General features: G+C 60.5%; 53 protein-coding genes and 1 pseudogene (1 of these 54 cut by a window edge). 24 read left to right on the top strand and 30 right to left on the bottom strand.

What is annotated here, in order from left to right; genetic code table 11:
• Positions 1 to 822: the 5' end (the start) of a monovalent cation:proton antiporter-2 (CPA2) family protein gene (locus EJ576_RS27800; RefSeq protein WP_122726307.1), read on the bottom strand. The gene continues 987 nt to the left of window position 1, outside the view; the window shows 822 of its 1,809 coding nt (coding positions 1–822); its start codon is at positions 820 to 822; its stop codon lies beyond the left edge, outside the window.
• Positions 823 to 1,065: 243 nt separating this feature from the next.
• Between EJ576_RS27800 and EJ576_RS27795 the strand changes: the two genes are divergently transcribed.
• From EJ576_RS27795 to EJ576_RS27785, 3 genes are read left to right on the top strand one after another with little or no spacing between them, the layout of a single operon-like run.
• A complete protein-coding gene (locus EJ576_RS27795; protein WP_126571611.1) occupies positions 1,066 to 1,431 on the top strand; it encodes a type II toxin-antitoxin system RelE/ParE family toxin in 366 nt (121 codons plus the stop codon).
• A complete protein-coding gene (locus EJ576_RS27790; RefSeq protein WP_028619792.1) occupies positions 1,424 to 1,729 on the top strand; it encodes an XRE family transcriptional regulator in 306 nt (101 codons plus the stop codon). Before EJ576_RS27795 ends, EJ576_RS27790 begins: the two co-directional genes overlap by 8 nt.
• Positions 1,730 to 1,761: 32 nt before the next feature.
• Positions 1,762 to 2,658, top strand: a complete 897-nt coding sequence (locus EJ576_RS27785) for a LysR family transcriptional regulator (RefSeq protein WP_240037330.1) — start codon at positions 1,762 to 1,764, stop codon at positions 2,656 to 2,658.
• Here the strand turns inward: EJ576_RS27785 and EJ576_RS27780 are convergent.
• From EJ576_RS27780 to EJ576_RS27760, 5 genes are all read right to left on the bottom strand, one after another.
• Entirely contained in the window at positions 2,648 to 3,049 is a 402-nt protein-coding gene (locus EJ576_RS27780) for a RidA family protein (RefSeq protein ID WP_126571610.1), read from the bottom strand. The genes EJ576_RS27785 and EJ576_RS27780 overlap by 11 nt on opposite strands.
• A gap of 82 nt (positions 3,050 to 3,131) precedes the next feature.
• Positions 3,132 to 4,034, bottom strand: coding sequence for an EamA family transporter (locus EJ576_RS27775; RefSeq protein WP_126571609.1), 903 nt, complete (start codon positions 4,032 to 4,034; stop codon positions 3,132 to 3,134).
• 53 nt (positions 4,035 to 4,087) lie between these two features.
• Entirely contained in the window at positions 4,088 to 5,992 is a 1,905-nt protein-coding gene (gene asnB, locus EJ576_RS27770) for an asparagine synthase (glutamine-hydrolyzing) (RefSeq protein WP_126571608.1), read from the bottom strand.
• A 45-nt stretch (positions 5,993 to 6,037) separates the two neighbouring features.
• A complete protein-coding gene (locus EJ576_RS27765; protein WP_122726299.1) occupies positions 6,038 to 6,997 on the bottom strand; it encodes a diiron oxygenase in 960 nt (319 codons plus the stop codon).
• Between the two features lie 80 nt (positions 6,998 to 7,077).
• Positions 7,078 to 7,863, bottom strand: coding sequence for a crotonase/enoyl-CoA hydratase family protein (locus EJ576_RS27760; protein ID WP_016977256.1), 786 nt, complete (start codon positions 7,861 to 7,863; stop codon positions 7,078 to 7,080).
• Between the two features lie 107 nt (positions 7,864 to 7,970).
• On the opposite strand from EJ576_RS27760, the gene EJ576_RS27755 reads away from it, so the two are divergent.
• The 3 genes from EJ576_RS27755 to EJ576_RS27745 all read left to right on the top strand — a co-directional run bounded on the left by EJ576_RS27755 (position 7,971) and on the right by EJ576_RS27745 (position 11,786).
• Positions 7,971 to 8,768, top strand: a complete 798-nt coding sequence (locus EJ576_RS27755; RefSeq protein ID WP_028619798.1) for a helix-turn-helix domain-containing protein — start codon at positions 7,971 to 7,973, stop codon at positions 8,766 to 8,768.
• 103 nt (positions 8,769 to 8,871) lie between these two features.
• Positions 8,872 to 10,425: a DUF726 domain-containing protein gene (locus tag EJ576_RS27750; RefSeq protein WP_122726297.1), complete on the top strand. Its 1,554-nt coding sequence runs from the start codon at positions 8,872 to 8,874 to the stop codon at positions 10,423 to 10,425.
• 41 nt (positions 10,426 to 10,466) lie between these two features.
• A complete protein-coding gene (locus EJ576_RS27745) occupies positions 10,467 to 11,786 on the top strand; it encodes an Nramp family divalent metal transporter (RefSeq protein ID WP_123476608.1) in 1,320 nt (439 codons plus the stop codon).
• 8 nt (positions 11,787 to 11,794) lie between these two features.
• Here the strand turns inward: EJ576_RS27745 and EJ576_RS27740 are convergent, their stop codons facing one another.
• Together EJ576_RS27740 and EJ576_RS27735 are read right to left on the bottom strand one after the other, a co-directional pair.
• Complete coding sequence (locus EJ576_RS27740) at positions 11,795 to 12,061, bottom strand: type II toxin-antitoxin system Phd/YefM family antitoxin (protein ID WP_126571607.1); 267 nt, start codon at positions 12,059 to 12,061, stop codon at positions 11,795 to 11,797.
• 128 nt (positions 12,062 to 12,189) lie between these two features.
• Positions 12,190 to 13,122: a LysR family transcriptional regulator gene (locus EJ576_RS27735; RefSeq protein ID WP_028619803.1), complete on the bottom strand. Its 933-nt coding sequence runs from the start codon at positions 13,120 to 13,122 to the stop codon at positions 12,190 to 12,192.
• A 118-nt stretch (positions 13,123 to 13,240) separates the two neighbouring features.
• Here EJ576_RS27735 and EJ576_RS27730 point away from each other — a divergent pair, with 118 nt between their 5' ends.
• From EJ576_RS27730 to EJ576_RS27720, 3 genes are all read left to right on the top strand, one after another.
• A complete protein-coding gene (locus tag EJ576_RS27730) occupies positions 13,241 to 13,729 on the top strand; it encodes a DMT family transporter (RefSeq protein WP_122726290.1) in 489 nt (162 codons plus the stop codon).
• Between the two features lie 4 nt (positions 13,730 to 13,733).
• Complete coding sequence (locus EJ576_RS27725; RefSeq protein WP_028619805.1) at positions 13,734 to 14,186, top strand: DMT family transporter; 453 nt, start codon at positions 13,734 to 13,736, stop codon at positions 14,184 to 14,186.
• 89 nt (positions 14,187 to 14,275) lie between these two features.
• A complete protein-coding gene (locus EJ576_RS27720; RefSeq protein WP_016977247.1) occupies positions 14,276 to 14,446 on the top strand; it encodes a metallothionein in 171 nt (56 codons plus the stop codon).
• Positions 14,447 to 14,475: 29 nt separating this feature from the next.
• Here EJ576_RS27720 and EJ576_RS27715 read toward each other — a convergent pair whose 3' ends face one another.
• Positions 14,476 to 14,748, bottom strand: a complete 273-nt coding sequence (locus EJ576_RS27715; RefSeq protein ID WP_126571606.1) for a hypothetical protein — start codon at positions 14,746 to 14,748, stop codon at positions 14,476 to 14,478.
• 146 nt (positions 14,749 to 14,894) lie between these two features.
• On the opposite strand from EJ576_RS27715, the gene EJ576_RS27710 reads away from it, so the two are divergent.
• From EJ576_RS27710 to EJ576_RS27700, 3 genes are all read left to right on the top strand, one after another.
• Positions 14,895 to 15,659 (top strand): helix-turn-helix transcriptional regulator, encoded by a 765-nt coding sequence (locus tag EJ576_RS27710; RefSeq protein ID WP_123476794.1) that lies wholly within the window; start codon positions 14,895 to 14,897, stop codon positions 15,657 to 15,659.
• An 89-nt stretch (positions 15,660 to 15,748) separates the two neighbouring features.
• The gene (locus tag EJ576_RS27705) at positions 15,749 to 15,922 is read left to right on the top strand and encodes a DUF1427 family protein (protein WP_123476614.1); all 174 of its coding nucleotides are present in this window, start codon (positions 15,749 to 15,751) and stop codon (positions 15,920 to 15,922) included.
• 30 nt (positions 15,923 to 15,952) lie between these two features.
• Complete coding sequence (locus EJ576_RS27700; protein ID WP_126571605.1) at positions 15,953 to 16,912, top strand: zinc-binding alcohol dehydrogenase family protein; 960 nt, start codon at positions 15,953 to 15,955, stop codon at positions 16,910 to 16,912.
• A gap of 9 nt (positions 16,913 to 16,921) precedes the next feature.
• Here the strand turns inward: EJ576_RS27700 and EJ576_RS27695 are convergent, their stop codons facing one another.
• The 3 genes from EJ576_RS27695 to EJ576_RS27685 form a co-directional block, all read right to left on the bottom strand.
• The gene (locus EJ576_RS27695) at positions 16,922 to 17,947 is read right to left on the bottom strand and encodes a purine nucleoside permease (protein WP_126571604.1); all 1,026 of its coding nucleotides are present in this window, start codon (positions 17,945 to 17,947) and stop codon (positions 16,922 to 16,924) included.
• A 14-nt stretch (positions 17,948 to 17,961) separates the two neighbouring features.
• Positions 17,962 to 18,909, bottom strand: coding sequence for a nucleoside-specific channel-forming protein Tsx (locus EJ576_RS27690; protein WP_122726284.1), 948 nt, complete (start codon positions 18,907 to 18,909; stop codon positions 17,962 to 17,964).
• A gap of 155 nt (positions 18,910 to 19,064) precedes the next feature.
• Positions 19,065 to 20,003: an AraC family transcriptional regulator gene (locus EJ576_RS27685; RefSeq protein ID WP_126571603.1), complete on the bottom strand. Its 939-nt coding sequence runs from the start codon at positions 20,001 to 20,003 to the stop codon at positions 19,065 to 19,067.
• A gap of 261 nt (positions 20,004 to 20,264) precedes the next feature.
• Here EJ576_RS27685 and EJ576_RS27680 point away from each other — a divergent pair, with 261 nt between their 5' ends.
• The gene (locus EJ576_RS27680; RefSeq protein ID WP_236318746.1) at positions 20,265 to 21,524 is read left to right on the top strand and encodes a sugar ABC transporter substrate-binding protein; all 1,260 of its coding nucleotides are present in this window, start codon (positions 20,265 to 20,267) and stop codon (positions 21,522 to 21,524) included.
• Positions 21,525 to 21,542: 18 nt separating this feature from the next.
• Positions 21,543 to 22,316 carry an L-iditol 2-dehydrogenase gene (locus tag EJ576_RS27675; RefSeq protein ID WP_122726280.1) on the top strand — a complete coding sequence of 258 codons (774 nt, stop codon included), beginning with the start codon at positions 21,543 to 21,545 and terminating at the stop codon, positions 22,314 to 22,316.
• Positions 22,317 to 22,391: 75 nt separating this feature from the next.
• Here EJ576_RS27675 and EJ576_RS27670 read toward each other — a convergent pair whose 3' ends face one another.
• A complete protein-coding gene (locus EJ576_RS27670; protein WP_122726278.1) occupies positions 22,392 to 23,084 on the bottom strand; it encodes an NUDIX hydrolase in 693 nt (230 codons plus the stop codon).
• A gap of 147 nt (positions 23,085 to 23,231) precedes the next feature.
• On the opposite strand from EJ576_RS27670, the gene EJ576_RS27665 reads away from it, so the two are divergent.
• The 3 genes from EJ576_RS27665 to nadE (EJ576_RS27655) are packed head-to-tail and all read left to right on the top strand — an operon-like array spanning position 23,232 to position 25,916.
• Positions 23,232 to 23,879 (top strand): nicotinamidase, encoded by a 648-nt coding sequence (locus tag EJ576_RS27665; protein ID WP_028619815.1) that lies wholly within the window; start codon positions 23,232 to 23,234, stop codon positions 23,877 to 23,879.
• 11 nt (positions 23,880 to 23,890) lie between these two features.
• Positions 23,891 to 25,108 (top strand): nicotinate phosphoribosyltransferase, encoded by a 1,218-nt coding sequence (pncB, locus tag EJ576_RS27660; protein WP_123476629.1) that lies wholly within the window; start codon positions 23,891 to 23,893, stop codon positions 25,106 to 25,108.
• Position 25,109: 1 nt separating this feature from the next.
• A complete protein-coding gene (gene nadE / locus EJ576_RS27655) occupies positions 25,110 to 25,916 on the top strand; it encodes an ammonia-dependent NAD(+) synthetase (RefSeq protein ID WP_126571602.1) in 807 nt (268 codons plus the stop codon).
• A gap of 187 nt (positions 25,917 to 26,103) precedes the next feature.
• Here the strand turns inward: nadE (EJ576_RS27655) and EJ576_RS27650 are convergent, their stop codons facing one another.
• Positions 26,104 to 27,192, bottom strand: coding sequence for a DUF3396 domain-containing protein (locus tag EJ576_RS27650; protein WP_122726270.1), 1,089 nt, complete (start codon positions 27,190 to 27,192; stop codon positions 26,104 to 26,106).
• Positions 27,193 to 27,207: 15 nt separating this feature from the next.
• On the bottom strand, positions 27,208 to 27,489 hold the full coding sequence (locus EJ576_RS27645) for a hypothetical protein (RefSeq protein WP_240037329.1): 282 nt from the start codon (positions 27,487 to 27,489) through the stop codon (positions 27,208 to 27,210).
• Between EJ576_RS27645 and nadE (EJ576_RS27640) the strand changes: the two genes are divergently transcribed.
• Positions 27,458 to 27,829 (top strand): NAD(+) synthase, encoded by a 372-nt coding sequence (gene nadE, locus EJ576_RS27640; protein ID WP_256656651.1) that lies wholly within the window; start codon positions 27,458 to 27,460, stop codon positions 27,827 to 27,829. The genes EJ576_RS27645 and nadE (EJ576_RS27640) overlap by 32 nt on opposite strands.
• A gap of 21 nt (positions 27,830 to 27,850) precedes the next feature.
• On the opposite strand, the gene EJ576_RS27635 is transcribed toward nadE (EJ576_RS27640), so the two are convergent.
• The 10 genes from EJ576_RS27635 to EJ576_RS27590 all read right to left on the bottom strand — a co-directional run bounded on the left by EJ576_RS27635 (position 27,851) and on the right by EJ576_RS27590 (position 37,149).
• Positions 27,851 to 28,939 (bottom strand): DUF3396 domain-containing protein, encoded by a 1,089-nt coding sequence (locus tag EJ576_RS27635; RefSeq protein WP_122726268.1) that lies wholly within the window; start codon positions 28,937 to 28,939, stop codon positions 27,851 to 27,853.
• 15 nt (positions 28,940 to 28,954) lie between these two features.
• Positions 28,955 to 29,656, bottom strand: coding sequence for a VRR-NUC domain-containing protein (locus EJ576_RS27630; protein WP_122726266.1), 702 nt, complete (start codon positions 29,654 to 29,656; stop codon positions 28,955 to 28,957).
• Positions 29,653 to 30,171 carry a PAAR domain-containing protein gene (locus EJ576_RS27625; RefSeq protein WP_126571601.1) on the bottom strand — a complete coding sequence of 173 codons (519 nt, stop codon included), beginning with the start codon at positions 30,169 to 30,171 and terminating at the stop codon, positions 29,653 to 29,655. Before EJ576_RS27625 ends, EJ576_RS27630 begins: the two co-directional genes overlap by 4 nt.
• Before the next feature lie 538 nt (positions 30,172 to 30,709).
• Positions 30,710 to 31,741, bottom strand: a complete 1,032-nt coding sequence (locus tag EJ576_RS27620; RefSeq protein ID WP_123476635.1) for an ABC transporter substrate-binding protein — start codon at positions 31,739 to 31,741, stop codon at positions 30,710 to 30,712.
• A gap of 14 nt (positions 31,742 to 31,755) precedes the next feature.
• Entirely contained in the window at positions 31,756 to 32,853 is a 1,098-nt protein-coding gene (locus EJ576_RS27615) for an FAD-binding oxidoreductase (RefSeq protein WP_126571600.1), read from the bottom strand.
• The gene (locus tag EJ576_RS27610; protein WP_126571599.1) at positions 32,850 to 34,193 is read right to left on the bottom strand and encodes an NAD(P)/FAD-dependent oxidoreductase; all 1,344 of its coding nucleotides are present in this window, start codon (positions 34,191 to 34,193) and stop codon (positions 32,850 to 32,852) included. The genes EJ576_RS27615 and EJ576_RS27610 overlap by 4 nt, the downstream gene beginning before the upstream one ends.
• Positions 34,190 to 34,480 (bottom strand): (2Fe-2S)-binding protein, encoded by a 291-nt coding sequence (locus tag EJ576_RS27605; RefSeq protein WP_122726256.1) that lies wholly within the window; start codon positions 34,478 to 34,480, stop codon positions 34,190 to 34,192. The genes EJ576_RS27610 and EJ576_RS27605 overlap by 4 nt, the downstream gene beginning before the upstream one ends.
• Positions 34,480 to 35,274, bottom strand: coding sequence for an ABC transporter permease (locus EJ576_RS27600; protein ID WP_028619822.1), 795 nt, complete (start codon positions 35,272 to 35,274; stop codon positions 34,480 to 34,482). The genes EJ576_RS27605 and EJ576_RS27600 overlap by 1 nt, the downstream gene beginning before the upstream one ends.
• Positions 35,275 to 35,278: 4 nt before the next feature.
• Entirely contained in the window at positions 35,279 to 36,124 is an 846-nt protein-coding gene (locus EJ576_RS27595) for an ABC transporter permease (protein WP_126571598.1), read from the bottom strand.
• Complete coding sequence (locus EJ576_RS27590) at positions 36,121 to 37,149, bottom strand: ABC transporter ATP-binding protein (RefSeq protein WP_126571597.1); 1,029 nt, start codon at positions 37,147 to 37,149, stop codon at positions 36,121 to 36,123. Before EJ576_RS27590 ends, EJ576_RS27595 begins: the two co-directional genes overlap by 4 nt.
• Positions 37,150 to 37,391: 242 nt before the next feature.
• Here EJ576_RS27590 and EJ576_RS27585 point away from each other — a divergent pair, with 242 nt between their 5' ends.
• Positions 37,392 to 38,222 (top strand): IclR family transcriptional regulator, encoded by an 831-nt coding sequence (locus tag EJ576_RS27585; RefSeq protein WP_122726252.1) that lies wholly within the window; start codon positions 37,392 to 37,394, stop codon positions 38,220 to 38,222.
• Between the two features lie 403 nt (positions 38,223 to 38,625).
• The gene (locus tag EJ576_RS27580; RefSeq protein ID WP_122726250.1) at positions 38,626 to 39,702 is read left to right on the top strand and encodes a hypothetical protein; all 1,077 of its coding nucleotides are present in this window, start codon (positions 38,626 to 38,628) and stop codon (positions 39,700 to 39,702) included.
• 253 nt (positions 39,703 to 39,955) lie between these two features.
• Here EJ576_RS27580 and EJ576_RS30360 read toward each other — a convergent pair whose 3' ends face one another.
• Positions 39,956 to 40,663, bottom strand: coding sequence for a methyl-accepting chemotaxis protein (locus EJ576_RS30360; protein WP_371923959.1), 708 nt, complete (start codon positions 40,661 to 40,663; stop codon positions 39,956 to 39,958).
• Positions 40,664 to 41,080: 417 nt separating this feature from the next.
• A pseudogene (locus tag EJ576_RS30355) lies at positions 41,081 to 41,581 on the bottom strand (MCP four helix bundle domain-containing protein); the annotation flags it as partial.
• Between the two features lie 295 nt (positions 41,582 to 41,876).
• Here EJ576_RS30355 and EJ576_RS27570 point away from each other — a divergent pair.
• Together EJ576_RS27570 and EJ576_RS27565 are read left to right on the top strand one after the other, a co-directional pair.
• Entirely contained in the window at positions 41,877 to 42,449 is a 573-nt protein-coding gene (locus tag EJ576_RS27570; protein ID WP_123476653.1) for a DUF2239 family protein, read from the top strand.
• 25 nt (positions 42,450 to 42,474) lie between these two features.
• On the top strand, positions 42,475 to 43,830 hold the full coding sequence (locus tag EJ576_RS27565; RefSeq protein WP_126571596.1) for an MATE family efflux transporter: 1,356 nt from the start codon (positions 42,475 to 42,477) through the stop codon (positions 43,828 to 43,830).
• Here EJ576_RS27565 and EJ576_RS27560 read toward each other — a convergent pair.
• Positions 43,814 to 44,401: a TetR/AcrR family transcriptional regulator gene (locus tag EJ576_RS27560; RefSeq protein ID WP_126571595.1), complete on the bottom strand. Its 588-nt coding sequence runs from the start codon at positions 44,399 to 44,401 to the stop codon at positions 43,814 to 43,816. The genes EJ576_RS27565 and EJ576_RS27560 overlap by 17 nt on opposite strands.
• 141 nt (positions 44,402 to 44,542) lie before the next feature.
• Between EJ576_RS27560 and EJ576_RS27555 the strand changes: the two genes are divergently transcribed.
• Positions 44,543 to 45,715 (top strand): MFS transporter, encoded by a 1,173-nt coding sequence (locus tag EJ576_RS27555; RefSeq protein ID WP_126571594.1) that lies wholly within the window; start codon positions 44,543 to 44,545, stop codon positions 45,713 to 45,715.
• Here the strand turns inward: EJ576_RS27555 and EJ576_RS27550 are convergent, their stop codons facing one another.
• Together EJ576_RS27550 and EJ576_RS27545 are read right to left on the bottom strand one after the other, a co-directional pair.
• The gene (locus EJ576_RS27550) at positions 45,716 to 46,081 is read right to left on the bottom strand and encodes a type II toxin-antitoxin system HicB family antitoxin (RefSeq protein ID WP_123476659.1); all 366 of its coding nucleotides are present in this window, start codon (positions 46,079 to 46,081) and stop codon (positions 45,716 to 45,718) included.
• Complete coding sequence (locus EJ576_RS27545; protein WP_122684445.1) at positions 46,078 to 46,329, bottom strand: type II toxin-antitoxin system HicA family toxin; 252 nt, start codon at positions 46,327 to 46,329, stop codon at positions 46,078 to 46,080. Before EJ576_RS27545 ends, EJ576_RS27550 begins: the two co-directional genes overlap by 4 nt.
• Positions 46,330 to 46,538: 209 nt before the next feature.
• On the opposite strand from EJ576_RS27545, the gene EJ576_RS27540 reads away from it, so the two are divergent.
• A partial coding sequence (locus EJ576_RS27540; protein WP_126571593.1) for a non-ribosomal peptide synthetase occupies positions 46,539 to 55,876 on the top strand: 9,338 nt, incomplete at its 3' end.

The following is a 55,876-nucleotide window of genomic DNA, read 5'->3' as shown; positions in this document are numbered from 1 at the left end:
CAGGCCCTTGAACGGTTCGATCTGGGATTCCAGTTCGTGGCGGTATTCCGAGTCCGCCAGCAGCAGGCCGGCGAGGAAGGCGCCGAGGGCCATGGACACGCCCACCAGTTCCATCAACCAGGCCGTGCCAATCACCACCAGCAGTGCGGTGGCGGTGGACACTTCGCGCAGCCCGGTCTTGGCGACGATGCGGAACACCGGCCGCAACAGGTAGCGTCCGCCGATGATCACCACCGCGATGCTGCCGAGAATTTGCAAAACATGCTGCAGGCCCTGGGCTTCGGTGGTCGGGTGATCGCTGCCGGCCAGCAGCGGCACCATGGCGATCAGCGGGATCGCGGCGATGTCCTGAAACAGCAGAATCGCAAAGGCCAGGCGGCCGTGGGGCTGGTTCAGCTCCTTGCGCTCGGCCAGGCTTTGCAGGCCAAACGCGGTGGACGACAGCGCCAGGCCCAGACCGAGCACGATCGCACTGTTCCACGACTGGCCAAACAGCCACAACGCCACCACGCCCATCACCAGGCCCGTCAGCAGCACCTGCGCCAGACCGACGCCGAACACCGCCTTGCGCATCACCCACAACCGCTTGGGCGACAGTTCGAGACCGATGATGAACAACAGCAACACCACGCCCAGCTCGGAAAATTGCGCGACGCTTTGCGGATTGCCCACCAAACCCAGCACCGACGGGCCGATAATCACACCAGCGAACAGATAGCCCAGTACCGCGCCCAGTTGCAGGCGTTTGGCCAGGGGCACGGTCAGCACGGCGGCGAGCAGGAACACCACAGCTGCTTGTAACAGGTTGCCTTCATGGGGCATTGCGAACTCCAGGATCTCTAAAACCAATCAACAGGGGGGTATTAGAGCGCTTTTTACATTTCGAAAATTGTGTTTTTGCTGCGTATAGGTGCGATAGCGCACCGTTTTTATAAGGTGCTGAGTGCTCTGGTCTCCTATCCGAAGGATGTCCAAACAATTTCCCGGCGCCCACGGGTGGAAGCCCTGACACTTCATCCTCTAGTTTTAGGCTCTTGAGTTTATATTCCTTGGGTGGCATATTTCATGAGCTGGGACGTTGAATACACGGATGAATTCGGAGACTGGTGGGATGACCTGGGAACAAAGGAACAGGTTTCCGTTTCCGCCAGCGTTGATTTACTGGGGCTTTTCGGGCCGGGACTGGGCTTTCCCCACAGCAGCGATATCAAGGGATCCCGGCATGGCAACCTGCGGGAGCTGCGCATACAGCACGCAGGGCGGCCATTTCGAGTGTTGTATGCCTTTGATCCACGACGATGCGCGGTGTTGCTGATCGGTGGTGACAAGACAGGACGGCATCGATGGTATGAGGAACACGTCCCGTTGGCTGAAAAGCTGTATGACGTGCATTTGGACACATTGCGTAAAGAGGGCCGTAAACATGCCTAAGAAATTCGCTGAACTGCAAGCGCGCATGACGCCGCAATCCCGTGCCGAAGCCAAGCTGTTGTTTCAGCAGCATCTGCAGGAAATGCCACTGCATGAGCTGCGCAAAGCCCAGCAGTTAAGCCAGGCAAGCCTGGCTAAAGCACTGAACATCAACCAGGCGGCCGTCTCCAAGATGGAGCGGCGCACCGACATGTACATCAGCACATTGCGCGACTATATCCGCGCGATGGGCGGCGAGTTGGAGATTATTGCCACGTTTCCCGATGGTCAGGTCAAGATCGACAATTTCGCCTGCTGAAAGCGGTTGCAGCTATCCAGAAGGTCATCCTTGTGAACCAACTTCTCGCCATGCGTGCCTTTGTTCGCGTCGTCGAAACCAGCTCATTCAGTCGTGCATCCGACCAGTTGGCGCTGCCGCGCTCCACCGTGAGCAAGCTGATCACCGACCTTGAGAAGCACCTCGGCATCAAGCTGATGCACCGCACCACACGGGCTCTGGCGCCAACGTCCGAGGGGTTGGAGTATTACCAGCATGCCCGGCGCCTGGTCGCAGAGTTGGACGAAGTGGATAGTGCCATCCGCGGGCAAGTCCTCAAGCCCGGCGGGCATCTGCGGGTGGATGCGCCTGCGTCGTTTGCCAATTGCCTGCTGATTCCGGCGCTGGTGGATTTTCATCGCGAGTATCCCGATATCACCATTGCCTTGGGTATCAGTGATCGTTCGGTGAACATTGTGGGGGAAGGGGTGGACTGCGTGATCCGCGCCGGCAAGCTGGATGACATGGCGATGATCGGGCGTAAGGTGACCGACCTGGAGTATTTGACCTGTGCGGCCCCTGATTACCTGGAGCGCCGAGGTGTGCCGCTTTCCCCGGAGGATCTGGCGCTCAACCATCTCAAGGCTGGCTATTTTTTTGCCGGATCCGGTAAGGCGGAGCCACTGATTTTCGAGCAGGGTGACAGGCGCATCGAAGTGGGCGATTGCGCCTATTCCACCAATGAAGGCAACGGCCTCAAGGAAATGCTGCTCGCCGGACTGGGCGTCGGGCAGCATTTCAAGGCCATCGTTCAGTACTACGTGGACAACGGCCAATTGGTCAGTGTGCTGCCACAGTGGTCGCGTCCAGCCACGCCGCTGCACATACTCTACCCACCCAATCGTCACCAGAGCGCGCGGCTCAAGGTGTTTGTCGAATGGGTGATCCGCAGGTTCGGGGTCAGGGAATAATCGCGGTCACGCGGATTTCCACGCGCATGGTCGGCAGGCCCAGGGCCTCGACGCCGACTTGCGTCCAGATCGGCGCATGGTGGGGCATGTACTGGCGGTAGTGTTTGACCATCGCTTCGTTGACTTCGGGCGGGAAACCACCGACGTGGTAGGAGTTGACGTGAATCACGTGCTCCCAACTGGCGCCGGCAGTAGCAAGGGTGCGTTCCAGGTTGTGGAACGCCTGGGCGATCTCGTCGGCCAGGGCGGCCGGGATCTTGAACTCATCGTCCCAGCCCCCTTGGCCTGAGGTTTCCACGCGATTGCCGATTTTTACCGCCTGCGAGTAATGCAGGTGCTCGCGCATGTAATCGCCGTAGCCGGGAGTGACAAAAAATTCAGGCGTGCTCATGGTATTTCCTTCGGTTCAGTACAGGACTGGACCCAAGCTAAAGCACTCAATACACGAACAAAATACCGAATTTATGCCATGACTATCTATCCATGTGGACAATTGGCTGCGGTTCCACGGGCGCGAGGTTGGCTGGCCTGCGATACAGGCCTACAGCCAGTCCGACGATGATGATCCCGATCGAGATCAGGTTCGGCGTGGAAATGCGCTCATCCAGAATCAGCATCGAACTGGTGATACCGAACACCGGAATCAGCAACGACAGCGGCGCCACGGTGGATACCGGGTACAGCTTGAGCAACGAGTTCCAGCCCCAGTAGGCAAAGTGCGTGGCCAGGTACACTTGGAACAGGATCGACAAAACCGCCGTCAGGTCGAGGCTGGCCTGCAAACCTTCGAACGCGGCGCTGCCGTGCATCAACCAGGCCGTGAGGAACAGTGGGATCGGCGGGATCAGGCTGGCCCACACCATGAACGAGAAGATCTCCTTCACCCCGGATTTCTTGATGATCACGTTGCCCACGCTCCAGGCCACCGCGCTGAGCACGATCAGCATGACGCCCAGCACCGCGTGGTTACCTTCCTGGGTGGAGATGATTCCCGTCAGGCCGATCAAGGCCAGCACGGCGCCGAGCATCTGCGCGCCACGGATCTTTTCCTTAAACAGCAAAAAGCCCCAGCCCATGGTGAAGAACACGCTGAGTTGAATGATCAATGAGGCAATACCGGGGCTCACGCCCACCTGGATGCCATAGTTGATCACGCCCCACATGCCAAGCCCGAAGATGAAGCCATAGGCCGCCACGTAGCTGAACTTGACGGCGGGACGCTTGATAAAGAATACCAGCGGCAGGGCGGCAAGGGCGAAGCGGATACCCGTGAGTACAAACGGGTCGATGGCGCGCAGGCCGAGTTTGGTGATGGGGAAGTTGACGCCCCATACCAGGGTGACGAGTACGGCAAGAGACAGATGTTTTTTCAGCATGGACCCTCCTTGGGTCAGGCGGCACACCGCGATCGCGAGGTGCCGCCGGGAAGTCAGTTCAAGGCGAAGCGTTTTTGCATCAGGCACAGCCCGGCGATTTCCATCAGCAGGTTGTCTGCCGAAGCGCGTTGGGCGGTGGACAAGCTTGGCAGGGTTGCCAGCAAGGCGCGTACTTTACGCGGGTCGAAGAACGGTACGTTACTCAATGCCGGGCCGCTCAACACGTCGTTGATCATTTCATACAGCTTCGATTGCGGGCTTTCGGATGCCGGCGGGGCGCGGAAGTACTGCTTCTTGCGGTCCAGCACAGCCTGGGGCACGTAAGGGCGCATGGCTTCGCGCAACGCGTATTTCTCGGTGGCGCCGCGCACTTTCATGTTCACTGGCAGGCGGCACGCGGCCTCAATCACTTGGTGATCGAGCAGCGGTGGTCGACCTTCCAGGCTGCCGGCCATTTCCATGCGGTCGCCCAGGGAGGTGAACACCACGTTGGGCAGGCTGGACTTGGCCACCATATACAGCGAACGGTTGACCGGCTCCCAGCCGTTGAGCGCCCGTGGGCTCAGGCGATCGTAGAACTCGCGATAGGCATCGGTATTGCTGAAACGCTCACGGAAGTCATCGCTGTACAACTGCGCCAGGGGGCCGAACAGCGCCGACTGAGTTTGCAGCCAGGACACGCCATGGCCCAGTTCGTCCTGCACCCATTTCACATCATTTTTGCCGCCGGGCAGGTAGCGATCTTCGCTGGCATGCAGGCGTCGGCTGAGTTCGGCGATCGCCGTCGGGTCCTGGTTTTCGTGGTTGTACAACACCATGTCGCGACGATAGTGCGGGTAGCCGCCGAAGACTTCGTCGGCACCTTCACCAGTGAGTACGGCGCGCATGCCCTGGTTCTGCACATATTTGCACAGCAGGTACTTGGCCACGCTGTGAGCGTTGGCGAAGGGCATTTCGGCGTGCCACAGGGCATTTTCGAAGTTGTCCGCCATGTCGGAGGAGTTCACCGACAGCACATTGAGGTGGGCACGGTTATGCCGTGCGGCCACTTCGGCGTACTGGCGTTCGTCGTAGGCCTGCTCGCCTTCGAACGACAAGTGAAACGCCTGCAATGGCTGGCCGGTCAGCTCGGTGGCGATGCCGAGCATGGCCGACGAGTCGAGACCGCCACTCAGGCACACACCGACCGGTACATCGGCATGCAGGCGCAGGCGTACGGACTCTTCGATGGTGTTGCGCAGGGACTCGATCATCTCGGCTTCACTGCGCTGTTCGGTGGCTTGGGCATCCGGGAAGTCCCAGTCCCAGTACTGTTCGGTTTGCAGGCCGCTTTCATCGGCGATGATCCAGCAACCTGGTTTCACGCTGCGAATATTGTTGAACACAGTCCGGTCGCGCAGGATGAAACCGCGGTTGGCGTAGGCTTCGTGGTCCCACTGCGCGGGTACACCGGCTGCTAGCAAGGCTTTGATTTCGGAGGCGAAGTACCAGGCACCTTCATGCTCGGTGTAGTACAGCGGCTTGACGCCCACCCGGTCACGCACGGCAAACAGCTTTTTGCGCAGCCGATCGAAGATCAGGATGGTGAACTCGCCGCGCAGTTGCTTGAGGCCGCGTACGCCATGGCGGCGGTACAGGTGCATGGCGATTTCGCTGTCGGACGAGGTCTTGAAGCGGCAACCATCGCTCTCCAGTTCGGCGCGGATGCGTTGATAGTCATAGAACTCGCCGTTGACCATCATCACCAAGTCGCCTTCGTCGGCCACGATAGGCTGGGTGCCGTTACCCAGGCCGACCAGTCCCAGGCGCACATAGCCAAAGGCGGCCTGGCCTTGGGGGTCGAACCATTGGCTGGAGCTGTCCGGGCCGCGATGATGGATTGCACGCAGGGCGGCATCGAACATGTTCGGGTTGAACGCACGAGGTTGTTTGGCAAAGACGCCAATGTATCCACACATGACAATTACTCTATTGAATTTGTATTGATCAGCAGCACGCTGGTTTCAAACGGTGGTGACCGGTTCGCTCATCGCTGGCAGCTCAGGCAGCACCGCGTCGGGGTGTATGCCAATGGAGCTGAGGATCTCGGGCATGGCCGAGTAGTCCGCTTCGCCGGTCTCGGTAAATTGAGTCGGTAGTAGCAGCGATTGGTCGCCGAACACTTCGAGCAGTTGCGGCAGGATGATTCGCCACGCCGAAATCTCGCGCATCGGGAAGATCCGGATGGAGTTGGCGATGCCGCGGGTGAACAAGGCGGTTTGCTGCGCGGTGAAGTCTCCAACCACCTGCTGCACGAACAGCGGGAAGATGTGCTTGTGCACCAGCTCGTCTTTTTTGTGCAGGGCCACCACATGGCGAAACACCGGTTGGATCTCCGGCGCGTCGCTGAGGTCGGCCAGGTAGTCGCTGATAAACGTTTCCGAGACCAGCGAGAAGGCTAGGCGGTAGATCTTGAAATCCGCTTCGGACAAGGTGGCCTGGGCCTGGTTCAGGTGGCGGGTCAGTTCCAGCTCCGGCCATTTGATGCGCATGCCACGCTGGGTAATTGCCAGTTCACACATGTTGATCGAAAACAGAGTGTGATAAGCCTCATCCGCCAGGGTTTCGGAAATCGTCGCGGCGCTGGCGGAGCTCAGGCGCGGGCCCAACTGCAGCAGGTCGATGCAGGATGGGCAGATGATTTCGGTTTCGATGGCGATGGTTTTCTGGTTGTAGATCACCCAGCCGGCCGACAGGATCAGCAGTTTCAGGGCGTGGGGGTAGTGCTGGTAATGCGGATCATGGGCGAAAGGTAACAGGGCCTCGAGAAAGTCCGGCGCCTGCAGGTCAAGCTGGATATCCGGGCGCTGGGAATCGAGCTTGATCTGTGCGCGTTTGTGCCAGCTGCGTTCGATTTTGATCAATCGTTCATCGGTCGCGTCATTGCTGCGATAAAGATCGTCTTGAGTGCTGTGCTGAAACATGGTTTCACCGGGTTGATAGTGAGTTGTGAAGGCCATCCATGGTTTGCCGAGGTGCGCTCGGCAACGTTCACGACCGGGAGTTACACCGCTGGCGCGGTCTGGATCTTGTCCTTCTTGCGATCCAGGAAGTCCGCCAGGCGATCCTGTGTGCGGATGTCCGAAGACACCACGGCAGCAATCAAGGCTTCCGTCATCAGGCCGTCCTGCTGGCTTTGATCGACAATGCGCGGCAGCACGTGGGTTACCGCGTAGTTGGTCATGGGCAGGTTGCCGGCGATCTTGTGCGCCAACTCGGTGGCCTTGAGTACCGCCTGGCCGACCGGCACCAGGTACTGGGCTACGCCGCGCTCATAGCTTTCCTTGGCGTAGAGCGTGCGGCCGGTGAGCATCATGTCGGTCATCAGGGCGATGCCGGCGATGCGTGGGAAGCGCACCGAGGCGCCGACGCCTACATACAGGCCACGCATGGCCTCGGGCAGCGAGAAGAAGGCGCTGTCATCCACCACGCGCAGGCTGCAGGCCGTGGCGATTTCCAGGCCACCACCGATGGCGGCACCGGTAATGGCGGCGACGACGGGCACCTTGCCGAACTGGATCAGTTCAAAGGTTTTGTGCCATTCGCGGAAGGCCTGGACGTTGTCGATGACCGATTGGTCGCGGATCTCCGACAAGTCCAGCCCCGTGCAGAAATGCTGGCTGGTGCTGTAGAGCACGGCGGCACCAATGCCTTCAGGCATATTGGTGAAGGTATCGCGCAGTTCGTGCATGACTTCCAGAGACATGGCGTTTCGCTTCTGCGGGCGGTTGAGACCCACCATCAGAACGGCGCCGTCTACTCGTACGTCCAAGTAGTTTTTGACACTCATTTTCCGAATATCCCTTCGAGATGAACCCAACTTGGGGAGCGACGATTCTAGGTGGCAGAGTAGTGGCCCGCTTGCTATGTCAGGTCATACTTTGACAAAATCGGGCCATGCCGCCGACCTTCACTTATTCCCCGTACGAACCCGACAGCCCCGAAGCGGTGGTGACGCTGCGCGAGTACCCGTCCGGCACGGTGTTTCCACGGCATACCCATCGCCGTGGGCAGTTCGCTTATGCGTCCACCGGTGCGCTGAAAATGTTCACTGACCTTGGTAACTGGGTCGTACCGCCGCAGCGCGCGATCTGGGTGCCAGGCGGCGTCTCCCATGAGATGCACATGCGCGGTGATGTGGTGATGCTCAATACTTACCTGGACGACGACGCGGCCCGGCGCGCAGGGTTGCAGGACTATTGCCAGGTATTTGGCGTCTCGCCGCTGTTGCGCCATCTCCTGGAAGCGGCGCTGGCGATTGGGCCATCGGCCTCGCCCAGTGTTCGCGATCGCTGCGTGCTGACGCTGTTGATCGATGAAATCGGCGCCATGCCCGAGTTGCCCCTCAGTGCGCCGTTGCCCTCCGAAGCACGTCTGGCCCGTTCTTGTCAGCGCTTTCTCGAAGCCCCGACGCAGAAGATCTCCATCTGCGAGATGGCCGACTGGTCGAGCATGAGCCGACGCACCTTCACTCGTAACTTCCGTGAATGCACGGGCATGACCTTTGTGTCCTGGCGCCAGCAGGTTTGCCTGTTGGAGGCGACGGCGCGGCTCAGTCATGGCTCGTCCATCACCGATGTGGCGTTCGAGTTGGGGTTCAGCAGTTCCAGCGCGTTCACTTCGGTATTCCGCCGCAATCTGGGCGATTCACCGGCGCGTTACCTGGCCAAGTCCAAGGCCGCCTCTCTGTTCTGAAAGGACGAAGAGGCCAATGCAGTGCCTTTTCCCCCAGCGGTACGACGTTGAACCCCGCCCTTTGTTACTATCGCCGTCCCTTGTCACCAGGAGTCATTGCCCCATGCAGCACCAGTGGGATGAAATGCACCGCACCCGCAAGCCCACGTTCTTGATGTGTGGTGAGCCCCAGGGCGATGTGCTTAATCTCTATGTCCACGGTTATTCGGCGTTCTTCAACCGACAACAGCTGGGTAGCTTCAAGGCGCAGTTGGCGGGCATCGAAGGCTCCACCAACCTGATGCTGTTCTGGCCGGCGGGGCATTTCCTGGAGAACCTGTTTGCACCGTTCAAGGATGTGATCGGCGCAATGCTTGGCGGCGGCAGCCTGGGCGCGGCGACTGTCGGGGTGGGCAAGGCAATTGCGTATTTCCTCGATCACTACAAAAGCGTCGAGGCACGGGTAGACGAGGTCGCCAGGAGCTTGCTGCCCGAATTGGCCAATTACCTGCACGGCGAGTCCCTGGCAGTCCGGCGTATCAACCTGATTGGCCATTCCCTTGGCGCACGCATTCTGGTCAAAAGCCTGCTCGCCAATCCCGAGACCGCCCGTGAACTGCCATTGGACAATCTGCTGTTGATGGGCGGGGCGATCTGCACGTCGAGTCCGTGGGATGATGTATCGGCGCCGCTCAACGGGCGCGTGATCAATTGCCACTCCAGCAAAGACTGGGCGCTGGCCCTGAAACCGGATACCGAGCGTTGCATCGGCCGCTATGCGATCCCGGTGACGCCGGCGCTCAAGGCCAAGGTCACCAACGTGCACTTGGCGACCTTCGATCATGCCGCCTACTGGCCTCAGTTGCAGACGGTGGTGCAGTACACCGACCTGTTGCACGAGCGGCGCGGCATGATCCGCTCCGACCAGCGCAGCCCGCAGGTGCGTTTTGCCGAAGAGGACGCGGAGCTGTTTCCGGCGCTGGTGCAGGCGCGGCCCGAGGAGTTGAAGTTTCTCGCTGAACTGATGGCGCAAAAGCGCAGTGCGACTATCGACGCCACAGTGCGCGAGCCGCTCAAGCTGGCCATCGAGTTGCAGCGCATGGGCGGCGATACCTTTATGAACCTGGCCCGTGGCCACGGCGTGAGTTACCGCCAGATCGCCGAAGATGTGGTGCAGCGGCTGGGTATCAAGTTCGATGAGCCGCTCAATACCGTCGAATTGGCCGACCTTGAAGCCCAGGTCGCCGAAAAGCTCATCGAGCAGTACAAGGACAAACTCAGCAACGCCGATCGTCAGGTGTTCGACGCCGAACTCAAGGCCGCCGCGCAAAAGGAGCAGGGCTTGTTCAACCGTTTCGATGTCGGCCGATCGGCGACCACCGCGTTGAGCGGCACGGCGCTCGCCGGGTTGACCGGTTTTATCCTGCGTCGTGGCGCGGCCACGGCCATCCCGGTAGTGGGCCAGGCACTGGCCGCAGCGATGCTGCTGGTGAGCGGGGTCCGGGCGTTTTCCGGCCCGGCGTATTCAATCACCACCCTGGCGGTGCTTGTGATAGGTGTGATCCGCCAGCGCATGGAGCGTGAAGCGTTGAACCAGGAGATGGACCTGGTGGTGCAAGTGGTCGAAGCGTTCGACTTGCCGCGGGAGACGGTGATGCGCACGGTCGCATCCGACTGATAAGCTGCGTCTCTATCGAGTGTGTTTGCCTGGGATACCGCGTGAAATTCAGCCTGCCAAAAATCGCTACCGCCCCGTTCTGCCCGCCGGAAGTGGCCGGTTCTGTTGCCGTTGATCCCAACGCTTCGTTTTTCAAACGCATCCTCATGTTTGCCGGGCCTGGGCTGCTGATCTCCATCGGCTACATGGACCCCGGCAATTGGGCCACGGCCATCGAGGCCGGCTCGCGCTACGGTTACAACCTGTTGTTTGTGGTGCTGCTGGCCAGCCTGGCAGGGATGGCAGTGCAGTGCCTGTGCTCGCGGTTGGGCATTGCCACCGGAAAAGACCTGGCGCAACTGTGCCGCGAGCGCTACAGCAAGCGATCCGCACGCACCCAGTGGGTGCTTGCGGAAATCTCCATCATTGCCACCGACCTCGCCGAAGTACTCGGCTGTGCCCTGGCCTTTCACCTGCTGCTCGGGGTGTCGCTGACCACCGGCATTGTCATAACCGCCTTCGACACGCTGCTGATCCTGGCCCTGCAAAATCGGGGTTTCCGCCGCCTGGAAGCGATCATGCTGGCGCTGGTAGCAACTATCGGCGTGTGTTTCTTCATCGAACTGGTACTGATCAAACCTTACTGGCCGGACGTGTTCAGTGGTTTCACCCCGTCACTGTCGGCCATCAGCGATGCTGCACCGCTGTATTTGGCCATCGGCATCCTCGGTGCCACGGTGATGCCTCATAACCTCTACCTGCACAGCTCCATCGTGCAAACCCGCCTGATCGGCAAGGATCTGGCCAGCAAACAGGACGCGGTCAAACTGGCGCGTATCGACACCATTGGCTCGCTAGCGCTGGCGCTGTTGGTCAACGCCGCGATCCTGGTGCTCGCTGCCGCAGCCTTCCACAAGACCGGCCACACTGACGTGGTCGAGATACAGGATGCCTACCACCTGCTTGATCCGCTGGTTGGTGGTGCCTTCGCCAGTATTCTGTTTGGCGTTGCCTTGCTGGCCTCCGGGCAAAGCTCCACCTTTACCGGCACCATCGCCGGGCAGGTGATCATGGAGGGCTACCTCAACCTGCGTATTCCCTGCTGGCAGCGGCGTTTGATCACCCGTGGCCTGGCGCTGATCCCTGCGTTCCTGGGGGTATGGCTGATGGGCGACGATGCCATCGGCAAATTGCTGATCCTCAGCCAGGTGGTGCTCAGCCTGCAGTTGCCGTTCGCGCTGTATCCGCTGATCCGCATGACCGGTGACAAGCAACTGATGGGGCCGTTCGTGAATCGGTTGCCGACACGCTTGCTGGCGTGGTTTCTGTTTGCGGTGATCAGTGGGGCGAATGCCTGGTTGATTGGGCAGTGGGTGTTCTGAGTGGCAGTTCAGGTTGGGTAAAAAGACCTTCGTTCAAATGCATTCAGCGTATCCTCCGGAAGTAGTGCATCAAAGTCTTCAGGTATTACCCATTTACCTTTCATCGCGCGGATCCGCGGCTGAGGTGAGGGTTCTATGGCGATGAGCCTAGCTAGTGCAGGTCCATGCTGGGTGATCGTTATGGGTTGCCCGGCACTGGCTTGATGAACCAGGTTTGAAAAGTCTGCCTCGGCTTGATCTAGCGTGACCGTAATTTCTACGCATGTCGGTTTCATGGCTCTCTCCATCGTGGAAGTTGCCTCAGTCTGTCGCAACGCTCTGAGCGCAAAAATACTGGCCAGTAAAATCAGACCGGAACTACTTTTTGCAGTGGGAAATGCCTTCAGTGACGCGTCTGCCTAAGTCACCGATCCCAATACGGCACCCCTCCAAAACATTCCACAAAATAATCAATCACCGTCCGCACCTTCAGCGACAAGCGCCGGCTCCCCGGCCACAGTGCCGCAATCTGCTGCGGCTCCAATGTTGTCGCCACGTCGTACTCCGTCAGCACTGCCCGCAAAGCGCCCGCACGCAAACTGTCGCCGATCAACCACGACGGAAACACCACCAGCCCCAGCCCCTGCTCGGCGGCGTAGGTGAGCGTGTCGGCATGGTTGCCGGTGATCGGGCCCTTGACGCTATAAGGTGTCCAGTCGCCCTGGCCCTTGCGGAAAAACCAGCGTTGCTGGCCGGTAATGCCTTTGTAGGCCAGGCACTGGTGGTTGATCAGTTCGTCAGGATGTTGCGGTGCGCCGTGTCGGGCCAGGTAGGCCGGGCTGGCGGCGATGCGGAAGCGTTGAGGGGCGAAGATGCGCGCCTGCATGCTGGAGTCGTTGAGCACGCCGATGCGGAACAGCAGGTCGGTGCCGTCTTGCAGCGGGTCGACATAGGTGTCGGTTTGCTGGATGTCCAGTTGCAGCTTCGGGTAACGCCGGCACAACTCGCCCAGCCAAGGAGAGAGATGGCGCTGGCCGAACACCATCGGCGCATTGATGCGCACCAGGCCGCTGGGTTCGCTTTCCTGTTCCTGCAGCGCCTGGCCGGCGGCTTCCAGTTGTTCCAGCATCAACCGCGCATGTCGCCCGAGCAAGCGCCCGGCTTCGGTAGGGCTGACGGCGCGGGTGTGCCGGTAGAGCAGTTGCTGGCCGAGGGCCTGTTCCATCAGCTGGATCTGCCGGGAGATGGAAGAGGGCGCCAGCCCCTCTCGGCGCGCCACTTCGGAAAAGCTGCCCAAGTCCAGTACGGCGACGAATAGGCGCAGCGCCTTGAAGCTCAGTTCATTCAAGCCTTGCATCGTGCCTCCAGGCTGTGCGTTTTGCGCAAAGGTGTTGTTGGTATGCTCCCATTTATCGCACAGGACGGCCACCGGATAATGCTCGCCATCCATTCCTTTGTTGATGTGCAGGTGGTGTATGCAAGCAAGTTCCATCGAGGGCGTGGCGTTAGCCAAGCCAAAAAAAAACGTCCTGCGGCTACTGCTTTTGCCGCTGGTGATCTTGGCTGGCATGGGTTTGTCGGTTGAAGCGGGCCTGCTCGGGCCATTGGGTGTGCAGGTGGGGCATTTGTGGGCGACGCTGAGCATCTTTGGTGTGGGTTCGGCCATCCTGTTTCTACTGCTGCTGTTCAGTGGCCCGCAAAAGGGCCCGGCGTTGTCCGAGTTGCCGCGCTGGCAGTTGATCGGCGGTTTGCTGGGGCCGATCTACGTGGTGGTGCTGACCCTGGCCACGCCACATATCGGCATTGCGATGACCATGATCGCGATTCTTTCGGGGCAAGTCGGCAAGAGCGTGCTGATCGATCATTTCGGCTGGTTTGGTGCGGCGCGCAAGCGGGTCAATGGCGAACGCTGGATTGCCCTGGCGCTGATTGTGGTGGCACTTGTTTTGATTGCGCGAGGTTAAGGCGATGAACCTGATTCTGTTACTGGTAGTGGTAGTCGCCGCAGGTGCGGTGTTGAGTGTGCAGGCTGCCATCAATGGTCGCCTGGGCCAGACGGTGGGAGTATTGCGCGGCAGCCTGGTGACCTTTGGGGTGGGCGCGATTGTCACTGCGTTGTTGATCCTGTTCTTTGAACCCGCCCAGGCGGTGAGCTTGCTGGATGTGCCGAAATGGCAACTCACGGGGGCCTTGTTCGGTGTGGTGTACATGATGGTGATGGTCGGCGCGGTGCCTGTCGTCGGCACGGCGGTGGCGACGGTGGCGGTGATCGTCGGGCAATTGGGCATGGGCATGCTGATCGACAACTTCGGTTGGCTGGGCAATCCGGCGATTGAATTGTCGGGTGCGCGGATTGTAGCGATGGTCTGCCTGGCCCTGGCGCTGGTGTTCATGTACCGCAGCAATACCCGCGCCGACTGACGGTTTGAACCATCGCCGACGGGCCGCAGTCACTCATTAAGGTGCCGGCGCCCGCCGCACCGGGACGACCAAGAAAAAGGAGTCTGACCATGCCAGATAAGACCTGTGCCTGCCCACACTGCAAGTGTGTGCTGGGAGCTGACGCGGTAATGAAGGACGGCAAGGGCTATTGCTGTCAGGGCTGTGCGGAGCACCATGCGCATGGTGAGCCGTGTGCGGCGGCTACCGGGTGCGAGTGCGCCAAATCCGCCAAAGGTTGACGTGTTTGCGGGAGCCGGCCAGCCGGCTCCTATTGGCGTTCGAGTTCGAGCCGCAGGCTATGGTCGGCCAGGTGTCGACGATGCTTCACCACGCCACGGGTACGTCGTCCCTCCAGCGCAAACACCACTGTCTGCGCATCACGTAGATCCTCCGGCAACGGTTGAAACACTTTCAGTACCGTCCCACCCGCTTGGTGTTGCAAGCTCACTTGGCATTCGACATGCCGGGTAATCGGCCCGAACAGGGTGTCCTGGGTGTAATCGATCCGTGCCATGCCGTTGATCGATGGTGTTGAATTCATCGTCTCTCTCCTTGATCAAGCCTGTAGCGCACGCTTCCGAGCTGCGCCGGTATAAGCCAATGATCTCCGTGGCCCGCAAAAATTCACTCGGATTGTCGAACGGTGGTCATTACCATGGCTTCTCACCCTTGATTGATGTGTACATCATGGCCCTGGCTGCGCCTCCCGACCTCAGTGATCACGCCGTCCCCGTGCAGCCCTTGGCGCGTACCTATCCGCGTGGACTTTACGTTGAGCCCCATAGCCATGACTGGGGCCAATTGCTCTACGCCATGAGCGGCGTGATGTGGGTCGAGACGCCGCGCGAAGCCTTGGTGGTGCCGCCGCAGCGTGCCGTCTGGCTGCCGCCCGGGGTGGAACACGGGATTCGCGTGGTGTCGGATTTGCAGATGCGCAATATCTACTTGCGTCCGGCACTGGCGGCCACATTGGACAGCCAGGTGCAGGTGATCGAGGTCGGTGGGTTGCTGCGTGAACTGATCGTCACACTGGTGGAGCAGGGCGATAACGGCGATGCAGCGTATTACGACGCCGTGGTCAGCCTGGCCTTGCTGGAATTGCAGCGGGCGCGCCGCTCGCAGATCCGCATCGCGATGCCGGTGGATGCCGACCGTCGACTGATCAGTGCGTGCCAGGCGGTCATGGCTGCGCCATCGCTGGAGATTGCTTTCGAACAGCATGCCGAAGCCGCCGGGGCCAGTGTGCGTACCTTGTCGCGGCTGTTCCAGAACAACCTGGGCATGGGCTTTGCCGAATGGCGCCGCCAGGTGCAACTGGCCACGGCGGTGGCGGAGTTGATCCAGGGCCAGCCGGTCAGTGCCATCGCGCGTTCCCTTGGCTATTCCCCCAGCAGTTTCAGCGACATGTTCCGCCGCGAACTCGGTATAGCGCCTTCGCAGTACGTCGGCTGAGGAGTTGGCCGAAATTCTGAAGCACTTGGCCGGTGCTTCAGGAGCGTGCTCTCTACACTGGGCGCATCCACCCACAAGGCGCTACCCCCATGAACTACCTGATTTCCCTCGCCATCGGCCTGTTTGTCGGCGTGATCTATGGCGCCTTGGATTTCCGTTCGCCCGCACCGCCGGCCATCGCCCTGGTGGGCCTGATGGGCATGCTGCTGGGTGAAAAGCTCTGGCCCATGGGGCGACACCTGGTGGGCACTTGGTTCTCCTGATCTCTTTTTTCACTTCGATGGATATTGGCCATGAAAGCACTGCAATTTTCCGCCACCGGCGACCTCGCCGCCCTGCGCTTCGTTGATGTCGCCACCCCGGTGCCGGCCCCCGGTGAAGTACTGGTGCAGGTCAAGGCCGCCGGCCTTAACCCCAGTGACGTCAAAAACGTGCTTGGTCGCTTTCCCTACACCACTTTGCCGCGCATTCCCGGTCGTGATTTTGCCGGTGTGGTGGTGGAGGGGCCGCAGGAACTGCTGGGCCAAGAGGTTTGGGGCACTGGCCGTGACCTGGGTTTTTTTGCCGACGGTTCCCACGCCCAGTACCTCACTGTGCCGGCCAAGGGCGTGGCGCATAAGCCCAGCCATTTGAGTTTTGCCCAGGCCGCCAGCCTCGGTGTGCCCTATACCACCGCCTGGGACGCCCTCGAGCGCAGTGGTGTGACCCAAGGCACGCGCCTGTTGGTGATCGGTGCCAATGGCGCGGTGGGCAGCGCCACCCTGGCCCTGGCAAAAATCCGTGGCGCCCAGGTGCTGGCCGCTGTACGTCGGCCAGAGCAGGTCGAGGTATTGCAGGCGCAAGGTTGTGAAGCGATTACCTTAGGCAAACCGGAAGAGCTCGGTGCGCAGGTCAATGCGGTATTCAAGGGCGGCGCTGATGTGATCTTCGACACCACCGGTTTCTGGCTGCCGGCGGCCGTTGCAGGTTTGGCGCCGTTCGGTCGCATCGCGATCATCGCCGCGCCGGTGGACGGTCATGTACAACTGCCGGCCCTGGCGCTGTATCGCAAAGGCGGCTCGGTGGTGGGGATCAATTCGTTGCTCTACAACTGCGAGCAATGCGCGGTGATGCTGGAGCAGTTCGGGCGTTTCTTTGATGAGGGCTTGTTGCCGTTGCCCACCGGCCTGCGTGAAGTGACGCTGGCCGATGGGGTGCAGTGCTATGAAGCCGTGAATCAAGGCAGCGCAGACAAAATCATCTTCCTGCCTTGATCCTGACGGTCAGGCCTCGGGAACACCGTTCTCCCACGCCGACCAATTCTTGAGGATCGCCTGTACCAACGGGTTGCCCGTGCGGTACAGGTTTTCCAGCGCCGGCACAAAACCACCCTGATCCGCGTACTTCAGCAGGTTGTCCACTTCGCTGTAGCCAGGGTACGGACGGTCGAAGTCCGAGCCTGCACGTACCACCGCCAGGCGCTGGATATCCACCAGACCTTCGCGACTGGCGCGCAGCAGGGCTTCGTAGGTGGAGTTGTCTTCCTGTTGGGTGGTGCAGTATTCGCCTTTGTTGTCGGTCAGCAACTTGGTCCAGACTTCGGCGCGTTCGCTCAGGCGTGTACCGGAAAACCAGGTGTTGCCCGCCAGGGTGTCGCAGCGGGTGACTTGCGGCGGTTGATTGGCCGGGGCGGCGGGGTAGTGTTTACGCCAGGCGGCGGACTCCTTGCTTTCGGTCAGCTCCACTTTTTGTGACAAGGCAAACGCCTTGGCCTGCAACTTGGGGTTCAGCTCAAACACTTCGGTCTTGTAGTCCAACGGTGGTTTTTCGTTGGGACCTTTGGTGTTGATGCCGATATAGCCCGTCGGCCAATCCTTGGGCGCATCCCGTGAATCCAGCTCCCACTGGGTGCCGAATTCCACCAGATAATGGGCCCAGGCTGCGGTGCCGATGGTGCCGTGCTTGGGGCTGATGCCGGCGATCCCGGCGATCAGGAAATAGCTCTGGCGCAGGTCGAATTTGGGCGACAAGGCCAAGGCCAGCGTGGACGCGGCGGCGTTGGTCTGGCCCATGCCAGTGACCAGCAGGCACACGTCCTGGGTGTTGCAACGGATCACCGGGTATTCGGCGGACAGCCCTGGCACGCGGACTTCCTGCTTGAGTTCCAGGCGTTCGATCCAGGTTTGCGCCTCAGGGGCGAACATGGTGATCAGCATCACCTTGGGTTTGATCGGTGCGGTATCGGCCAGCACCACGTGGGGCAGCAGCGCCAGGCCGACCGCCATGGAGAAACGTGTAAACGCGTTCATCTAAAGCTCCTCTATCAGAATTGGTAGCCCACGCCGGCGTAGTAACCCCAGCCGTCGGAACGGGCGCGGAAGTTGCCTTCGCCGAAATTCAGCTCACTGCCGTCTTCCCAGTTGCCGCCGTTATGGAAGTAACGGCCGACCAGGGTGAAACGCAGGTGGGTGAACGAGTACAGCAGCACATTGGTCGCGACCAGCGAGTTGGCGGTGCGCGCCGGGTTGTCCTTGTGCAGGTCGGAGCCGAAATCGTAGTTGGTGAAGCCGATGTAGGTCAGCGAGGCGCCGTTATCGAATTTGCCGATGGGCACGATGTACTTCATCTGCGCACGGTAGCCATCCCATGAATATTCATTGCTGGCGCCGTAGTTTTCCCACTGGTAGCGCCCGTAGAAGTTGGCCGACAGGTTCACCCGCGAATGGGTGTCGATGTCGGTGCCGAGGCCGCTGTATAAGGTGTTGGCGCGGTTTTCCTTGCGGCTGCCATGGTCGTAGATCCAGTCGAACGCTACATACCATTCCTTGAACGGGCCGAAGGCCAGGCTACGGCCCGCCAGGTAGTCGATGGAGATACGCGGTTCGTGCTCCATGAACACCGGCGAGCCATGGTCCCACACGCCTTTGTCATTACTGTTACCGATCGTGAGGATCTTCGGCACGTCGACATAGCCGTACAACTCGAACGGCCCTTTGCGGCCGAAGTACTCGTATTCCAGGTAGACATCATCCTGTGGCTTGGGGCCGAAGCTGATGTCTTTGCTGCCAATCAATGTCAGGTCCTGGTTGAACCATTCCGACAGGTACGCGCCTTTTTTCGCCGGGCTGGCTTCCGGGCTGAGGGTTTCGCCCTGTGCTGAGTCATCCACGGGTTTTTCCTGCGCCAAAATGGGGGCGCTGAGTACTCCCGTAACGGCGGCCAGTAGCAAGGAAACACCAAAGGAGGCAGGACGCCTTGAGGTGGAGTGCATTGAAAATCCCTATTCGTACGCGGTTTGAACCCGATTCTCCGGGCAAGGGTGAACTTGGCAGGCAAGTTCGTACCGCAAACGTTTGCACAGGCTGTACCAAGTTTGCTCAATGGGTTGATCAAATTGAAAAAAACGGGATTTAGTCGACCTTTTGGTCAGAATTGATTGGGTGTCATTTTTTCAATGCGTTGGAACAGGTGCATTGCTGTTTCCCGTCGATAGTCACTCGGCGTCTGGTGCATTTCGATACGGAAGTGCCGGTTGAAATTCGACAGGTTGGCGTAGCCCACTTCAAAGCAGATGTCCGCCACCGACATGTCGCTTTGCAACAGCAGTCGGCAGGCGCGCTGCACACGGAACTTGCGCATCAGCTCGATGAACCCGTGGCCGGTGTTGCGCTTGAAGAAGCGTGAGAAGCCCGGCTCGCTCATCTCCAACTGTTGCGCGATCACCGACAGGCGTACATCGCCGGTCAGCTCGCGCATCAGATAGTCGAACGCCTTGTTGATGCGTTCGGCGCTGCGTGCATCCAACGTCGGTGCATAGCACGGGCTGGCCAGGGCCTTGGCCTGTTGTGTCGGGGCGTTCTTCAGGGTGTCGAGCAGTTGCAGGAACAGGATCAAGCGCTGCAGGCCGTGGGCGGCGCCGATGGCTTCCATCAAGTGCGCAGCCTGCAACGCGGTGTCGCCGGTGAATTCCAGCCCGCGCCAGGCACGCTCGAACAGCGGTTGCAGGTCACCGAGTTCCGGCAGGGTCTTGCGCAGGGCGAGGAGGGCGGCACCGTCGAATTGCAACACCACATCGCGCCCGCTCAGGTATTCGCCGGGGGCGAGTTCACCGATCCAGTCGTGGGGCAGGTCGGGGCCAATCAGGGCCACATGCCCGGCACTGAACGCACCAATATAGTCGCCCGCGACCAGTTTGCCGCTGCCTTGGCGGATCAGATGGATTTCAAATTCGGGATGGTGGTTCCAGCGCGCCAGGTCGTAGGGGTAGTCATGTTCGAACCATCGGAAGCAGTGGTCCGGCTCGGGCAGGATCACTTCGAGTTCGGCGGGGCGGTGCTCGAACAGCTTGGCGCGGCTGATGGGCATGGCGGGATTCTTATGATTCTTGGAATCGCTCCAAAATACGCGCCTCAGTCATGGGCGCGCTACCCCTGGTTTTGCCTGGCACTGATACTTTTTTAACTTTCATATCCAGGTTAAAAAAGTATCAGTCGCCCATCCTCCAGGCGTTTGTGGGGGCTTGGCCAAGCTGCTGTAATCGGCCCTCAACAACAAAAACAACAGGTAGAAACCGCTATGTCCAAGCTCCCGCAAGCGTTGTTCCTGCTTTCCAGCCTGACGCTGGCCATGCCCAGCCACGCCGCCGACACCGTGACCATCGCCACGGTCAACAACAGCGACATGATCCGCATGCAGCGCCTGTCCAAGGTGTTCGAAGCGCAGCACCCGGACATCAAGCTCAACTGGGTGGTGCTGGAAGAAAACGTGCTGCGCCAGCGCCTCACCACCGATATCGCTACCCAAGGCGGGCAGTTCGACGTGCTGACCATCGGCACCTACGAAACCCCACTCTGGGGCGCCAAGCACTGGCTGGAACCCCTGACCCAACTGCCGGCCGATTATGACGCCGACGATATCTTCCCCTCGGTACGCCAGGGCCTGTCGGTCAACAACACCCTGTACGCCTTGCCGTTCTACGGCGAAAGCACCGTCACCTACTACCGCACCGACCTGTTCAAGCAGGCCGGGTTGAGCATGCCCGCGCATCCTACCTGGACGCAGCTCGGCGAGTTCGCCGCCAAGCTTACCGTCAAGGACAAGGGCCAATACGGCATGTGCCTGCGCGGCAAGGCCGGTTGGGGCGAGAACATCGCCTTGCTGAGCACCATGGCCAATGCCTTTGGTGCACGCTGGTTCGACGAGCAGTGGAAGCCCGAGCTGACCAGCCCCGAGTGGACGGCGGCCGCCAACTTCTATGTCAACACCCTCAAGCAATACGGCCCGCCGGGTGTGTCCAGCAATGGTTTCAACGAAACCCTGGCGCTGTTCAACAGCGGCAAATGCGCGATCTGGGTCGATGCCAGCGTCGCCGGTTCCTTCACCACCGACAAGAGCCAGAGCAAGGTCGCCGACAGCGTCGGTTTCGCTGCCGCGCCTACCGAAGTCACCGATAAAGGTTCTTCGTGGCTGTATGCCTGGTCCCTGGCAATTCCGGCCACGTCCAAGCACAAGGACGCTGCCAAGGCCTTCATTAGTTGGGCGACGTCCAAGGAGTACATCCAACTGGTCGCTGATAAAGAAGGCATCACCAACGTACCGCCAGGCACTCGACAATCTACCTACAGCGAGGCGTACTTGAAGGCTGCCCCATTCGCCCAGGTGACCCTGGAAATGATGAAGCACGCCGATCCCGCGCACCCTTCGGCCAAGCCGGTGCCGTACGTGGGCATCCAGTACGTGACCATCCCCGAGTTCCAGGCCATTGGCACTTCGGTCGGCAAGCTGTTCTCTGCGGCGCTGACCGGTGGCATGTCGGTTGACCAGGCCCTGCTGGAAGCCCAGTCCACCACCGAGCGCGAAATGAAACGCGCCGGCTACCCGAAATAACTTCAACAGGACTATTTCATGAAACGACTTGAAGGCAAGAGCGCGCTGATCACCGGATCGGCGCGTGGCATCGGCCGCGCCTTTGCCCAGGCCTACATCGCCGAGGGCGCCACCGTGGCTATCGCCGACATCGACCTGCAACGGGCTCAGGCCACCGCGGCTGAGCTGGGCCCACAGGCGTATGCCGTCGCCATGGATGTCACCGACCAGGCGTCCATCGACGGCGCGATTGCCGCTGTGGTCGCCCAGGTTGGCAAGCTGGATATCCTTGTCAACAACGCCGCGCTGTTCGACCTGGCGCCCATTGTCGACATCACCCGCGACAGCTACGAACGGCTGTTCTCGATTAATGTCGCCGGCACGCTCTTCACCTTGCAGGCCGCCGCGCGGCAGATGATCAGCCAGGGCCACGGCGGCAAGATCATCAACATGGCCAGCCAGGCCGGACGCCGCGGCGAGCCGTTGGTGGCGATCTACTGCGCGACCAAGGCGGCGGTGATCAGTTTGACGCAATCGGCGGGGTTGAATTTGATCAAGCACGGGATCAACGTCAACGCCATCGCACCGGGTGTGGTGGATGGCGAGCATTGGGATGGGGTGGATGCATTGTTTGCCAAGCATGAGGGGTTGGCGCCTGGCGAGAAGAAAAAGCGGGTCGGGGGCGAAGTACCTTTTGGGCGGATGGGTACGGCGGAGGACTTGACCGGGATGGCGGTGTTCCTGGCCTCGAAAGAGTCCGACTACGTGGTGGCCCAGACTTACAACGTCGATGGCGGCAACTGGATGAGTTAAGCCATGCACCGATCAAAATGTGGGAGCAGGCAAGCCAGCACCCACATTTGATTTTCTTCGTTTCTTGAATAGAGGCTATTCGGCAAAACTGCGGTCGAAGAAGTAGATTTCTCCAGGTTTTAGAACCGCCACCGTCGCCTGGGGCCTGCCGCCTTCACCATTTTTCTTGCGCCCCGTCTCGCGCAGGTACCCCGCCTCAGTCAGCTTCAGCAAGCGCTGGCGAATACTGGTCTTCAATACCGGCCGCGCCAGCACCAGGGAAAAGATCATGGTCGCTTCCGGCGCGCTGAATTCATCGCCCAGGAACATCAGCGGCAAGCTGCTGTACAGCGATTTGGAAAACAAACGTTCCTGCACGGCGGCCACGATGCTGTTGTGATCGAACGGCAGCTTGATGCTGCCATCCGCCACCCCCGCCAGTGAAAACCAGGCCTGATGCTCACCCAGCTCTACCTCATCTGCCACGATCGCCAGGTAGTAAGTGGACGATGACCAGCAGCGCGGATCACGAAACGCATCCCCCACCGTGCCCACTTGCTCGCTCCAGGCCAGATCAAGTCCTACCTTGTCACTCGCGCGCAAGCGCTCCACCGCGTCCTTGAGGCTCAGATCTTGCACGCCGCCATTCACCACCACGCCCGGCAGCGCCCAGTGCCCGGCGAAGGGCTCGGCGTCGCGTTTGTTCAGCAGCAATTTCAATTCCCCGGAGGCGCGGCAATAAAACAATACGCACAGGTCGACGGTGTGGAGGTAGGGGCTCAGGGGCATGTTGACGTCCTTCTAGACAGCGATGACGCACAGTCTAACGAATCGAGCAGATATGTCATGGACTTGCTCCAGGATAGATAACCAGATGTTTCTTGCAATGAAAGTACATGACGTGTACTTTTGTTTCCAGGCCACAGGAGAACCACCATGACCCTCTCGATATCCGCCATCGCTTCATTCGACGTAGACGCCCAGAAAAGCTTCACGCCGCTGTGCCCCAACGAATTGCCTGTGGCCGGCGGCGACCAGATTGGTGCCGAGCTCAACTACATGGCGAGTCTGGCCGGCCATCGCGTCGGCAGTAAAGACGCTCACACCCCGCATGCACCCTGGGTGGTGTCGCAGCACAGCGAGATGCTGCAAGCCACCGGCCTGACCCACGCCGATGTGACCTGGGTCAGCCATTGCGTACCCGGCACCGAGGGTTTCACCTTGCTCGACGAATTGCCTACGCCTTATGACTACGACTACTTCATCTGGAAAGGCGTCGAACCCGACCTGCACCCCTACGGCGCCTGCTACCACGACCTGCACGACAAACTGTCTACCGGCGTGATCGAGTACCTGAAAGCCCAGGGCGTGACCCGCGTGATCGTCGGCGGCCTGGCTTTGGACTACTGCGTCAAGACCACCGCATTGCAACTGCTCAAGGCTGGCCTGGAAGTGGTTCTGCACTTGCCGGCGTGCAGAGGCATTACGCAGGAGGGCGGTGTACAGGCGGTCAACGAGTTGCTCAAGGCCGGTGCCGTCATCAGCAGCACCCGCGAAGAACTGGCCGCGATGGCCGCGCGTTAAGGAGACATACCATGGAAAGTGCCTACGACTACGAAACGCCCGTTATCCAGGGGTTGCTCGACACCGACTACTACACCTTCACCATGATGCAGGCCGTGTTGCACCAGTACCCCAATGTCGATGTGGAGTACAACTTCATCGTGCGGTCCAAGGAAAAGCTCGGCCACCTGATTCCCGAAATCCGTGCCGAGTTGGAGCAACTCGCCAGCCTGCGTATGCGCGAAGGTGAGCTGCGCTTTCTGTTCAATCCACGCTTTCGCGAATACCTCACCCCGGACTACGAGCGTTTCCTCGGTCTGTTCCGCTTCAATCTGCGCTACATCCACGTCAGCGAAATCGACGGCCAACTCAACATCCGCGTGGTCGGCCCGATGCTGCACTGCATCATGTTCGAACAGCCGGTCCTGGCCCTGGTCAGTGAGCTGCGCAACCGCAACAAATACCCCGACGTGACCCTGGAAGATGTCACCCGCAAGCTCTATCAGAAATTCGACTGGCTGCAGAAAAACCTCAGCCGCGAAGAACTCGCCGACCTGCGAGTGTCTGACTTTTCCACCCGGCGCCGCCTGTCGTTCAAGGCCCAGCGCGAAGTGGTCGACATCATGCGCCGCGACTTTCCCGGCCAGTTCGTCGGCACCAGCAATGCGCACCTGGCCTACGAATTCGACCTGCCGCTGATCGGCACCATGGCGCACCAATGGCTGATGGTGCACCAGCAACTGGGCCGCCTGCGCGAAAGCCAGAACGCCGCGCTGGAAAACTGGGTGCGCGAATACCGTGGCCGTCTCGGCATCGCCTTGACTGACTGCATCAGCACCGACTTTTTCCTCAAGGACTTCGATCTTTACTTCGCCAAACTGTATGACGGCCTGCGCCAGGACTCCGGTGACCCCATCGTCTGGGCTGACAAGGTGCTGGCGCGCTACAAGCAGCTGGGCATCGACCCGATGACCAAGGACTTGATGTTCTCCGACGGCCTGAACTTCGAAAAATGCCTGCCGATCCTGCGTCACGTGCGTGGCAAGGCCAAATTCGGCTTTGGCATGGGTACCAGCCTGGCCTGCGATGTGGAGGGCGTCGAACCGCTGAGCATCGTGATGAAACTGGTGCGGGTGCACGGCGAACCGGTGGTGAAATTCTCGGATGACCCGATCAAGAACGTCTGCGAAGACGCCTCGTTTTTGCAGTATGCAGCACAAGTGTTCAATGTCGGCAGCGTGGAGGTGTGACATGCAAGAACGTATCGCACAGGAACTGAACATCAATCGGCAACTGGTCAAAGGCGGTGAGTCGAAGGAAATCCAACGGCGCATAGATTTCATCAAGACCACCTTGCTCGGCTCCGGCAGCAAGGCGTTGGTACTGGGCATCAGCGGTGGCGTTGACTCCCTCACGGCTGGCCGTTTGTGCCAGTTGGCCGTAGAGCAACTGCGCGACGAAGACTACGCCGCGCGCTTCATCGCCATGCGCCTGCCCTACAAAATCCAGGCCGACGAAAGCGATGCCCATGCCTCCCTGGACTTCATCACCCCGGACCAGATCGACACCCTCAACATCGCCGCCAGCGTCGACGGACTCATGGCCAGCCTGACCGCCACCGAAGCCAGCGCCACCCATGTCGATTTCATCAAGGGCAACGTCAAGGCACGCGCACGGATGATCGCCCAGTACGCCGTGGCCAACCTGCACAACGGCCTGGTGGTCGGCACCGACCACGGCGCCGAGGCGTTGATGGGGTTTTTCACCAAGTTCGGTGACGGCGCCTGCGACCTGGCACCGCTGTCGGGCTTGACCAAAACCCAGGTGCGTCTGCTCGCCACGGCCCTCGGCGCCCCCGACAAGTTGGTGCACAAACACCCGACTGCCGACCTGGAAGAGCTTGTGCCGGGCAAGCTGGATGAACATGCCTATGGCTGCACGTACGAAGAGATCGATGCGTACCTGATGGGCGAGCCGGTGAGTGAGCGGGTGAGGACGATTGTCGAAGGGGCGTACAGCAAGACAGCGCACAAACGCGCGCTGCCGATTGCTCCTTGATTTCTGCAATGCATTTTTGACACCTCTATCGCCAGGGATTGGGAGGAGGCGTGTTTGCTTGGACTTATCTACAAATGGTTTCAAACGGGGGGGATGGAGGATGATTGTAGAGTGGCTGCGACCAGAGGGAGCTGCGACAGCAGCCAGATTATTTCTGTTGCGTCGGCAGCCGCGCAGTCCATCTCTTCTACAAGCGCCCTGGCAGAGTATTTGTAGCATCCAGGCAGGGTTCGTCGCGAAGTAACTTGGCTCGCCAGCCGGGTATGTCGTCTGCATCCACATCCAAGCGCTTGAGCCACTGGTCAGCCGACCAGTCCACCAGCCGCAACTCGCCATCATGAGAGCCGCCATGCAATGAACCCACCGTCTCGTAACGGATGCCCTTGAGTACATGGTTCAGTAACACGTAAGCAGCCGGTTTCGGATCATTAGCATCACCGGCAAGGTACGGGTGCGCCCCAGCCTGGATCACCACACCGTTACCGTAGTCATAAAAGGCAAAATGGCTGGAAGGTAGCTGCGCACGTAGCCCCTCAAGACCGCCAACAAGATCCAGTCGCGCTTGGTCGAGCAGGGTCAGCCAACTGACCGTCTTGATTTTTGTAGGTTTGAACTCGGGGATATTGACCAGCAGACCTGCTGTTCCTACATCCAATCCAGGCATGCGCGCCGCCATAAAGGCTTCGGTAGGCTCGTTGCCATCCCGGTTGGTGACGGAAAGGTTGAAGGCATGTCCCGCGTAGCCCTGTTCTGGAGCCAATCGGCGTGCTGAGTCAAGGAACAAACGCAGGAAATTGAGTGGGTTCTGCTCTTGGTACAGAAGCGGTATTGAGAACTCCAGAGCGCTAAGCTCATCCCCCATCTTCGCCGCCCATCCCTGCATCCCAAAAATATTGAAGAGCCAGGCACTAGCGTCGTTGGATTGCTTGCCGCTGGTGTAGTAGAAGCTGAGGTAGTCGTCTTCATCCATTGCGCCCAGCATTTCACGCAGTGACTTTGCCTCACCATACGCTGACAGTGGTTGACCCTGTCTAGGCTCCTCACGCCAGAGCCAGGTGAGATGGGGCTCGGCTAGACGCTTGAAGTCGTCGAAGCACTTGCATAACGCTTCGCGCACTAAGGGGGTATGGGCCTCCTTGAAATACAATGTTCCTCGCAGGCAGAGTACCGCGCCGATATAGTTCTGGGCCCCGCCCTTCATCAACAGGTGGCCGGGTATTTCCAGCAGGTGTGGTTGCTTGGCAAGTTCTTCGGCTACATTGAATTCCGGTTCCATGGGTGTTCCTCCGAATCAGTAAGCGGGGATCATTGGCCGAGGGGAGCGGCCACGCGTCAGGATAAACATCACGCCACCAGCGATGGCTGCGGCCCACCCGAGCTGTTCCACCGGCACATTGGATTGCTGATGTTCCTGACCGCAGTCGCATTCAGTGGATGTCATCTCAACGACCTTGTTTTTGTTGCCGGCAATTTTTGCATAATCCTGCGCCTGCTCCACTTTCGGTGGGTCAGGTGGAAACTTCATCTCGACAACTTGTTTGATGGTGGTGTTGTCGCTGTCGGAGTTGGTCATCCTCGCCTTGGTCAACGGCCACGGGTCCCAGGCCATGGCGGCCTATGGGGCGGTGACGCAGATCGTCAGCGACCTGGCGCCGCTGTCGGGCCTGACCAAGACCCAGGTGCGCCTGTTGGCCAGTGCCCTTGGAGCCCCGACGAACCTGGTGCACAAGCAGCCCACTGCCGACCTCGAAGAGCTGGCGCCGGGCAAGCTGGATGAACAGGCCTATGGCTGCACGTACGAAGAGATCGATGCGTACCTGATGGGCGAGCCGGTGAGTGAGCGGGTGCGGGCGATTGTCGAGGGGGCATACAGCAAGACAGCGCACAAGCGGGCGCTGCCGATTACTCCTTGATTTCAGCAATGCATTCTATATCTACAAGCGCCCTGGCAGAGTGTTTGTAGCATCCAGGCAGGGTTCGTCGCGAAGTAACTTGGCACGCCAGCCGGGTATGTCGTCTGCATCCACATCCAAGCGCTTGAGCCACTGGTCAGCCGACCAGTCCACCAGCCGCAACTCGCCATCATGAGAGCCGCCATGCAATGAACCTACCGTCTCGTAGCGAATGCCCTTGAGTACATGGTTCAGTAATACGTAGGCCGCCGGCTTCGGATCATCGGCATCACCGCCAAGATAGGGGTATGCGCCGGCCTGGATCACTACGCCGTTACCGTAGTCATAGAAGGCAAAATGGCTGGAGGGTAGCTGCGCACGTAGCTCCTCCAGACCGCCAACAAGATCCAGGCGAGCTTGGTCGAGCAAGGTCAGCCAACTGACCGTCTTGATTTTTGTAGGTTTGAACTCGCGGATATTCGCCAGCAGAGCGGCTGTTCCCGCATCCAAACCAGGCATGCGCGCCGCCATAAAGGCTTCAGTAGGCTCGTTGCCGTCCCGGTTGGTTACAGAAAGATTGAAGGCATGCCCCGCGTAGCCCTGCTCTGGAGCCAACCGGCGTGCTGAGTCAAGGAACAAGCGCAGGAAACTGAGTGGGTTCTGCTCTTGGTACAAAAGTGGTACTGAGAACTCCAGAACGCTAAGCTCATCCCCCATCTTTGCCTTCCATCCCCGCATACCAAAAGCATCGAAGAGCCAAGCGCTGGCGTCATTTGATTGCTTGCCACTGAGGTAGTAGAAGCTGAGAAGGTCGTCTTCATCCATTGCTTCGACCATATCGCGTAATGGCTTTGCGTCAGCATAAGCTGACAATGGTTTACCCTGAGGAGGTTCTTCGCGCCAGACCCAAGTGAGATAGGGCTCGGCCAAACGCTTGAAATCGTCGAAGCACTGGCATAGTGCCTCGCGCACCAAGCGTGTGTGGGCGTCCTTGAAATAAAGCGTCCCGCGCAGGCAGAGCACTGCACCGATATAGTTCTGGCGCCCCCCCTTCATTAGCAAGTGGCCGGGTATCTCCAGCAGGTGTGGTTGCTTGGCAAGTTCTTCGGCCACATTGAATTCCGGTTCCATGGATATTCCTACGAATCAGTAAGCGGGGATCATTGGCCGAGGGGAGCGGCCACGCGTCAGGATAAACATCACACTCCCAGCGATGGCCGCGGCCCACCCGAGCTGCTCCACTGGCACATTGGACTGCTGATTATCCTGGCTACAATCGCATTCGGTGGATGTCATCTCAACAACCTTGTTTTTGTTGCCAGCAATGTTTGCATAATCCTGCGCCTGCTCCACTTTCGGTGGGTCAGGTGGAAACTTCATCTCGACCACTTGCTTGATGTTGTCCTGAGTTGGCGGCTTGCTGGCGTCCTTGACGATCACGACATCGGGCCGGCGAATCATCCCTTTCCCGGGCTTGAACGGTGGGTGCTCTGGGTCCTCATTCCAATACTTGTTGATCCAACCCGGTATCCAGCCATGAGGGATGTTCCCTGTTTGGCTATCGAGGATTGGCTGTGGTGGATTCTTGGTCATGTCGTAACTGACCTCGGGCTTATACGGACTACGGTTCTGGAGAATCTCGTCAAGCTCCCCAAGGCGCTGGGCTACACAGCCCTGTTTGAGATTCTTGCCATCTTGGCTGATGTTGGGTGTGCTGCTGCAATAGCAAATTGCCGAGCACAGTACTTTCTTGTCCTGGGGATCGAGCTTCGGCTTCAGGATGCCCACGGGGTTAGTCTTTCCTTCGGGGCTCATGCCACCCTGAGACAAGCCGGATTGGTCATTCATTCTTCGCCTCCCTGCACCAGGTCAATATGGGTAGACTCCGACGCATCGTGCTTAACCCACGATGTCATGCCCTCGGTATTTGTGGTGTCGAGCGCGCTCCAGCCGGCACTAGACCAGACCTTTACTTTGCGGCCAACGATGGGTTTGCCGGTTTCCTGATCTATGAGTTGAAAGCGTCCGGAGTAAGGGGCAGTGGAACTGCTCAATGGCACGATGGGGGTGAACGGGGTCGGTGTGAACATGTCGCCGATGATCACGGTTCCCGATCCACCGATGATCACGTTGCCATGTTCACCGACACTGCCGAGCGTTGCGGCAGGTTTTCCGTTGATGAAAACCGTCGATGACACGGCAGAGCTGATCGGGCTCCCGCAAGCAGATACATCACCTTGGCGCGCTGCGGGCAAGCCATCAAAGAAGACGTCAGGAGAACCTTCGATGATAGGGTTGGTGCCGTGCTCCGGCATTGGACATGCCGTAGGGTCAGTAACGCGGGCGGCGGGCTTTCCACTCATAATGCCTACCTTGCAAAAGTGGTTTGAGGTCAAGGAAACGTGCTGAGTTAACGAGTTGCTTCAAAAACATATCAATTGCCATGCTCGTTCCTGGTCTGATCGTTCGCCGGTAGTGGCGCATGGCGCACTTTTCCTATTCCTCCGATTAACTACAAGACGCTTAGCCGAGAACGGGAAGTACCTGCCAAGAAAAAGGGAAACCTCCTACGTTGTTGCGGGATATTGAGTCTTTACGCTCTGCGCTCTTATGCGTTCGGGAGTAAAGGAATGGCAGTTGGCATATTCAAGAATGTTTCCCCGGCACTCATCTCACTACTCGTGAGTGCATTGAAGGCAATATAAATCTGTGTCGGCTGTTTGCTTCCATCAATGCCGATCCGGCGATTGCCGGGCCGGGGGGGATTTGCCAAAGAGGTTCGCCCAAGTCGAGCTGCGACAAGCCACTCTTGTTCAAAACAAGGATGTGGTGGGGCTCACTGGCCGCGATAGGCAGCGCCCAGCGCCAACGGGGTCTGCGCCAGACGCGGTTATAACTTTTTTATCGCTCGATCGACCGACTCCACCGCGCATTCCACTCCGGCCGCGCCTGGTTGACCTGGTCCCAATCAATCGAAATAGCGGTCTGCAAATAACCTTGCATCGCTTCTACCCGGGCGCGGGTCTTGTCGGTGGTCGGCGTGGCCGGGTTAGACGGGATCTGGTCGCCTTCTTCCAGCGCCGGGGCCTGGGCTTCGGCGGTCAGCAAAAACGCGGCGAGCTTCTGCGCCAGTTCCGGCTGGTCGTTGCGGGCAATCACACACTCAGCCACGTTCAGCACCACCGCACCCTCCTTGGGTTGCGCATATTCCATGGGCACGCCGAGCAGTTTCTGGGTGGCGACTTGGGTCGGGGTGAGCGGGAAGATTGCGGCTTCGTCGGTCTGCACCATTTCGGAGATCTTCGCGGAGCTGGCGATGTATTCCAGCACGTTGGGGCCGACGGTTTTTGGCCAGGCCTTGAAGCCCGGGTCTACGTTGGTTTCGTCACCGCCCTGGATGCGGTTGAACATCAGGAAGCCATGCAGGCCGAAGGTGGAGGAGGCCAGGGACTGGAACACCACTTTGTCCTTGAAACGCGGGTCGGCCAGGTCCATCCAGGAGGTGGGCGCGGCCCAGCCTTTTTCCTTGAACATCTTGGCGTTGTAGCCCAGGCCGGTGACGCCGAGGGTCACGGCCACGGCTTGTTCCTTGATCTTCGCCTTGGCAGGGATCTGCTCCAGGGTCGGGCTTGGCGCCAGCTTGTCGCACAACCCCATGGAAATCGCGCGGTACATGATGCCGTCGTCAAGGAACATCACGTGCATCTGCGGGTTGTCTTTGTTGGCCTGGACCTTGGCAAGGATGTCCGACGAGGTGCCGGGTACGATCACCACCTTGACGTTATTGGCCTTTTCGAACGCGGGCAGCACCTTGTCGGCGTAGACCCGTTCCATGGTGCCGCCGTTCATGCCCAGGTACAGCGTGGGCGCGGCGTGCGCCGTTGAGGCGAGCAGGGCGAGGGACAAGCAGGACAGCGCAATACGTGGGTTCATGGATGTTTTTCCTCTCAGGCTTGGAAACGACGGATGGAAAACGCTTCGATAGGTTGGCGGCTGGCACCGGTGCAGACGATCTCTGCCAGGGCTTCACCGACGGCGGGACCGAGCTGGAACCCGGCGCCGGCAAAGCCGAAACCGTGGAGCAAGCCGGGTTGGGTGCTGCTGGGGCCGATCACCGGTTCATGATCGGGGAGGTAACCTTCGGTGCCACTCCAGGTGCGGATGGCCTGGGCACCCTTGAGAAACGGGTAAAGCTCGCCGGCATTGCGCAGAATCTCCAGCACCGCGGCTTGCCCTGGTCGCGCTTGCTGCGGGCCAAGGGCAAAGCCGCGACCGCCGCCGAGGATGCAATTGCCCCGGGCAACCTGTCGCGCATAGATCCCGCCGCCTTCGACGCCCGTGCTCACGTCCATCACCACCGGCAAGGGCTCAGTGACCAGCATCGCCGGGTGTGCCGAGGTCATAGGCACCGCTTCGCCAAACTGTTCGGCCACCGCACCTGCCCACGCCCCGGCGCAGTTGAGCAGCCACGGTGCTTGCAGATGCAGACCGTTGGCGCAGTGCACCTGGAAGTCCTGGCCGTCATGCTCGATACGCGTGACCAGCGACTGTTCATACAGGTGAGCGCCGCGTTGTTTCGCCGCGCGGGCAAAGGCGGGCGACACCAGGCGGGGGTTGGCGTGGCCGTCTTCCGGGCACAGCGAGGCACCGACGGCGATGTCACCGACCCAGGGGAATCGCGCGCGCAGCTCGGCGTAATCCAGCAACTGCAAACCCAAGTCAAATCCTTGTGTCTGCTCGGCATACGCTTGTAAGGCGCCGAAATCTGCGTGACTGCGCGCCAGTTTCAAATGCCCGGAACGCACGTATTCGCCGTCGATACCGATTAATCCCGGCAAGTCTGCCCACAGTTGGTGGGCACGCTGCGACAGTGGCAACTGGTGCAAGGGCCGACCCTGGCGCCGCACGCCGCCGTAGTTGACGCCGCTGGAGTGTGAGCCGCAGAAATCCCGCTCCACCAGCGCCACGCGCTGGCCTTTCTGCGCCAGCATCAACGCGGCCGACGCGCCGACAATCCCGCCGCCCAATACGATGACATCAATCACGGCTGCACCTCCACGCCAAACGGCAGCGGCTTGATTGGTGCCTGGCCCCGCAAGCGGCCGACGTTTTCGATGGCCCGGCGACTGCGCTCGGCGACAATTTCCGCCGCCGCCAACCCGCACATCCGGCCTTGGCAGCGGCCCATGCCGACGCGACAGTGGGCCTTGACGCGATTGATCTCCCAGTGGCCCTCATCCACCACCGCGCGCACGTCGCCGACGCTGACTTCTTCGCAGCGACAGAGGATCAATTTATCTGGGGCTTCGACTGCCCAGTTCTCCGGAAAAGGGAACGCGGTTTCCAAACCATGACGAAAGCGTTGGATGGCCGCCAATTGTTGCTCCAGCACAGCAGGGCGGCGCTGATCGATGGCAACACCCGAGTCCTCGAGCACCGCCAGCGCTGCACGTTCACCGGCCATTTGCGCGGCGTCCGCGCCCATGATCCCGGCCCCATCGCCCGCCAGGTACACGCCGTTGACGCTGCTGCGTCCGGCGCTGTCCCGTTGTGGCAGCCACGCGCGGTTAAGGGCATTCCAGGTGAATTCACAGCCAAGCAAGTCCGCCAGTTGGGTCTCGCTGCGCAGGGCATGGGCGAAAGCCACTGCGTCGCACGGCAGGGTCTGATCACCCCATTGAATGCCGCTGACCCGTTGCGTTCCGTCGATCTGTTTAAGCGTGACGCCCTGATGCACGGGAATCCCATGGGCCGTCAGCCAGGCGCGGTAATACAAGCCTTTGGCCAAGGTCGTCGGTTGTCCGAGCAACGCTGGCAATGCACGGCATTGGGCACTGAACGGCGCGCTGTCGAGCACCGCCACCACTTTGGCCCCAGCCTTGGCGTATTGATAGGCGACCAGATAGAGCAACGGCCCGCTGCCACAAAACGCCACGCGCTCACCGATGGCGCAGCCCTGGTACTTCAAAGCGATTTGCGCCGCGCCAAGGCTGTACACGCCCGGCAGGGTCCAGCCCGGTACGGGCAGGATGCGGTCAGTGGCGCCTGTGGCGACGATGAGTTGCGCGTACTCGATGCTTTCTGCGCGGCCGTTGTTGAGCATATCCAGGCGCCCGTCCTCGGCATTCCACACCAGGGTTTCCGGGCGGTAGTCGATCAGCGGTGCCAGCTCATCCATTGTGCGGTGCACGGCCTCGGCCTTGCGTGCTTCAAATCCGTAAAGCTGCTTGGCGGTGCGTTGAAATCCCTGTGGCTGACGCCGATAAATCTGCCCGCCACCGCGCAGGCTTTCATCCACCAGGCAAGGTCTGACTCCATGGTCGAGCAACGTGCGCGCCGCGCTGATCCCGGCCGGGCCTGCGCCCACAATCACCACAGGCTTCATGACTGGCGCCCCGGATCGCGGCGGATGACCTGGCCTTCTTCCAATAGCGTCGAACAGGCGCGCACGCGACGCCCGTCTTCAAGTCGCACCCAACAATCCTGGCACGCGCCCATCAGGCAGAAACCGGCCCGTCGTTCGGCGCTGAAATCACTGCCGCGCAGGTGTTCGGCGCAGGTCAGCACGGCGGTCAACAAGGTGTCACCGAGCAAACCGCTGGCGGGTTGCCCATCCAGGGTGAAGGCCAGGGCAGGGCGTTGGGTTTCGGCCAGGCGTTTGAACAGGGCCATCAATGTTTCCCCACCAGCACGCGGTCCAGGCCGTAGACCCGGTCCAACAGGATCATGGTGGCCGCCGTGAGTGCAATCACCAGCGCCGACACCGCCGCCATCATCGGGTCGATGGATTCGGTGGCATACACATACATGCGCACCGGCAGGGTCTGGGTCGCTGGCGAGCTGACGAAGATCGACAACGTCACCTCATCGAAACTGTTGATGAACGCCAGCAACCAACCGCCCGCCACCCCCGGCAGGATCATCGGCAGGGTGATCTGGCGAAACAACGTAAAGCGACTGGCGCCCAGGGACTCGGCGGCCTGCTCGGCGCTGCGATCAATTCCAATCGCCGCGGCCAACACCAGGCGCAGTACATACGGCGTGATGATCACCACGTGAGCCAGCATCAGCCAGGTGAAGCTGCCGTTCACGCCCATCAGTGCGAACAGGCGCAACATCGCCACGCCGAGCACCAGGTGCGGAATGATGATCGGTGACAGGAACAGCGCACTGAAAAAATTGCGCCCCGGAAACTGATAGCGACTGATCGCCAAGGCGGCCGGCACCGCAATCAAGGTCGCCAGGCTCGCGGCGGTAAACGCCAGGATCAGGCTGTTGTAGAACGCCTGGATAAAGTCAGCGCGCTCGAACACCGCACGGAACCAGCGCAGGGAGAAGCCCGATGTGGGCAGGCTCAAGGTGTTTTCCGGTGTGAACGCCACCAGGCATACCACCACCAGCGGAGCCATCATGAACAGCACCACCAGGGTATGGAAACCCAGGGCCAAAGGACCGTTTCTGGACATGCGCTTAAACCCCCAGGGACTTTTTGTAGCGGCCTTCGACCATGCGGTTCCAACTCAGCATGATCAGCAGATTGACCAACAGCAGCACCACCGCGATGGTCGCGCCCATGGGCCAGTTGAGTTCCGAGAGGTACTGGTCGTACACCACGGTCGCGACCATTTTCAGGCGGCGTCCGCCGAGCAGGCCGGGAATCGCAAAGGAACTGGCGGCCAGGCCGAACACGATCAGCGTGCCGGACAGCACGCCGGGCATCACCTGCGGCAATACAATCCTGCGCATTACCGTGGTTTGGCTGGCGCCGAGGGACAACGCCGCCTGTTCCGCCGACGGGTCGAGTTTCTGTAGGGAGGTCCACACCGGGATGATCATGAACGGCAGCATCACGTGCACCAGGGCGATGATCACCGCGAACGGCGTATACAACAGCTTCACCGGGCGCCCGCCAAGGAATTGGATGACTTGGTTCACCAGCCCGTCCGCGCCGAGCAGCAGGCTCCAGCCAAAAGCGCGCACCACCACCGAAATCAGCAGCGGCGTGAGGATCAGGATCAGGAAAATCGAGCGCCATGGTGCACCCATGCGGCTGAGGATGTACGCCTCGGGCACGCCGATCACCACGCAGAGCAGGGTCACCAGCGCGCTGATCCAAAACGTGCGCCAGAAGATTTCGTAGAAGTACGCATCGCTGAACAACGACAGGTAATGCGCGAAGGTCCATTCATCCGCCTTCACGCCCACTTGGTAATCGAATACGTTGAACGACAACACCAGCGTCAGGCCCAACGGCAGAATCAGCAACCCGACAAACAGCACCAGCGCGGGTAACGACAACAGGTAGCCCCGGCTCATGCGCGCACCTCATCCGCTGCCAATACGCGCAGCAGGCTGGCTTGCCAGTCCAGACCCACCGCCGCACCACAACTCAGCGGCGCGCTGCCGTCATTGCTGCGCACCACGGTGATTTCGCCAAGGCTAGTGTGGATGCGATACAGCCATTGGCTGCCGAAAAAGTAGCTGTCGAGGACCTTGCCTTGCAGTCGGCCGTTGCCAGCGTCCACCAACTGGATTTTTTCCGGACGCAGGCTCAGGGTCAGCTCACCGTCACCGCTTTCGTGACGCACTTGTGGGCTTCCCAACGGGTCGTAGTCTCCCGGCAACAGGTTGGCCTTGCCGACAAAGTCCGAGATGAAGCGTGTGCGCGGATGTTCGTAGAGCTTGTACGGCGCGTCGATCTGGGTCACACGCCCGGCCTGCATCACCACCACGCGGTCGCTGATGGACAGCGCCTCGGCCTGGTCGTGGGTGACCATCAAGGTGGTGATGCCCACGGCGCACTGGATGCGGCGGATTTCGAACTGCATTTCTTCACGCAGGTTGGCGTCGAGGTTGGACAGCGGCTCATCCAGCAGCAACACCGGTGGCTCGATCACCAGGGCGCGGGCCAGGGCCACACGTTGGCGCTGGCCGCCGGACAGCTCACGTGGATATCGGTCGGCGTGCGGCGCCAGGCGTACCAGTTCCAATACCGTCTTAACCTTGCTGGCGATCTCCGCAGACGGCACTTTGCGCATCTTCAGGCCGAAGGCAACGTTGTCGCGCACCGTCATGTGCGGGAACAGCGCGTAGCTCTGGAACACCACGCCCAGGCCACGGCTGGCGGGCTTGGCATGGGTGATATCGCGGCCGTCGAGCAAGATCTGCCCGCCGCTCACATCAACGAAGCCGGCGATCATTTGCAGGGTGGTGGTCTTGCCGCAGCCCGACGGGCCGAGCAGGGAAACGAACTCGCCTTTTTCCACCGCAAGGTCGGTGGCGACCACCGCATCGACGGCGCCGTAGCGTTTGCTCAAGGCGTTGAGTTGGAGAAATGCCATGTCTGCGTTCCACCTTTTTTGAGTCGCGTCGAAACGCGCTTTTTTGTTTTGGGCAGATGCGAATGAAGTGTTGCCGGTGCGTTGGCGCTCGATCTTGAGTCGGCTGCCGTTAGTTGTTCATGTCGCCCCTGTGGACGCAGATTAGGACGAAGACTAGGATGGGCGGAAGATGGTATTTCACTGAATGGAGTATTATTTTCATATTTATTCATTCACCGGAATTTAGTAAGAGATTGTTTGTTATGGATTCCACTGATCGAAATGAAATCGCCAAAGAAGTCGGCCCCGGTGGGGTGTCTCGACTGTTCGCGCTGCTGCGCACCCTGGGTGACGTGCCAGAGGGCGGCGAACGCGTGACCCAGCTCGCGCAACAGGTCGGCTTGTCCCAGCCGACCACCCACCGCCTGCTGCGCAGCCTGATGGACGAAGGCATGGTCGAGCAGGACGCGCGCAGCAAGCGCTATCGCCTGAGCCTGGAGTTCTTCGCTCTCGCGGCGAATGCGGGCAAGACCGGCAACCTGCGTGATCTGGTGCGGCCGAGCATGTTGCGCCTGAGTGCGTCATTGGGTGATTCGCTGTTCTTGCTCGCGCGCTCAGGCTTCGACGCGATCTGCCTGGACCGCAGCGAAGGTCCATACCCGATCCGTACCTTCACCGGGGACATCGGCGGGCGTGTGGCATTGGGCGTGGGGCAGGGCAGCCTGGCGATCCTGGCGTTCTTGCCGGAGGAAGAGCGCGAGACGGTGATCCGCTACAACCTGCCACGGCTCAAGGACTTCCACTTGTATGACGAAGTGCTGTTGCGCTCGGAAGTTGAGAATGTGCGCAATCTTGGGTATGCGGCACGCAATACCGGGGTGCTGGAAGGCATGGCGGGGTTGGCGGTGCCGATCCTCAATCGCGACGGGCATGCAGTGGCGGCGCTGAGTGTGGCAACCATCAGTGATCGGCTGGGGCCGAGCCGCTTGCCGATGGTGGTGGAGTTGCTCAAGCGTGAAGCGGCTGCGATCGGGCCGCGGATCAATCCGTTTGATCCGACGTTGCGCAGGCCTTCGCAGACCTTTGGTGGGTAGTTCAGATGGCGGCCCACGTTACCGACCTGGCCGCCGTACTGCACATACACAGGTTCCATTCAATGCTCTGTCATCCCTCATCGCCGGCACCATCGGCTGGCGTGTGGAATGGGTAACGATCAGGCGCTTACTTAGGCAGTACTAGACTTTCTGGGTGCGTGTTAGTTATCCAGAAAATAATTTTTTTTGTTCATGTTTAACGGAACTGTCCTTTTACAAACTGCCACAGATGGCTGTTGATTCAACGCTGACTTGGGCGTTGGTCAGCCTAATTGCATCAACTATCTGAGGTGTTTTAATGATAAATACTCCTTTCGGTCAGCCCACACAAACTTACTACCCGCAATCTTGCCCGTCGGAAGGTCGCGCCAGGTTTGGTTATCAGCCCGCAATGAGTAACTCAATGGAGGTCTCTCGGCCAGTCCCCAATTCGTTAGTTGCGCGAAACTTTGTCAACGCCTTCCCTTATTTCCAGGGAAAATCCGGTTTCGTCACGAAGGAAACGCTTCAACATGCTGCCAATCGTCCGCTGATCGGTGATCCGTTTCACGATCAAATGACAATGCTGGCAAGGGAGATTCTTGGCCGTCCAGGAATGATTAACTTACTCGATGGTATCAACCATGGCGGCCGTGAAGATAGTCTGATCAGCCAGGGTGATGCGCAACAGGCGGTCTATGAGTACGAGGCTCAGGAGGCAGCGTACATGCAGGGTGGACCAGCAGGGTATAACGGTGGCATGCAGGGTGGACCAGCAGGGTATAACGGTGACATGCAGGGTGGACCGGCAAGGTATAACGGTGGCATGCAACGCAGTCGTGTTGAAAATGGATATGGCGACTACGGTGCACGCAATTATCAACCGGCAGGGAACGGCATGAGCCCGCAGAATGCTGAGGTCGCGAATAATTTCAAACAGGCCAAAGACTCAGATTTAACGACGGAGTTGGGTAATAATTTTGACTACTTCAATCCCAACGAGCATGGCAAGATAACCCAGCAATCGCTTCGTGAAGTCGCAGGTCAGCCTTTGACTGGCAACCCCGTAGACGACCGGATGACCCTGTTGGCCAACGAGATCCTCAGTCGGCCGCAGGTCAATAGCAAACTGGATTCTGACCACGATGCTGACAAAGGTGACGGGTTGATTGGGCGCGATACTATTGAGCGGGTGTCCCGCCAACCTGCTGCACCGAATTATGAAACTATGAGTGACGTGGACTTGCTTGGGGCCCTTAAAGATAAATTCAAACAGTATTGGGGCAAAGATGACTACATCAGCTTCGATAGTCTTAAAGAAGCGGCTGCGGCGTCTCCTCCCACTGATAAATCTCGACTCGCGGCTGAACTTCTCCGTCGTCCGGGTCTGATGAAAGAAGTTGATGTCGGCACTGATGGTAAAGGTGGCAGGGGCGCAGAAGATGAAAGGTTTGATAGGCTCAATGTCGACCACATAATCAAAGAGAAGCAGGCGAACTAGTTGCTTGGTTGAGCGTGCTGGTTAAGATGCAGCTCATGCCGTGGGCTGCATCTACAGCCTTGCATTGCCAGTTATGACCCTTTCTCCCAGTTGGCTCAGCCGGGGCTGATCCTCTTTTCCGGTCGCATCACGGCTTCGGTGACGATCAGGTCCTGGGTTATGTCGAAGTTCTTGCGCATGCGCTCGGGGCGCACTTCCAGGCCGGCGAGCATGAAGGTCGCCTGGCCGAGGGAGGCTAGGGTGCCGGCGGCCCCTAGGCCACGTTGAAAAACGCCACCTTGGTACTCAAGCGATCCGCCAGCTCCGCCAGTTCCTGATTGGAATGCTCCACTTGCTCGGAGCCCGCCGCCGATTGCACGGTGGAGCTATGGATGCGTGTGACGTTCTGCGCGACTTCTTCCGCCGCCGCGCTTTGTTGCACTGAAGCACTGGCGATCTGCGCGTTCATCGCATTGATCGCACCCACTTCCTGACTGATCTTGCCCAATGCCAACTGGGAGCCGCGGGTCTGCGCCACGGTGACCTGGGCCAGGCTGCGGCTGCGTTGCATGATGTCGGCGGCATCCTGGGTGCCGCTTTGCAGCTTGCCGATCATGTCGCGGATCTCCTGGGTGGACTCCTGGGTGCGCGTCGCCAGCGACCGCACTTCATCGGCCACCACCGCAAAGCCACGGCCATGTTCACCCGCCCGCGCGGCTTCGATGGCCGCGTTGAGTGCCAGCAGGTTGGTTTGTGCGGCGATGGCGTTAATCACTTCGATCACGGTTTCGATGTTTTCACTGTCGCTGGACACTTGGTTGACCCGGCTGGTGGCCTGGTCAAGGATGGTTGCCAGCTCCTCGATGGCCACGGTCACTTCGCCCACCAAGCGGTGGCCGCTCTCGACTTCTGCGTCTGCCAGAATGGTCGCCTTGGACGCGGCAGAGGCGTAGCCCGAAACTTCGCTGACCGAGGCCGCCATTTGCGTAATCGCGGCGGCCACATGCTGGGCCTCGCTGGTCTGCAGGGTGATCTGCTGACGGTTGTCGCTGACCACTGACAACAGGGTGACCGAGGAGTGACGCAGGGCCTGGGCTGCCGAGCGCACTTCGGTGATGGTGTCGCCCAGGCGCGCCAGGGCGTTTTTCAGAATACCCATCACGCTGTCGGGGTAGCGGGTTTCGATGGGCTGGTTCAAGTCGCCATTGGCCAGGCGGCGGATCGCCTCGGCGACGTCCTCCGGCTCGGCGCCGAGGGTGGCCTTGACCTTGCGGATGATCAACAAGGACACCAGGACGCTCAAGATGATTGCCACGGCGCTGGCCAGCAGCATCAGCACGGCAAAGTTACCGGCGGCGACTTGCACGGTGTCCAGGCGTTGCTTGATCTGGGCTTCTTCGAAGTCGATCAGGGCATTCACGCGCTTGAGCCATTCGGTGTAGTGGGCCGACGACTGGGCCAGCAGCAAGTCTTGGGCGCCGGCGATGTCATTGCTGCGACGCAGGCTGATCACCCGCTCGGTGGAGGCCAGGGCCTGGGTCTCGATGGCTTTGATATCCGCCAACAGACGGGATTCTTCGGCGCTGGCAGCGCTTGCGACGGTGTTGGCGAACAGTCGATCCATCATCACTGCGGAGTCTTGGTAATCGCGCTTGAGCTGGTCGATCTCGGCCAGGTGGCGGCTGAGCGACGATTCATCCTTGACCAGTACCGCATCGCGAATGGCGATGGCGCGGTTGTGCACGCTGCCACGGAAGTTGATCGCATAGCGCTGCACCACGGCGGCTTTTTCGGCCACGTCCTTGAGTGTGCTGTCGATAAAACCCACGCGTTGAATACCGACGGCGGTGATCAGCACCAGCAACGACAGAATGGACGCAAAGCCCAGTCCGATACGCATCGCCAACGAGACAGGTTTTTTCATGGAAAGCTCGATATTCAGGGGGAGTTAAAAGTGATGGCTAAAAGCTATCTTCGCTAGGGAATCTATCGATAGGCCCGTCACGCGTCCAATCAGAAATTACTGACTCTGCCATCGAGCGAATTGATGGAATAAAACCTGGATTCCTACGTTATCCGAAGTCGTTCGCCGTACAGGGGTGAGCCGTTGGGAGTTTCACCACAAGAGTCCTTGCATCTCCTAAAACTTTGGCTAATATGATCCGGGTAAAACAATTAATATCCGGGTAATAGCTATGCCTACGCAAAACCTTTCTACGTGCACTGCCTTCGTTGGCCACCAGCGTGTAGCGACGGGTTCCTACGCCGACGTTGCCGATACACTCGCCAGTCTTGATCACGCTGCGGGCAGCTTTCTGGTATTCGATGACGCCACCGGCCTCCAAGTCGACTTCCCCTGGCCGGCAGGCTATGCGCCCGAACAACCGCTCCAGGCCGAAGTACCCGATGAGCCTCCTGCTGCACCCTCGGTCGGGCGCCCTAAACTGGGCGTGGTCGCACGCGAAGTCACGTTATTGCCGCGTCATTGGGAATGGCTGGGCCAGCAGCGCGGCGGTGCATCGGCGGCGTTGCGCCGGCTGGTGGATGAAGCTCGCACTGCCCATGCTTCCCGTGATCAGATACGCCAGGCCAAGGAGGCCGGGTATCGTTTCATGAGCGCCATCGGCGGCGACCTGCCCGGTTTCGAAGAGGCTTCGCGCGCGCTGTTTGCGTTTGACGCAACGGACTTCTCCGGCAAGATCGCGCACTGGCCGGTGGACGTGCAAACCTACCTGGCCTGGCTGACGCGCAACGCGTTCCCAGTCTGATCACCATTCCTGGATCCCTACCCTCATGGAAGTCACTCAACAACGGCCGTTGTGGCAGATCTACCTGATCTTTCTGGCACCCATGGTGCTGTCCAACTTCCTGCAAAGTTTTTCCGGCACGCTTAACGGCATCTATGTCGGGCAGATGCTCGGCACCCAGGCGCTGGCGGCGGTGTCGGGCATGTTTCCCATCGTGTTTTTCTTCATTGCCCTGGTGATCGGCCTCGGGGCGGGCGCCTCGGTGCTGATCGGCCAGGCCTGGGGAGCGCATGAAACGGGGATGGTCAAGGTGATCACTGGCGCAACCCTGACGTTGGGGGCGCTGGTGGGGGGGACCGCGGCGGTGCTGGGCAGTCTGTTCGCACGTCCAGCACTGCAGGCGTTGGGCACGCCGGTTGATGTGCTGGACGATGCGGTTGGCTATGCCCAGAAGATGATGCTGATCATGCCGTTGTTGCTGGTATTCATCCTCTACACCCAGTTGCTGCGCGGCGTCAGCGACACGATCTCGCCGTTGCTGGCGCTGATGGTGTCGACCCTGGTCGGCCTGCTGCTCACGCCGGCACTGATTGGCGGCTGGATCGGCCTGCCGCCCATGGGCATCCAGAGCGCGGTGTATGCCGGGCTGGTGGGCAACGCGTTGGCCATGCTGTTTTTGATCTTGCGCCTTCGGCATAAAAACCATGTGATGGCGCCGGACCGCGAACTGCTCGCGGCCTTGCGCCTGGAACCTGTGATTCTCGGCAAAGTCCTGCGCATCGGCTTGCCTACCGGCCTGCAGATGGTGGTGCTGTCACTGTCGGAACTGGTCATCCTCGCCCTGGTCAACGGCCACGGCTCCCAGGCCACGGCGGCGTATGGCGCGGTGACGCAGATCGTCAACTACGTGCAGTTCCCGGCGTTGTCGATCGCCATCACTGCCTCGATCCTCGGTGCGCAGGCGATTGGTGCTGGGCGGTTAGAGCGTATCGGGCCGATTCTGCGCACCGGTTTGTTGATCAACCTGTGCCTTACCGGAGGCCTGATTGTATTGGGCTATGTGTTGTCCCACTGGTTGCTCGGGCTGTTCATTACCGACGATGCGGCACGGGTCAAGGCTGAACACCTGCTGCACATCATGCTGTGGAGCATCTTGGTTTTTGGCTTCCAGGCGGTGGTTGGCGGGATCATGCGTGCCAGCGGCGTGGTGCTGATGCCGGTGGTGATCTCGATTTTCTGCGTGCTCTGCGTCGAACTGCCGATGGCGTACCTGTTCAACGCGCATTTTGGCCTGGAAGGCGTGTGGATGGCGTTCCCCGTGACCTACTTGGCAATGCTGGCCTTGCAGACTGCGTATTACCGGTTGGTGTGGCGGCACAAGCAGATCAAGCGGTTGGTGTGAGGCTCAGGCCGCGTAGCAGCAGTTCAAGACCTTGCAGGCCTTGTTCGAGCCGCTCGTCCGGGTGTTCATCCCGGGCGATCCACAGCGCGGTGCTGACCAGGCTGCCGTTGATCAGTTGCGCCAGTGCAAGGCTCGGGACGCAGGGGATCGCCTCGGTCTGCATCAGCGCCTCCAGCAACTGGCGCAATGACTCCACGCAATGTTGCTGGGCGCCGGTGTCGCCCAGGACGGCCGGCGCATCCTGCAACACAATGCGCTGGATTTCGTCGTCCTGTGCCATACGCAAGTAGGCACGACAACGTTCGCAAAAGCCGCTCCAGGGGGCTTCAGCTTCATCTGAAATGCGCTGCAAACGAGCATCCATCTCGCTGTCGAGTTGGCCAACCACGGCGGCCAGCAAACCTTTCTTATCTCCAAAGTGATGGTACAGCGCCCCTCGGGTCAGGCCGGCACGGGCGGTGAAGTCGTCCATCGATGTATTCGCGTAACCTTGTGTAGCAAAAGCCTGACGCGCGCTGGCGATCAGCCGGGCGCGGGTGTCTTCGATCATTTCGGCACGGGCACGGCTCATGGTTGGGCTCACAATCGGCAAGGGAAAGATTGACATACGCTGCGTACGTTAAGCATGATTTGTCACATACGCACCGTATGTATTTTGCCTCGATTCTTGTGAATAGCAAGTTCCAGGGCATTCGTGAAGAGGTCGAGCAAGATGGCAAACCCTTACGCCGAGTTGTTCCAGGTCCCTGGCGCCCGGGCTTTTGTGCTGGCGGGCATGCTTGCGCGCATGCCGGTATCGATGACGGGGATCGGCTTGATCACCATGCTCTCGCAGGTACATGGCGGCTATGGCCTGGCCGGCTCGGTCGCGGCGGTGTTCGCCTTGGCGACGGCGTTTTGTGCGCCGCAGGTGTCGCGGCTGGTGGACCAGTACAGTCAAGGCCGAGTGCTGCCGATTGCCGCATTGATTGGCGGCGGGGCGTTGTTGATGTTGCTGCTGTGTACTCGTCTGCAAGCACCGAACTGGCTGCTGTTCCTGTTCGCCGCGTTGGCCGGATGCATGCCCAACATGTCGGCCATGGTGCGGGCGCGCTGGACCGAGTTGTACCGGGGCCGGCCCAAGCTGCAAACCGCGTTTGCCCTGGAGTCGGTGCTGGACGAGGTGTGCTTCATTATCGGCCCGCCGATTTCGGTCGGGTTGAGCGTGGTGTTGTTTCCGGAGGCGGGGCCTCTGGTCGCCGCGTTGTTGCTGGCGGTGGGTGTCACCACCTTTGTATTGCAGCGTGAGACCGAACCGCCTGTGCATGCACTTCAGGGCCACCACGGTCGCTGGCTGATTGCGTCACCCTCGGTGCTGATCCTGATGATCCTGCTGCTGGCCATGGGTGTGATTGTTGGCGTGGTGGACGTGGTCAGCGTCGCGTTTGCCCAGCATCAGGGCCAACCCGCGGCAGCGAGTATCGTGCTGTCGGTGTACGCCATTGGCTCGTGCCTGGCAGGGCTGGCGTTCGGTACCCTGAAGCTCAAGGTGTCGTTGCCTCGGCAGTTCCTGTTCTGTGGCGTGGCTACGGCTGTGACCACCTTGCCGTTGCTTCTGGTAACTAACATTCCCGGGCTCGCCGTGGCGATCTTTATCTCTGGGTTGTTCTTCGCTCCAACCCTTATCGTGTCCATGGCCCTGGTGGAGCGGATCGTACCCGCCAGCCGCCTGACCGAAGGCATGACCTGGCTGATCACCGGCCTCAGCATCGGCGTGGCCATTGGCGCTGCCAGTTCCGGCTGGATGATCGACCACTTCGGCGCCACCAGCGGGTTCTACGTGGCGTTGGCGGCGGGGGCAGTGGTGCTGGGGGCGGCAGTGTTGGGTTATCGGCGGTTGGGGTAATCAGCTAACCGCAGGGCATGCGTCATTGCCATGATGTTGTAAAAACTCATTCAAGGCCTGGCGTGTCAGGTCATTGAGGGTCACTTTTTTGCGGGTCGCCGCCAGGGCTGCCGCCAAGTGCAAGTCATGGCCGACGCGGACATTGAAGGAGCCCTTGCAGGGCTTCTCCGGGGGCTGCCCGAGGGTCTGGCAAGTGGCGAGGTAGTCATCCACCGCCTCCCGAAATGCAGCGTCCAGCTCAGCGACGGTTTTCCCTTCATAGCTCACCAGCGCCTTGATGAACAGGATCTTGCCGAACAGGCAGTTGTCTTCGACGCTGGCTTCGATAGAGCCGATGTAGCCTTTGTGTTTCAGTTGGTTGTTCACTGAATCAGTTCTCCTGACCTCAATTGCTCAATGATCTGGCGCCGAATGTAGTGTTTCAGTTCGTTGCCAGGGTGAGGCTTGTGCAAGGTGATCATTGCACTGGGGTCGCCGATGTCGAACTTGACCCGGCTTCCAGCCCCTTCAATCTGTGTGTAGCCCAGCCGTAGCAGCAGCGTTACGAGCTCAGGCCAGGTAAATGCCATGTGCTCATTGAGCAGTTTGGCGAGCAGCTTTTCATTTTTGGACACGGCGTTCCCTGCGTGTAACTAAATGTAGTTGCAAAAAGTGGTGTTCGTCAATGCTAGCTCGGGTTGGGGTGTCTCTGCCGAGATTGATGTAACCCTTGATGACACCCCGCTCCACGCCTTCCACTCCCCGCTAATTTTTCCCTGTCCGGTTCGTTTTATAGGGACGACGTGCCTTTGTGCTTCCCGCCTATTGCTCCGGACTCCAAGAAATGAATGCTGAAGACTCCTTGAAACTTGCTCGCCGGTTTATCGGGTTGCCCCTGGAAAAACGCCAATTGTTCCTGCAGGCCTTGCAGAAAGAAGGTGTGGATTTTTCCCGGTTTCCGATTCCGGCAGGGGTGGAGGCGGAGGATCGCCAGGCGCTGTCCTATGCACAGCAGCGCATGTGGTTTCTCTGGCAGTTGGACCCGGCCAGTGGCGCCTACAACTTGCCCGGTGCTGTACGCCTCAAAGGCACGTTGAGCCTGGAAGCGATGGAGCAAGCGTTTGCGAGCCTGGTCGCGCGGCATGAAACCCTGCGCACGGTGTTCCAGCGCCAGGCCGACGAGCGCCTGTTGCAAGTGCCGACGGCGACGTCATTGGCCGTCGAGCAAGTCGATTTCAGCCACCTCGCTACCGCCGAACGCGAACAGGCCGTCAACGACGCCGCGATCCGTCAATCGCTGCTGCCGTTCGACCTGGAAAACGGCCCGTTGCTGCGCGTGCAATTGCTCAAGCTCGACACACGGGAGCATGTGTTGCTGCTGACCCTGCACCACATCGTCTCCGATGGTTGGTCGATGAACGTGCTGATCGAGGAGTTCATCCGCTGCTACGACGCCCATGAGCGCAATGAAATACCGCAACTGCCCGCCTTGCCGATCCAGTACAGCGACTATGCCCTGTGGCAACGTCGCTGGTTGGAAGCGGGTGAGCAGGCTCGACAATTGGAGTATTGGAAGGTGCGCCTGGGCGATGAGCACCCGGTACTGGAGCTGCCCACGGATCGCCCACGCCCGGCCATGCCGAGCTACCAGGGCACGCGCCATAACTTCGCGATCGAACCCGCGCTGGCTGCACAACTGCGCAGCGTTGCGCAAAAACACAACGTTACCCTGTTCATGCTGTTGCTCGGCGCGTTCAACGTGCTGCTGCATCGCTATACCGGGCAAGGCGACATCCGCGTCGGCGTGCCAATCGCCAACCGTAACCGTACTGAAGTCGAAGGGCTGATCGGCTTTTTCGTCAATACCCAAGTGCTGCGCACCGAGCTGAGCGGGCAAACCCTTGTCTCTGAGCTGCTGCAAAGCATCAAGGAGCATGCACTGGGCGCCCAGGCCCATCAGGAATTACCGTTCGAGCGCCTGGTGGAGGCCCTCAAGGTCGAGCGAAGCCTCAGCCATACGCCGTTGTTCCAGGTCATGTACAACCATCAGCCGGTGGTGGCCGACATTGCGAGCGTCAGCACGGCCTCCGGCCTGGAGCTGGCGTTGGTGGAGTGGCAAGGCCGCACCACTCAGTTTGACCTGACCCTCGATACCTATGAAAAATCCGGCACCCTGTACGCCGCGCTGACCTACGCCAATGACCTGTTCGACGCGGCGTCCATCGAGCGCATGGCCGGGCATTGGGTGCGTCTGTTGCAGGCCATGGTGGCCGACGGTACGCAGCGCATCGGTGAATTGCCGATGCTGGATGCGGATGAGCAGCAAGTGCTGGTCCACACCTGGAACCAGACCGCCGAGGCCTACCCGACCGAGCGCGGCATCCATCACCTGATCGAAGACCAGGTGCAGGCCACGCCCGACGCGCCCGCGCTGTTGTTCGGCGCCACAGCGCTGACCTATGCCCAGCTCAATGCCCGCGCCAACCAGCTGGCCCATGCCTTGCGCGAGAAGGGTGTAGGTCCGGACGTGCTGGTCGGGATCTGCATCGAGCGCTCCATCGAAATGGTGGTCGGTCTGCTGGCCATTCTCAAGGCGGGTGGCGCCTACGTTCCGTTGGACCCTGAGTATCCCCAGGAACGCCTGGCCTACATGATCGAGGACAGCGGCATTCAGTTGTTGCTCAGCCAGCACAGCCTGTTGCCAGTGCTGCCTGCCGAGGGCATTCAGGTGATTGTCCTGGACCAGCCCGCCGACTGGCTCGATGGCTACAGCCGCGAATCGGTAAACGTTACGCTTCACGCGCTGAACCTGGCCTACGTGATCTACACCTCGGGCTCCACCGGCAAGCCCAAGGGCGCCGGCAACAGCCATCGCGCGCTGGTCAACCGCCTGTGCTGGATGCAGCAGGCCTATGGCCTGGACGCCAGCGATGCGGTCCTGCAGAAAACCCCGTTCAGCTTCGACGTTTCGGTGTGGGAGTTCTTCTGGCCGCTGATGACCGGCGCACGCCTGGTAGTCGCAGCGCCCGGCGAGCATCGCGAACCGGCGCGCCTGATCGAGACGATTGGGCACCACGGCATTACCACCTTGCACTTCGTGCCCTCGATGCTCCAGGCGTTTATCCATGAGCAGGGAGTGCAAGCGTGCACCCGCCTCAAGCGCATCGTGTGCAGTGGCGAAGCCTTGCCGCTGGATGCGCAATTGCAGGTATTTGCCAAGTTGCCTCAGGCGGGCTTGTTCAATTTGTACGGGCCGACCGAAGCAGCCATCGACGTGACCCACTGGACCTGTGTCGACGAAGGCGCCGACAGCGTGCCCATTGGCCGGCCTATCGCCAACCTCGGCACCTACGTGCTCGATGCCCAGCTCAATCCGGTTCCCGCTGGCGTCAGCGGCGAGCTGTACCTGGGCGGCACTGGTCTGGCTCGTAGTTACCATCGACGTCCGGCACTTACTGCCGAACGTTTTGTGCCCAGTCCTTTCGGTGACGGCACGCGTCTGTACCGCACGGGCGACCGCGTGCGTCAGCGCGCCAATGGCGTGATCGAATACCTCGGCCGCCTCGATCATCAGGTCAAGCTGCGCGGCCTGCGCATCGAGCTGGGCGAAATCGAGACGCGCCTGATGCAACACCCCTCGGTGCGCGAAGCCGTGGTGTTGGTGCAAGGCGGCAAGCAACTGGTGGCCTACCTGGTGCTGGAGGGCCAGGCGCCGGTCGATCTCAAGGCCTGGCTGCTCAGCAGCCTGCCGGAATACATGGTGCCGACCCATCTGGTGTACCTGGCCAAGCTGCCGGTAACCGCCAACGGCAAACTCGACCGCAAGGCCTTGCCAGTGCCGGACGCCGCGCCACAGCAGGCCTATGTCGCACCGGAAAACGACCTGCAGAAAGCCTTGGCAGCGATCTGGAGCGATGTACTGGGTGTGGCGCAGATCGGCCTGGAAGACAACTTTTTCGAGCTGGGCGGTGATTCGATCATCTCCATCCAGGTAGTCAGCCGTGCGCGCCAGGCGGGTATTCGCCTCAGTCCACGGGACCTGTTCCAGTACCAGAGCGTGCGCAGCCTGGCACTGGTGGCAAGCTTCGAGCAGGCGATGGTCATCGACCAGGGGGCGGTCACCGGCGAAGTGATCCTCACGCCCGTGCAACGCAGCTTTTTCGAGCAGGCGATTGCGGTGCGCCAGCATTGGAACCAGTCGTTGCTGCTGACGCCACGGGAAACCCTGGAGCCTGCGCGCCTTGAAGCCGCTTTGACCCAACTGATCAACCACCACGACGCCCTGCGTCTGCGATTTGTGCAACAAGCTGGCGGTTGGCAGCAAGCCCATGCCGATTCGGTGACAACGCCCGGGTTGTGGCAAACCCAGGTCGCTGACGACGCTGAGTTGGCCGCACTCTGCGACGAAGCCCAGCGCAGTCTCGATCTTGGGCAGGGCCTTTTGTTACGTGCGGCCTTAGTCACGATGGCCGATGGCGCTCAACGTTTGTTGCTGGTGGTGCATCACCTGGCGGTGGACGGCGTGTCCTGGCGCATCCTGCTCGAAGACCTGCAACAGGCTTACCGCAACGTCGCATTGCCGGCCAAGACCAGCGCCTACCAGCGGTGGGCGCAGCAGTTGCAGGCCCACGCGCAGACGCTGGATGACCAACTGCCGTACTGGCAGGCCCAGACTGCGAGTGCCGATCTGCCGTGCGATAACCCCCAGGGCGGTCTGCAAAACCGCCTGGGCAGCAAAGTCGAAATCCGCTTGAGTGCCGAACAGACCCGTCAACTGCTGCAAGACACCCCAGCGGCCTACCGCACTCAGGTCAACGACTTGCTGCTGACCGCACTGGCGCGCGTCATCAGCCGTTGGAGCGAACAGCCCGCGGCGCTGATCCAGCTTGAAGGCCATGGCCGCGAAGACCTGTTCGACACCGTCGACCTGAGCCGCACCGTCGGCTGGTTCACCAGCCTGTTCCCGGTACGCCTGCAAGCCGATGGCGAGCTGTCGGCTGCAATCAAATCAGTGAAGGAACAACTGCGCGCCGTGCCGCACAAGGGCATCGGCTACGGCCTGCTGCGCTACCTCGGAACGCCTGAGGCCCGCGAAGCCCTATCGAGCCTGGCCGCGCCGCGCATCACCTTCAACTACCTGGGCCAGTTCGACCGCCAATTCAACGAGTCGGCGCTGTTCGTTCCGTCGACCCAGGGCAGCGGTCAGGCTCAGGACCCGGAGGCGCCGCTGGCCAATTGGCTGACGGTAGAAGGGCAGGTGTATGGCGGCGAATTGGCCCTGCAATGGGGGTTCAGTCGCGAGATGTTCGACAGAGCAACCATCCAGCAGCTCGCGGACGATTACCAGCAGGAACTGCTGGCGTTGATCGCGCATTGCATCGACCCGCAGCACGGTGGCCTGACACCGGCCGATGTAAGCCTGGCGCACCTGACCCAAGCCCAGCTGGACGACCTGGCACTGCCTGCACGGAGCGTGCAAGACCTGTATCCACTGTCGCCCATGCAGCAGGGCATGTTGTTCCACAGCCTCTACCAGCAGGGTGAGGATGACGTCTATGTCAGCCAATTGCGCGCCGACGTGCAGGGGATGGACGTGGCAGCATTTCAAGGCGCCTGGGAGCACGTGCTGGCACGGCATGACATGTTGCGCACCGGCTTTGTCTGGCAAGACGACCAGGGCCAGGCCCTGCAAGTGGTGCATCGCCAAGTCAGCTTGCCCTTCATCGAATACGACTGGCGCGACCGTTCGAATCTGCCGGCGGCCCTCGATAGCCTGGCCGCCGAGCACCATCGCCAGGGCTTCGAGCTGGCGAGCCCGCCGTTGCTGCGGGTGGCGCTGGTCCGCACGAGCGAAGACCACTGGCACTTGATCTATACCAGCCACCACATCCTGATGGATGGCTGGAGTAATGCCCTGGTCCTCAATGAAGTGCTGCAAGCCTGCAAGGGCCAGGCGCTGCCGCCGGTAGGCGCGGCGTTTTCCCAGCATATTGCTTGGCTGCAACAGCAGGACCCTGCGGTGGGCGAAGCGTTCTGGCGCCAGCGCCTGGCGCAGTTGGAAGAACCGACGCACCTGGCACGTGCAGTGGCCAAAAGCGCCGCGCACACGGGTGCCGAATACGGCGAACTCCTGTGTGAGTTGGATGCCATTCAGACTCAGCGCCTGACCGCTTTCGCCCGTGCCCATCAAGTGACCCTCAACACCCTGGTGCAATCGGCGTGGTTGTTGCTGTTGCAGCGCTACACGGGTCAGTCCAGCGTCGCCTGTGGGGTCACGGTATCCGGGCGCCCGGCGCAGCTGGCGAATGTCGAGCAGCAGGTCGGCCTGTTCATCAACACCTTGCCGCTGATTGCTGCCGCCAGCCCGGCGCAAAGCGTCAGCGATTGGGTGCGTAGCGTTCAGGCATTGAACCTGGAAATGCGTGACCACGAACACACGCCGCTGTTCGACATCCAGCGTTGGGCCGGCTCGGCCGGTGAGGCGCTGTTCGACACGTTGGTCGTGTTCGAAAACTTCCCGGTGGCCAAGAGCCTGGAGCAGCCGGGGGAGAGCGGCTTGCGTTTCAGTGCTGTGAGCCATCAGGAGCGCACCAATTACCCATTGACCCTCACCGTGCAGGGCGGCGAGCACCTGAGCCTGCACTTGGAATACTTGCGAGCCGAGTTTGCCGCCGACGCGGTGCAGCACATCGGCGCCTACCTGCAGGGCTTGCTACAGCAATTCGCCAGTGCGCCGGAACAGGCCTTGGGCGCCGTGCCGTTGCTGCTGGAACACGAATACACCCGCGTGCTGCAAGACTGGAACCCGCGGGGTGTTGCTCAAACCGCCAAGGCCAGCGTATTGCAGCGTTTTGAACAACAAGCACTGCTGAACCCGGAAAACATCGCACTGATCCTCGATCAGCAACGCATGAGCTATGCCGACCTCAACCTGCGCGCCAATCGACTGGCCCATCGCCTGATCGAGTTGGGCGTCAGCGCCGACACCCTAGTGGGTGTTGCGGTGGACCGCTCTCTGGAGATGATCGTCGGCTTGCTGGCGGTGCTCAAGGCCGGCGGCGCTTATGTGCCGCTGGACCCGAAATACCCAGCCGAGCGCCTTCAGTGCATGATCGAGGACAGCGGTCTGCAACTGCTGCTGACCCAGCAGCCGTTGGTGGAGCAGTTGCCGCTCAGCGAGGATCTGACCCTCGTTTGCCTGGAAACCGGGGTCGACTGGCTCGTCGATTACAGCAGCGAAAATCCGTCTTCCAGCACGCAGCCGGCCAACCTGGCCTACGTGATGTTCACCTCCGGTTCTACCGGCCGGCCAAAAGGCGTGGGCATCGATCTGGGCGCCCTGGCTCGGCATGTGGAAGTCTTCACCGAGTTGTTTGCGTTGCAAGCCCATGACCGCGTGCTGCAGTTCGGCACCTTTAATTTCGATGGCTTCGTCGAGCAACTCTACCCGGCGCTGTGCTGCGGCGCTGCGGTGGTGGTACGTGGCGGCGACTTGTGGGACAGCGACACCTTCTATCAACAGCTGATCGAACACGATATTTCCGTGGTGGACCTGACCACGGCCTACTGGCTGCTGCTGGTGCGCGACTTTGCCGACCGGGGGCCGCGTGACTACGGACGCCTGCGCCAACTGCACATCGGCGGCGAAGCCATGCCGCCGGAAGGCTTGAATGCCTGGCGGGCAGCGGGCCTGGAGCATGTGCGCCTGCTCAACACCTATGGCCCCACCGAAGCCACGGTAACCGCCACCGCCTTGGACTGCGCTGCCTATGTGGATGGCCGTGAAGCCCTGCCGTCGATGATGCCGATCGGCCGCGTGCTGGATGGCCGTGCCATCTACCTGCTGGACGCCAACCTCAACCCGGTGCCGGTAGGTGTGGCGGGCGAACTGGTCATCGGCGGCCCGCTGTTGGCGCGGGGTTACTTCAATCGCCCGGACCTGACGGCCCACCGCTTCATTCCCGATCCGTTTTGCACCGACGGCGCTGGTCGCCTGTACCGCACCGGTGACCTGGCCCGTTACCGTGCCGATGGCATGATCGAGTACGTGGGCCGTATCGACCACCAGGTCAAGGTCCGTGGTTTCCGCATCGAACTGAGCGAAATCGAAGCGCGCCTGCTGGCCCAGGCCAGTGTGCGCGAGGCGTTGGTCATCGCCGCGGACAACCAGTTGGTGGGCTACGTCGTGGCCACTCAAGCGCTCGATGAATCCCGGCAAGCCGAACTGCGCACCCAACTCAAGGCCGTGCTGCGCGAGGAGCTGCCGGACTACATGGTGCCGGCGCATCTACTGGTGCTGGAGCGCCTGCCTCTGAGCCCCAACGGCAAGGTCGACCGTGCCGCGCTGCCCAAGCCGGATGCCAGCCATTCGCTGGCCGAATGGGTCGCGCCCGTCACTGAGAAGGAGCAACGCATCGCTGCCATCTGGGCCCAGGTGCTGGGCGCCGAGCGGGTAGGGCTCAACGATCACTTCTTCGAAATGGGTGGTCATTCGCTGCTCGCCACGCAGGTGGTGTCTCGGGTGCGTCACGGCCTGGGCATCGAAGTCGCGCTCAAGACGTTGTTTGAACAGCCTGTGCTTGGCGACTTTGTCAGCTGCCTGGGCGACGTCCAGGGGTCGGCACCGGCGCTGGTAGCGGTAGACCGTACTCAACCCTTGCTGCTGTCCTACGCCCAGGAGCGTCAGTGGTTTCTCTGGCAGCTGGACCCGCACAGTTCGGCCTATCACGTGCCCAGTGCGCTGCGCTTGAAAGGTCCGCTGGACCAGGTGGCCCTGCAACGTGCCTTCGATACCCTGGTAGCGCGCCATGACAGCCTGCGCACGCACTTGCAGCAAGAGGCCGACCGCACGGTACAAGTGGTCAGCCCGCAGGCACGGATCGAGCTGGTGTCAGAACCCACCGATGAGGCCCAGCTCAAGACCAGGGTCGAAGCGCTGGTGGCTCGACCTTTCGACCTGCGCCAGGGGCCGCTGATGCGTGTGAATCTTCTGCGCCTGGCAGCAGAGGAGCATGTGCTGGTCCTGGTGCAGCACCACATCATCTCCGACGGTTGGTCCATGCAAGTGATGGTCGACGAGCTGGTGCAGCTCTACGCCGCCTACAGTCAAGGCCAGGCGCTGCAATTGCCGGCGATGCCGATCCAATATGCCGACTACGCAAAATGGCAGCGTGACTGGATGGAGGCCGGGGAAAAAGCGCGCCAGCTCGATTACTGGCGTGACCTGCTGGGCGGTGAGCAGCCGGTGCTGGAGTTACCGTTCGATCACCAGCGTCCGGCGGTGCCGACCCATCGGGGTGCACGCCTGAATATTGCGCTGCCGTCCGCGCTGGTCGAAAGCCTCAAGGCCCTGGCCCAGCGCGAAGGTGTGACACTGTTCATGGTGCTGCTGGCTTCGTACCAGGCGTTGTTGCATCGCTACAGCGGCCAGCAGGACATTCGTGTCGGTGTGCCGATTGCCAACCGTAACCGGGTCGAAACCGAGCGGCTGATTGGCTTCTTCGTCAATACCCAGGTGCTCAAGGCCGATGTCGACGGGCAGACCACCGTCCGGCAGCTATTGACCCAGGTCAAACAGCGCGCGCTGGAAGCCCAGGCGCATCAGGATTTGCCGTTCGAGCAACTGGTCGAGGCCCTGCAACCCGAGCGTAGCCTGAGTTTGAGCCCCTTGTTCCAGGTCGCGTTCAACCACCACATCAGCCTGGCCGGCGAGCATTTGCAGCGCCTGGCGCAGCTGGACATGAGCCCGGTGAACTGGGATGAAACCGCCGCGCATTTCGACCTGATCCTGGACATCGAGGAGTCCGGGAACCAGCTCGGCGCATCGCTGAGTTATGCCACCGATCTGTTTGCACCGGCGACCATCGCGCGCATGGCCAGCCATTGGCAGAACCTGCTGCAGGCAATGGTTGCCGATCAACAGCAGCCCATCAGCCAATTGAACCTGCTGGGCGAGGATGAGCGGCAGCACATCCTGCGATTGTGGAACCAGACTGACGCTGGCTTCTCGGCCGAGCGTCTTGTGCATGAGTTGGTGGCTGACCGCGCCAGGGAAAATCCGCAGGCGATCGCCGTCAAATTCGACGCGCAAACCCTGAACTATGGCGAGCTGGACAGCCAGGCCAATCGCCTGGCCCACGCCTTGATCGCCCGTGGCGTCGGCCCGGAAGTGCGCGTGGCGAT

Origin of the sequence: Pseudomonas sp. C 49-2 (genome assembly GCF_003970195.1) — a bacterium.
Classification (GTDB): Bacteria; Pseudomonadota; Gammaproteobacteria; order Pseudomonadales; family Pseudomonadaceae; genus Aquipseudomonas; species Aquipseudomonas canadensis.
This window is presented reverse-complemented; position numbering and strand designations above follow the sequence as displayed.

What these genes read in the sequence shown, in the direction of transcription:
- pncB (WP_123476629.1), top strand. Translation starts at nt 23,891, where the DNA reads ATGGAAAGTGCCTACGACTACGAAACGCCCGTTATCCAGGGGTTGCTC.
- asnB (WP_126571608.1), bottom strand. Translation starts at nt 5,992, where the DNA reads ATGTGTGGATACATTGGCGTCTTTGCCAAACAACCTCGTGCGTTCAAC.
- EJ576_RS27740 (WP_126571607.1), bottom strand. Translation starts at nt 12,061, where the DNA reads ATGAAACCGACATGCGTAGAAATTACGGTCACGCTAGATCAAGCCGAG.
- EJ576_RS27630 (WP_122726266.1), bottom strand. Translation starts at nt 29,656, where the DNA reads ATGAATGACCAATCCGGCTTGTCTCAGGGTGGCATGAGCCCCGAAGGA.
- EJ576_RS27720 (WP_016977247.1), top strand. Translation starts at nt 14,276, where the DNA reads ATGCCAGATAAGACCTGTGCCTGCCCACACTGCAAGTGTGTGCTGGGA.
- EJ576_RS27580 (WP_122726250.1), top strand. Translation starts at nt 38,626, where the DNA reads ATGGAGGTCTCTCGGCCAGTCCCCAATTCGTTAGTTGCGCGAAACTTT.
- EJ576_RS27635 (WP_122726268.1), bottom strand. Translation starts at nt 28,939, where the DNA reads ATGGAACCGGAATTCAATGTGGCCGAAGAACTTGCCAAGCAACCACAC.
- EJ576_RS27560 (WP_126571595.1), bottom strand. Translation starts at nt 44,401, where the DNA reads ATGAGCCGTGCCCGTGCCGAAATGATCGAAGACACCCGCGCCCGGCTG.
- EJ576_RS27750 (WP_122726297.1), top strand. Translation starts at nt 8,872, where the DNA reads ATGCAGCACCAGTGGGATGAAATGCACCGCACCCGCAAGCCCACGTTC.
- EJ576_RS27695 (WP_126571604.1), bottom strand. Translation starts at nt 17,947, where the DNA reads ATGAACGCGTTTACACGTTTCTCCATGGCGGTCGGCCTGGCGCTGCTG.
- EJ576_RS27570 (WP_123476653.1), top strand. Translation starts at nt 41,877, where the DNA reads ATGCCTACGCAAAACCTTTCTACGTGCACTGCCTTCGTTGGCCACCAG.
- EJ576_RS27795 (WP_126571611.1), top strand. Translation starts at nt 1,066, where the DNA reads ATGAGCTGGGACGTTGAATACACGGATGAATTCGGAGACTGGTGGGAT.
- EJ576_RS27700 (WP_126571605.1), top strand. Translation starts at nt 15,953, where the DNA reads ATGAAAGCACTGCAATTTTCCGCCACCGGCGACCTCGCCGCCCTGCGC.
- EJ576_RS27735 (WP_028619803.1), bottom strand. Translation starts at nt 13,122, where the DNA reads ATGCAAGGCTTGAATGAACTGAGCTTCAAGGCGCTGCGCCTATTCGTC.
- EJ576_RS27590 (WP_126571597.1), bottom strand. Translation starts at nt 37,149, where the DNA reads ATGGCATTTCTCCAACTCAACGCCTTGAGCAAACGCTACGGCGCCGTC.
- EJ576_RS30360 (WP_371923959.1), bottom strand. Translation starts at nt 40,663, where the DNA reads ATGGCGGCCTCGGTCAGCGAAGTTTCGGGCTACGCCTCTGCCGCGTCC.
- EJ576_RS27605 (WP_122726256.1), bottom strand. Translation starts at nt 34,480, where the DNA reads ATGGCCCTGTTCAAACGCCTGGCCGAAACCCAACGCCCTGCCCTGGCC.
- nadE (WP_256656651.1), top strand. Translation starts at nt 27,458, where the DNA reads ATGGTGGTGTTGTCGCTGTCGGAGTTGGTCATCCTCGCCTTGGTCAAC.
- EJ576_RS27710 (WP_123476794.1), top strand. Translation starts at nt 14,895, where the DNA reads ATGGCCCTGGCTGCGCCTCCCGACCTCAGTGATCACGCCGTCCCCGTG.
- EJ576_RS27665 (WP_028619815.1), top strand. Translation starts at nt 23,232, where the DNA reads ATGACCCTCTCGATATCCGCCATCGCTTCATTCGACGTAGACGCCCAG.
- EJ576_RS27675 (WP_122726280.1), top strand. Translation starts at nt 21,543, where the DNA reads ATGAAACGACTTGAAGGCAAGAGCGCGCTGATCACCGGATCGGCGCGT.
- EJ576_RS27765 (WP_122726299.1), bottom strand. Translation starts at nt 6,997, where the DNA reads ATGTTTCAGCACAGCACTCAAGACGATCTTTATCGCAGCAATGACGCG.
- EJ576_RS27650 (WP_122726270.1), bottom strand. Translation starts at nt 27,192, where the DNA reads ATGGAACCGGAATTCAATGTAGCCGAAGAACTTGCCAAGCAACCACAC.
- EJ576_RS27730 (WP_122726290.1), top strand. Translation starts at nt 13,241, where the DNA reads ATGCAAGCAAGTTCCATCGAGGGCGTGGCGTTAGCCAAGCCAAAAAAA.
- EJ576_RS27670 (WP_122726278.1), bottom strand. Translation starts at nt 23,084, where the DNA reads ATGCCCCTGAGCCCCTACCTCCACACCGTCGACCTGTGCGTATTGTTT.
- EJ576_RS27690 (WP_122726284.1), bottom strand. Translation starts at nt 18,909, where the DNA reads ATGCACTCCACCTCAAGGCGTCCTGCCTCCTTTGGTGTTTCCTTGCTA.
- EJ576_RS27760 (WP_016977256.1), bottom strand. Translation starts at nt 7,863, where the DNA reads ATGAGTGTCAAAAACTACTTGGACGTACGAGTAGACGGCGCCGTTCTG.
- EJ576_RS27555 (WP_126571594.1), top strand. Translation starts at nt 44,543, where the DNA reads ATGGCAAACCCTTACGCCGAGTTGTTCCAGGTCCCTGGCGCCCGGGCT.
- EJ576_RS27595 (WP_126571598.1), bottom strand. Translation starts at nt 36,124, where the DNA reads ATGAGCCGGGGCTACCTGTTGTCGTTACCCGCGCTGGTGCTGTTTGTC.
- EJ576_RS27755 (WP_028619798.1), top strand. Translation starts at nt 7,971, where the DNA reads ATGCCGCCGACCTTCACTTATTCCCCGTACGAACCCGACAGCCCCGAA.
- EJ576_RS27565 (WP_126571596.1), top strand. Translation starts at nt 42,475, where the DNA reads ATGGAAGTCACTCAACAACGGCCGTTGTGGCAGATCTACCTGATCTTT.
- EJ576_RS27600 (WP_028619822.1), bottom strand. Translation starts at nt 35,274, where the DNA reads ATGTCCAGAAACGGTCCTTTGGCCCTGGGTTTCCATACCCTGGTGGTG.
- EJ576_RS27625 (WP_126571601.1), bottom strand. Translation starts at nt 30,171, where the DNA reads ATGAGTGGAAAGCCCGCCGCCCGCGTTACTGACCCTACGGCATGTCCA.
- EJ576_RS27585 (WP_122726252.1), top strand. Translation starts at nt 37,392, where the DNA reads ATGGATTCCACTGATCGAAATGAAATCGCCAAAGAAGTCGGCCCCGGT.
- EJ576_RS27685 (WP_126571603.1), bottom strand. Translation starts at nt 20,003, where the DNA reads ATGCCCATCAGCCGCGCCAAGCTGTTCGAGCACCGCCCCGCCGAACTC.
- EJ576_RS27715 (WP_126571606.1), bottom strand. Translation starts at nt 14,748, where the DNA reads ATGAATTCAACACCATCGATCAACGGCATGGCACGGATCGATTACACC.
- EJ576_RS27725 (WP_028619805.1), top strand. Translation starts at nt 13,734, where the DNA reads ATGAACCTGATTCTGTTACTGGTAGTGGTAGTCGCCGCAGGTGCGGTG.
- EJ576_RS27645 (WP_240037329.1), bottom strand. Translation starts at nt 27,489, where the DNA reads ATGACCAACTCCGACAGCGACAACACCACCATCAAACAAGTTGTCGAG.
- EJ576_RS27780 (WP_126571610.1), bottom strand. Translation starts at nt 3,049, where the DNA reads ATGAGCACGCCTGAATTTTTTGTCACTCCCGGCTACGGCGATTACATG.
- EJ576_RS27680 (WP_236318746.1), top strand. Translation starts at nt 20,265, where the DNA reads ATGCCCAGCCACGCCGCCGACACCGTGACCATCGCCACGGTCAACAAC.
- EJ576_RS27790 (WP_028619792.1), top strand. Translation starts at nt 1,424, where the DNA reads ATGCCTAAGAAATTCGCTGAACTGCAAGCGCGCATGACGCCGCAATCC.
- EJ576_RS27775 (WP_126571609.1), bottom strand. Translation starts at nt 4,034, where the DNA reads ATGCTGAAAAAACATCTGTCTCTTGCCGTACTCGTCACCCTGGTATGG.
- nadE (WP_126571602.1), top strand. Translation starts at nt 25,110, where the DNA reads ATGCAAGAACGTATCGCACAGGAACTGAACATCAATCGGCAACTGGTC.
- EJ576_RS27705 (WP_123476614.1), top strand. Translation starts at nt 15,749, where the DNA reads ATGAACTACCTGATTTCCCTCGCCATCGGCCTGTTTGTCGGCGTGATC.
- EJ576_RS27610 (WP_126571599.1), bottom strand. Translation starts at nt 34,193, where the DNA reads ATGAAGCCTGTGGTGATTGTGGGCGCAGGCCCGGCCGGGATCAGCGCG.
- EJ576_RS27620 (WP_123476635.1), bottom strand. Translation starts at nt 31,741, where the DNA reads ATGAACCCACGTATTGCGCTGTCCTGCTTGTCCCTCGCCCTGCTCGCC.